Here is a 57,671-nt window from a genome sequence, read left to right as displayed (position 1 = left end):
ATAAGACTGGTAAGCGGAACATTGGAGCCGACCGCCGCCATGGCGAGGGTTCCCTGGTCGCCCGAGAAGTTACCGATGATGACCGTGGCGATGAGGTTCGACAGCTGCTCAAGGATGCTCGTGGCGGCGACGGGAAAGGCGAACAGGGGAATATTGCGCCACAGCGAGCCGGTGGTCATGTCAATGTGCTTGGACGCGGTTTCAGTCATACGCTCTCAATCTCTACTATGCTCTTTCGTGCTTATTTGCGCAGACGATGATACTCCTATCGGGCAGTCGTTGAGCTACCTGATCTTGCGCATCTCCTGTACAAGGTCGGCAATCACAATGGGCTTGGACAAAAAGCCGTTCATGCCGCTTTCCAAGGCGTTGCGGCGGTCCTCATCAAAGGCGTTTGCCGTCATGGCAAGAATGGGGACGCCTGCCAACGCGGGGTTTTCCAGTTCGCGGATGCGGCGGGTGGCGGTGTAGCCGTCCGTGATGGGCATCTGCACGTCCATCAGCACCAAATCGTACTGCCCGGGCGCTGCAGCGCTGACTTTATCCACGGCGATAGCGCCGTTTTCGGCGGTGTCGACCTCAAGGCCGTAGGCCTTCATGATCTCCTCGGCAATCTCGCGGTTCAGCTCGTTATCCTCGACAAGCAGAACATGCATGCCCTTGAGGTCGGTGGCATTTTGGGGCAATATGCTCTGCTCCTCTTTCGCCTGTTCCTGCCCGATGACGGTCATCAGCGTGTCGCGCAAGTCGGACATAAACATCGGCTTGGAACAGAACGCCGTGACACCGGCTGCCTTTGCCTCCACCTCAATGTCAGACCAGTCATAGGCGGTCAGGATAATAATGGGCGTATCGTCGTTCAGTGCGCGAATCTGGCGGGTTACCTCAATGCCATTCATATCCGGCAGGCGCCAGTCGATGATATAGGCCTTAAAGGTATCGCCCATCTCGAGGGACTGCCGTGCGCGCAGCACGGCTTCCTTACCAGAAAGCGTCCATTGGGCGCGCATCCCCACCTTGACCAGCATCTTGGTCACGCTGTCGCAGGTGTTGAAATCGTCGTCAACCACCAGCGCCTTCAGTCCTTCCAGCTCGACGATTTTTACCTCCCTACGGCGTTCTGTCTGGGCGCGCAGCGGAACACGGACGATAAATTCAGAGCCTTTTTCCGGCGCGGACTGTACCTCAATGGTGCCGCCCATCATATCTACGATGTTTTTGGTGATGGCCATACCCAGCCCGGCACCCTGTATTCTGCTTACCGTGGAGGAGCGCTCGCGCTCAAAGGGTTCAAATACCTTTTTGGCAAAATCCGGGTCCATACCGATACCGCTGTCCTTGACGCGGAATTCATACTGCCCGCATCCGCCGACCTTACCGGCAAGCTGGCGCACCCGCACCGATATCGTGCCGCCCGCGGGGGTGAACTTGATGGCATTGGACAAAAGGTTCATCAAGACCTGGTTGAGCCTGGTCTTGTCGCAATAGACGTCCTCGTCGGTAACGTCTATCGCGTCCATATACAATTCCAGTTGCTTTGCGTAAATCTGCCCGCTGACGATGGTTTTAATATCGTGCAGCACATCGGAGAGATTGACCTCGGTTTCGTCCAGCTGTATTTTTCCGCTTTCGATACGGCTCATATCCAAGATGTCATTGATGAGCGAGAGCAGATGGTTGCTGGAGGCAAGGGTCTTGGCAAGGTAGTCCTTCACGCGCTCCTTATCGTCCAGATGGCTGACCGCCAGCGTGGTAAAGCCGATGATGGCGTTCATAGGCGTGCGGATATCGTGGGACATGCTGGAAAGGAAGGTGCTCTTGGCGCGGTTGGCGTTTTCGGCGGCGGCAACGGCATCCGCAAGTGCTTGATTCACCTGCTTATCGGCGGTGCGGTCAGATAAAACCAGAATGTACTTGGTTTGTCCCTCGACCTCACTGCCCATAGCAACCACATGGAACCAGCGTCGTTCCCCCGTTTGCTGATGGGTATATTCCATATCCCATTCGCGTTGCTCGCCGCCGGCAAGCCCCGCCAGATAGTTTTCGACAGGTTCGACGGTATCCTTCGGGTGCAGCATGGCCAGCGTACCGACATTTTCGCGCACGCTCTCCTGCGTCAGACCCAGCAAGCGTTCCATGTTCGGGCTAATATAATCTGCCTTGTAGGTTTTTGCATCTAGCATCAAAAAGACATCGTCCACGTTCTGGGATAGCTTCCGGAACAGCTCTTCGCGGTACAAGATTTCGGTATTCTTGCGGCGCAGTTTGATGCGACCCCTGCTAATAACCTGCAGAATGGTCATGAGCGAAAGTCCGCCTCCAATGCCCACTACTATTTGTACCGTTCTCAGCCAAAGCTGATTCATAGCGGCATTGACGACATCCACGGGGACAAGCTCCACCAAGGTCCAGTCCTGGATGTCGGCGCTTTCGTACGCCAGATAGTATTTTGTGTCGCCCAGCTCTACCTCGCGGTTTCCGTCGGCACCTTTTGCAAAATCATTGGCAAGATCTTGCACCTGCGCTTCGCTGAGGTTGGAATGCTCGCGCAGGACCGCAAGCAGGTTATAGATGGATTGCTCGCCCTCTGCGATATTTTCGATCACGACCTGCCCATCCGGGTAGACGACATAGGTGCTGGCGGTTCCGCCAAACGCCGAATCGTCCACGGATTTCATCACAGCGTCATTGCGATGGCTGATGGCAATGGCATCGTAGGCAAAGCCGCGGTAGACGCCCTTTGTTTCGGGGCAGATAAACACCAGCGTCGGATCCTGCCCGGGCAAGACCGCGTTTAATACAATGTCGTTCTGATCGGCAAGCTTCTCGTCGAGGTTGCTCTGCAGGCCAAGATAGCCCGTTTCCCCGCGCGGTGTCATATAGTTGCCGTCATACGAAAGAAAGTAGAATTCGGCAAAGCCAAGCTCCTGCTTTGCGGATTCCAGAAACGCCTGAATCCCGTCGTCATCGGGGGTGGTCTCCAGGAAGCCGTTCCACAAATGCAGGTAGGAGATGTTTTGGTCGGCGATCTTTCTCAGCATGTTGTTAGATTTATGCAGAACTTCCTCTAAATGCGAGGTGCTTTCTTCATAAACGGTCTTGGACACAAATGAAAGGTACTGCACGCCAAGGAAAACAAAACACGTAATCGTCAGCACAACGGCGGCAGCGGACAGCCCTTTGCGCGGCACGTGCCATGTTCTTTTGGTTTTACGCTTATCTACTTCCACGTCGCCTACCCCAACGTAATGTAGCTTTCCGGCGCGGCGAGCGCCACGCTGCCGTCGGAAAGTGCCTTGCTCCAGAGGTTTTTGACCGTATCCTCTCCGCGCTCAAACGCGTGGGTTTTGTCCTGCAGCAGCGGCGTCATCTGCTTTTCCGTCGCCAGGCAGGTCACGGTAACGGTGTCATTGTCTTGCAGGGGCTTTCCGTTGCGGGTAACGCCGGTGAGCTTGTAGCTGCCGTCGTTCTTTTTTACCTGCACGGCAATACCGCTGACCACCGGCAGAGAGCCGCGGTTGAACGGGGTAAAGCCGCCCTCGCACCCTTCCACAAAGGCGCGCAGGGTGTCCTTTAGCTCGGCGCCCGTCATGGTGCGTTGGTACGACAAAAGACCGTTGGGCATGATCATGGCCGACGCCGTTGTTTGGGTGTAGTCCGCCTGCAGCACACTGCCGGTAAAGCTGTTGGCGGCCGCCACCAGCACATCGGTGCCGTATATGCCGCGCAGTGTGTTTGCCATAACCGAGAAAGAAGCATTGCCGCCATCTTTGTGGAACACGTTGGAGTAAGTCTTTTTGTTGCTCAGCACAATATCGCCTGTGTCGGGCGCCTGCTCTGCCAAAAGGCTGGCATCAAACGCGCTATAGGCTTGCGCGGCGTCATATTCGCCCATAATCATCTTGGAAACCACGTCCTGCGAGGTGGCAAAGAAATCGTTGGAGGCAATGCGAATATACATATGGTTTTCTTCCACCACGGAGCGCACGTCCTTCGTGGTGTCGGTCAGGCGGTAGTCGACGTCCTGGCTGTAGCTGAGCAGGTCCTGCCCGTCCGCGAGGATCTGCTCCTGTGCGTCCTGCGACATCATAACGTGCAAAACCTGCATTGCCTTTTCGCGGCGCGCGTCGTCCTGCTCCAAATCGTGGTTCAGTGCCACCTGGAAGTAGGGTGTGGTCATCAGCCACTTTTCGCCGTTTTGGCTAAAGAACGGTAAAAAGGTTGCGTCGATGCCCTGCTCCTGGAACATCTTTACGCCGGCAGAGCTGCCAAAGTACATGGCAAGCTGCCCGTTGCCGAACATCTCGGTCACGTCGTCGTAATTGAGCTCTAAATCCGCCGCGGTCAGACCCGTGTCCTGAATGAACTGCTCCATGCGCTCGAAGCCACCCGGCCATACGGTGTCGTCCAGCCCGACACGGGTGTTGTTGGCGGGGTCGCTGTAGGCGGTGCGCCACTTGCGCCCCTCCGTGGTCGTAAGCTCGGCGGCGGAAAGCCCCTGCAGCGTTTCCATGCAGGTGTAATCGTACTGATAATCGGCAGTAAAGCCGCGAATGCCCACTTTCTCAAAGGCTTTGCAGGCCGCGACAAAGCTGGCGTAGTCGGTGGGCAGCGGAATGTCGTACTGCTCAAAAAGGTCGCGGTTGACCACGAAACCGTGGGCATCGGCGCATACGGGCAGCCAGTTTACGCTACCGTCCTCATTTTTAAAGTTGTTGAGGTAGGTGTTGTAGATGGCGCCTGCCTCGTTGGTGGTGGAAAGGTCCATCAGGCAGTCCTTTAAGGGGGCAGCATCGTGCAGGGAGAAACGGCAGCAGGTAATAATGTCCGGCAAGCCGCCGTTTTGCTGCAAGAACTTATAAAAGTCCAAATCGTTGTTGCCGACGATAAACTCAATGTTTACGTCCGGCAGCTGTGCCTGCACATAGGGGGCGTACTTCTCGTACAGGCTGGTTGTCCACAGGTATACCTGAATGGTTTCTTTATTCTCCTGCGCCTCCTGCGATTTGGTGCCTTTTTCGGCGCAGCCGCTCAGCAGGGATACACCCAGCACCATGGCAGCAAGCAGTGCAAAAGCGATGCACAGTTGTTTCTTCTTCATGCGACCCTTTTCCTCCCGAACCGAAGGCGGCCTGCCCGTATACAGAACTGCTCATACATGCTTTGCAAGTCCATTTCGGGTAGTGCGTCGATTGTTGGCGTAAGCCGTCCTGGTGCGGAACAGCCGAAGGCTGCCCGAGCGGGCGGCATCTTGGTCCGGATCGATTAGATCGCGCCCTAGAATGTTTGCATGATACCACCGCTACGCTGCCATTCTGAGCGCGTCGCAGCACTCATTGCGGCACTTAGGGACGTTCCTTTTCTGCCGGCAGCTGGGGACACTCCTGGCTAGTCGTTGGGGACGTTCTTAAACGACTAGTCATTCAAGAACGTCCCCAATGACTAGGTGGGGAAGGCGTGCGACAATGGTGGGCGTTGTGTTGTCCGCGCTAAGGAGTTGCCATGTTGTTGTGTCCCGTTTGCCATAAGCCGTTGGTGGACGACGAGCGCGGTGCTGCATGCGCGGGCGGACACCGGTTTGACCGTGCGCGCGAAGGCTATCTGTATCTGCTGCGCTCGTCCAAGAGCGGTGACTCCATGGGCGATCCCAAGTCGCAGGCGCGCAGCCGTCGCGACTTTCTGAACCGTGGATACTATGCGCCGCTGCGCGATGCGATGGTCGAGCTGGTGCACGAGTGGGCGGCAGAGCACGGGGTGTCTACGGGCAAGCAGCTGACCTTGCTCGATATTTGCTGTGGCGAGGGCTACTACACCAGCGCCATGGGCGCGGTACCGGGCGTGGATGCTTACGGTTTCGACCTGGGCAAAGAGATGGTTCGCCTTGCTGCCAAGCGCGGCGATGCGACCTATTTCGTGGCCAATATGAAGGATATCCCCGTGGCCGATGATGCCTTCGATATGGTGACCGAGCTCTTTGCCCCCTTTAACGAGCGCGAGTTTGCCCGCGTGCTGGCACCCGAGGGCTCGCTCTACACCGTGGTGCCGGGTGCTCGGCATCTGTTTGGGCTCAAGGAGGTGCTCTACGACACGCCATATCTCAACGACGAGAAGCTGCCGAAGACGACCGAGCTGGAGTTGGTGGGAACGCAACGGGTGTCTGCGAGCATTACGCTCCAGACGCAGGCCGATATCGAGGCGGTGTTCCAGATGACGCCGTACTACTACCGCACGCGCCCCGCCGACAAAGAGCGCCTGGCAAACCTGGACACCCTTCAAACCGACATCGACTTCATCATCGCCGAGTACCGCCACTAACCTACCAAAAAGGGACAGGTTTATTTTGGCAGGTTTTATCTGGGCAAATGCAAAGGGCCGACCGCGGAGATGTGCGATCGGCCCTTTTTAGTTGCTTGGCTGCAGAGGCTATGAGAAGCGAGCGCTTACAGGCGGTCCTTGTTCTCGGCCTTGACGGCGTGCGCCTGCTGAACAAAGAACAGGTCGTACACCACGATGACAAAGGCGCCAAAGTTGATGGCGTCGCCGCCAAACGCGGGAAGCGTGAGCACGGCCTGCGCAATCGTGGCGATTGCGGCGACGATGCCGAGCTTAAACGCGCCATCCACCTGCGAAGGCTTGTTGGCGCCCTTGATGCCCGCAACACCTGCGGCAAGATCGACAAGACCCTTGATGACAAGTACGGCCGCGGCGAGCATGGCGTTCGGCCCGTACGTGGAATCGAGACTGCCTCGGGCGATGCCGACGCCGGCGATGACGAGGCTGGCGATACCCAAAACAAAGTAAATGAGGGCAAGGATTTTGAGTGTCTTGCGAGCGTAGCTCATGGCTGGATCCTTTCGATACGAGTACGGCCGATCTGGCGTACCCCCTGTGCTGCACATATGGTGAAGCACATTGTAGTTCAACGCGGCGGCGCATGCGTCTGAAAGCGCTTTAGGCCTGCGCACCTCAACCTTTCAAAAAGGAAAGCTGGACGTAAGTCAAATCGATGGCAGCTCATGTGCGGCGCTGCGATGATGAGGATGTAACAAGGAGTTGGTCTAAGGAGGAGCCATGATGTACGGAACAGGGCAGGCGCGCGAGCCGCAATCGTTGGGAAGGCGCATGAGCGATTCTGTGATCGCTGCCGTGTGCACGGGATTGATGGCGGTGCTTTGCATTGGGATGCTGTGGGCCATGTCGCATGTGGGACAATAGCGGACGATTGGGTGCCGACACATGCGGCGCTCACGTATCCGCTTTGCTTGCTAAGGAGTACCCATGGGCGTCGTCGATCCCTTTTCTGTTGCTCGGGCCGCGGGGCTTGAGCTGATCGGGAAGCCCGAGGGCCTCACGCTCACCGACGGTGCGATGGAGTTGCGTGCCGATTTTGGCCGCATGCTTCCACGGCTCAAGCAGGGCCGTCTGCAGCAAGAGCTACTGGTGAAGGCTGCGCGCACAAAAGGCATCGAGCAACCATGGGCGATTGACGCCACGGCAGGCTTTGGCGAGGATTCGCTGCTGCTGGCGGCAGCGGGCTTTACCGTCGATCTGTATGAACAGGACTGCGTGATCGCGGCGCTGCTCCAGGATGCCCTGGATCGCGCGGCAGATGATTCGGCGCTTGCGGCCGCCGTGGCGCGCATGCACTTACATGCGGGCGAGGACAGCATTGCCGGCCTTCGCCATACAGCTGAGCTGATCGGGCAGGGCGAGCTTGCCGCTCCCGACGTGGTGTATCTGGACCCCATGTTTCCCGAGCGCACCAAGAGCGCGGCGGTGAAAAAGAAGTTCCAACTCTTGCACCATTTGGAACAGCCGTGTGCCGATGAGGAGACGCTGGTTAAAGCTGCGCTTGCGGCGCGCCCGCGCAAGGTCGTTATCAAGCGGCCGGTAAAGGGACCGCTGCTTGCCGGCGTTAAGCCGAGCTATCAACTTGCGGGCAAGGCCGTTCGTTACGATATTTTGGTGCCGCCGCGCCCGTAGCTTGCGCGCGATAGCTGGCGCTCCGTCAGTGCCGTGCCGAAGTGGCGCCTATTTCCAAGGGTGCGACGTCAGGTGCCATCCGCCGCAGTATTCGCATTTGTAGCAGGCCAAACCGCGCCGTCCGCGGTTTTCGCAGTCGGCCATAACTGCCTCGGCCTCGGCGCGCGTGTCGTAACGGTTTTTGCGCTCGCACGACTTGTAGCGCCAGGCTTCATCGCGCTCGGCGTCTAGTGCGTCGCGGCGCACGTCTTCGCGTGCAAACAGGTCGCTCATATCGCCGCCCGTGGCAGCGCCTAAAAACTCGCTTTTGGCTTTTGACCAGGCGGCTCGCTTTTTGCTACCCATCTGCTTCGCGCCCTTCTCAAAACGTTGGTATCATTGCTCAATCAAAGTGATACCAATAAACGTGAGGTCGCCGCGTGATGATCAGAAAAACCCTCGATACCGACATTCCCGCCGTCATGGCTATCTATGACGCGGCCCGCGCCTTTATGCGTGCGCATGGCAACGCCACGCAGTGGCCCGAGGGCACGCCTTCTGCCGAGCAGCTGGCTGCCGATATCGCCGCCGGTGGCAGCTATGTGTGCGAAGTCGACGGTCGCGTGGTGGCGACGTTTGCCTTTTTGCCGGGCCTGGACGAGTGCTACGACGTCATCGAGGACGGCCAGTGGCGTAGCGACACTCCGTACGCCGTACTGCACCGCGTGGCGTCCGACGGCACCGTGCACGGTATCGCGGCTGCGATGTTTGCCTTTGCCAAGGAGCGCGCCGACCATCTGCGTATCGATACGCACGCGGACAACCTGCCCATGCAGGGCGCGAGCATGAAGGCGGGGTTCGAGCGCGCCGGCGTCGTGTATGTGTCGGACGGCACGCCGCGCGTCGCGTTCGATTGGCTGCGCGAGGCATAAGAGCGGGGACGCGTATCAACAATCCATGTACATGAAAATGGCCCCGGGTGGGGCCATTTTTGGTCGCTGCGCTGTTAGGGGAGGTGCCGGCTTTCGTAAGGCGCGAACCTACGAAAATCGCCGCGCGGCAACGCGGGGCGATGAGCTCGGTCGGGGGATAGGGCCCGCTTCGCCCGCCGGCCCGTAAATTGTATCATCCAGTGTGGAACGAGGGTGCCCGTTGCCACGTGCGATGGGCTTGCAATAAGAGGAGAGCCATGTCGAAGCAAGCGGTCGTTGGAATCTTGGCGCATGTCGATGCCGGCAAGACTACGCTGGCCGAGGCCATGCTGTTCAACGCAGGTCGCATTCGCAAGCGCGGCCGTGTGGACGACGGCGACTCGCACCTGGATACCAGCGCTATCGAACGCGAGCGCGGCATCACGATTTTCTCGTCGCAGGCCGTGCTCGACCACGGAGATACCCACGTCATGCTTGTGGACGCCCCCGGTCACGTGGATTTTTCGGCCGAGGCAGAGCGCACATTGCGCGCGCTCGACTACGCGATTTTGGTTGTGGGCGCCAACGATGGCGTGCAGGGGCACACCGAAACCCTGTGGCGCCTGCTTGCACGTTATGACATCCCGACGTTCATCTTCATCAACAAGATCGATTTGGAGAATCCTGGCCGCGATGTTTTGCTGACACAGCTTGGGCAGCGTCTTTCCGAGGGCTGCCTGGATGCCAACGAACTGTTGGCGGGTGGTGCCGTTCAGGAGGACGCTGCTGCGTTGGACGAGGCGGCGCTCGATGAGTTTCTTGAGACGGGCGAGCTTTCTGTCGCAACGCTGTCGCGCATGGTTGTCGAGCGCAAGCTCTTTCCCTGCTTTGCCGGCTCGGCGCTCAAGGACCAGGGCGTGGGCGAGCTGCTGGATGGCATGTGCACGCTGATGCGTGAACAGGCGTGGGCCCCGGAGTTCGCCGCGCGCGTCTATCGCGTCAGCCGAGGTGTTCGTGGCGAGCGCTTGGCTTGGGTTAAAGTGACCGGCGGCACACTGCATGCCAAACAGATGATTGACGGACGTTCCGGCGCCGAGGCATGGGAGCAAAAGGTCGATCAGGTGCGCATCTATAACGGAGAGAAGTACGAGCTTGCCCAGGAAGTTGCCGCTGGCGGCATCTGCGCCGTGACGGGTCTTGCGCACGTTCGCCCAGGGGACGCCCTGGGCGCGGAGTCCGCGGGCGATGCGCCCGTCATTGCGCCAGTCCTCACCTATACGGTGCTGCCGGGCGAACACGACGTCCATACGGTGTTCAAAGCATTGACTGAGTTGGCGGACGAAGATCCCATGCTCGGCGTAAGCTGGAATACGCATCTTGAGCAGATTCACCTGCAGTTGATGGGCACCGTGCAGCTCGAGGTCGTGCAGCGCGTGCTGGCCGATCGTTTTGGCCTTGCGGTCGAGTTTGAGCCCGGCGGCATTCTCTATAAGGAGACTATCTCGCAGCCGGTCGAGGGTGTGGGCCACTTTGAGCCGCTGCGCCATTACGCCGAGGTGCACCTGCGCCTGGAGCCGTTGCCAGTAGGTTCGGGCGTGCAGTTTGGCACCGTGACCTCGACCGACGAGCTCGACCTTAACTGGCAGCGTCTGGCACTCACCAACGCCATGGAGCGCGACCACCTGGGCGTGTTGACCGGCTCGCCCATCACCGATGTGCGCATTACGCTCACGGGCGGCCGCGCGCATGCCAAACACACCGAGGGCGGTGACTTTCGTCAGGCAACATACCGCGCGATTCGCCAGGGTTTGATGCAGGCGCGCGAGGCCGGCGCGGCGGTGCTGTTGGAGCCGTGGTATCGCTTTGAGCTCGAGGTGCCGGGGGAGTGCGTGGGCAGGGCGCTTTCGGATGCCACGCGCATGGGTGCCGAGTACGAGCCGCCGGCAATGACGGGTGACCGGGCGAAGCTTGTGGGCCGCGTGCCGGCATCCGAGGTGCAGGATTACGCGCTGGAGGTGGCTGCCTACACGAGCGGCCGCGGACATCTGTACCTGGAGTTCGCCGGTTATGCGGCTTGCCATGATGCCGAGCGCGTCATCGAGGCGGCCGCCTACGAGCCCGAGGCCGATCTGCCCAACACGCCCGATTCGGTCTTTTGCGCCCACGGCGCCGGCTATACGGTCAAATGGTACGACGTATCCGCTGTGGCACACGTAAACGGCGATCCCGCCACCTTCCGCCCCTATCGCCCCGCCGACGCCGAGTTTTTCGGCCACATGTGACAAAGGGACAGTCCCTTTGTCACATTCAGTTGGTATAACTCGGTATAAGTTGGTATAACTATTACCAGCGTTTGCCAATCCGAGGAGGCCGACATGAATCCAAATCCCTTTAAGCCAACGGCTGGTAAGCGACCTCCGATACTCATCGGTCGCGAGTCGGTCATCGAAGATTTTGAGGAAGGGCTCGATAACGGTGCCGGAGCGCCGGGCAGACTCATGCTCATTACAGGAAACCGCGGCTGTGGCAAAACAGTTCTCCTGCGGGAGCTGCAGCGTCTCGCCAGTGAGCGCGGATGGGCGGTTGTCTCCGATTCCGCTTCGCTTGGTTTATGCGACCGCTTGGCCGACGCGCTTCGCTCGAATAAACCCGTTGTGACGTCGATGGAGTTTGGTCCGTCATTTGGCCGAATGTCGGTTGAGGCGGCGCGGGCAAAAGGCGAGACGTTGCGGGGGCTGGTCAACGAACGTCTCAAGAAACTCGGTCCAGGTAAGGGCATCCTGTTTGCGATTGACGAGGCTCAATCTGCGTCTATCGAGGAACTGGCGGCTCTCGCCGTTCTCTATCAGCAGGTGCTCGGAGATCAGGATGCCACGGGCTTGCCCGATAGCGAGCAACGCGGTCTTGCGCTGGTCTTTGCCGGCTTGCCCAGCATGGTTGACGATTTGCTCGAAGAGCCGAGCGTGACGTTTTTGCGACGTGCCCAGCAGCGTACGTTGGGGGCGATTTCTTTGCCCCAGGTGCGCGATTCGTATATCCAGACGATCAAGCGCGCTGGTTTTTATATTGATGCGGAGACCGCGGACCTTGCGGCGCGCAAGAGCATGGGGCATCCCTATATGGTTCAGCTGGTGGGATATTACATATGGCGGTCTGCTGTCCGGCGTGGCTCGCAAGTCATTGAAAGGCGCGATGTCGAGGATGGCCATGCGGATGCCGTCTCCGAGTTCTACGAAGCGGTTGACGCGCCTCTGTATTACGGGCTGCGCACCCCACAGCGTCTCTTTATCGAGGCCATGGCGGTTGACGAGGGCAAGCCGACGCGTATGGCGGATATCATTGAGCGCTGCGACCGCACCCAGAGCTGGGCGAGCAAATACCGCGCAAGCCTGATTCGCGAGCGCGTCATCGAGGCCGCCGGATACGGCCTCGTCCGTTTTACCGTGCCCATGCTGGGCGAGTACATTCGAGATCGTGTTTTATGGCACGAGTAAAGGACAAAGGGACAGTCCCTTTGTCACATTCGATCAACAGGAAGGGGAGCGATGACGGTGTCGCAACAGCCGAGTGCTATCGAGGTACGTGGTGCGCGCGTCCATAACCTCAAGGACATCGATATCGATATTCCGCTGGGAAGGCTCGTGGGCATTGCCGGCGTGTCGGGTTCGGGCAAGAGCTCGCTGGCGCTGGGGGTTCTGTATGCCGAGGGCTCGCGTCGTTATCTGGAGGCGCTCAGCACCTATACCCGCCGTCGTCTGACGCAGGCCGAGCACGCACAGGTGGACGAGGTGCTGCACGTGCCGGCGGCGCTCGCATTGCATCAGCGTCCTAGTGTGCCAGGCGTGCGCTCGACCTTTGGCACCATGACCGAGCTCAACAACAGTCTGCGCCTGCTCTTTAGCCGCTGCGCCCATCACGTGTGCCCGCATTGCGGGGCGCGCGTGGAGCCGAGCCTTAACGTGGCCGCGGGCCTGTCGCTCACGTGCCCCTCATGCGGCCGTGAGTTCTATGCGCCGGGGGCCGAGGACCTTGCCTTTAACAGCGGCGGCGCGTGTCCCACCTGCGGCGGCACCGGCATTATGCGCGAGGTGGACGAGGCGAGCCTGGTGCCCGACGAGTCAAAGACCATCAACGAGGGCGCGGTGCTTCCCTGGGGCACGCTCATGTGGGACCTGATGAAGCAGGTGGCCGGCGAGATGGGCGTGCGTACCGACGTGCCGTTTAACCAGCTCACGCCTCAAGAGCGCGACATCGTGTTCCATGGCCCGGCAGTCAAGAAGCACATTCTCTACGTTCCCAAAAACGGCGAGGGCGCCACGCCGCTCGACTTTACCTATTACAACGCCGTCTATACCGTCGAGAATGCGCTCGCCAAGGTTAAGGACGATAAGGGGCTCAAGCGCGTTGCGCGCTTTTTGTGCGAGGGGCCGTGTCGCGATTGCGGCGGTACGCGTCTTTCCGACGCCGCGCGCCAGCCCCAGGTGCGCGGTATCAATCTGGCGCAGGCGGCAGCCATGACGCTGGGCGAGGCGATTGAGTGGGTGCGCGGGGTGCCCGCATCCTTGCCGACCGAGATGCGGCCCATGGCCGGGGACATCTGCGATTCGTTTTTGAGTACGGCCCGTCGCCTGGTCGATCTGGGTCTCGACTACCTTTCGCTCGACCGCGCCGGCGCCACGCTCTCCACGGGTGAGCGCCAGCGCGTACAGCTTGCCCGCGTGGTCCGCAACCGATCGACGGGCGTGCTGTATGTGCTGGACGAGCCTTCGATTGGCTTACATCCCGCGAACGTCGACGGCTTGGTAGGCGTAATGCGCGATCTGGTGGTCGATGGCAATACCGTGGTTGTTGTCGACCACGACACGCGCGTGCTGGCAGAAGCCGACTATCTGGTCGAGATGGGCCCCGTTGCGGGAGCAGGCGGCGGCCATGTAATCGCCGCCGGTACGGTAGACGAGGTCGAACAATCGCAGGGCAGCCGCATCGCGCCGTTCTTGCGCTCGGACCCCAAGCGTCTGCGCCCGCAGGTGGCTGACGACGAAATGTTCGACCTAGGCCATATCCGCATGGCGACCGATGCCATCCATACCGTCAAACCACTCGAAGTCGATATCCCGCGCGGCCGCCTTGTCGCGGTGACGGGTGTTTCGGGTTCGGGCAAGACGACACTGGTGCTCGAGACGCTCATCCCGGCGCTCAAGGCACAGGCAGCCGGTGAGCGCCTGCCAAGGCACGTGCGTTGGGTCGATGCCGAGGGCATCGCGCGCGCCAACCTGATTGACGCCACGCCCATCGGCGCCAACGTACGCTCGACGGTAGCGACCTATGCCGACATCCATGATGAGCTGCGCCGCGCCTTCGCCCGTACGCCCGAGGCCAAGGCGTCAGGGTATAAGGCGGGTGCCTTTAGCTACAACACTGGCGCTTTGCGCTGCCCCACGTGCGATGGCACGGGCTCGATATCGCTCGACGTGCAGTTTTTGCCCGATGTCGAGATTGTCTGTCCTGCATGCCGTGGCTCGCGTTATGCAGACGCAGCCTCGCATATTCATCGCGAGGGCAAGGACGGCAGTCTGCTCACGTTGCCGCAGCTCATGGACATGAGTGTGGACGAGGCCCTCGACGCCACGGTGGGACTCAAGAAAGTTCAGGCGCGCCTGCAGACCTTGCATGGCCTGGGTCTGGGCTACCTGACACTTGGCGAGCCCACGCCGGCGCTCTCGGGCGGCGAGGCGCAGCGACTTAAGCTTGCAAGCGAGATGGGCCGCGTGCAGGACGATGCCGTATTCGTGTTCGACGAGCCCACGATCGGCCTGCATCCGCTCGATGTTCAGGTGCTGCTGAGTGTGTTTGACGGACTCGTTGCCAAGGGCGCCACGGTTATCGTGATCGAACACGACCTCGACCTTATCCGTAACGCCGATTACGTGATCGACATGGGTCCGGGTGGCGGCGACGCGGGCGGGCAAATCGTCTGCACCGGTACGCCGGGCGACATCGCTGCCTGCTCCGCAAGCATCACTGGCCATTACCTCTAGCAGAATGTGACAAAGGGACAGTCCCTTTGTCACATCCGATGCCTATTTCACGCATTGAGCGGCGAGATAGTCGCGGAAGAACGGTAATTCAAAAGCGACGATTCCGCGCCCGCGTTCTCCAATGATGCCGGCGTCTATCATGCGGCGTCGGTAGCGGGAGACCTGTTGCGGCGAACGCTTAAGGCGCTCGACAAGGTCAGCGGTGGTGGACTCTTCCTCGTCATCGAGCATGGCGATGAGAAAACGCTTGTCCTCCGCAGTGAGTTCCCGATAGGTCGCTGCGAGGATCCGGTCGTCCATTTCGTCGCGTGCGATTTTGATTCCCTGGTCAAAGTCGCGAGATGATATTTCCCTCGAGTTGCTCGTGAGATCCCAGGCGCGGTAGCCCACAAGCTGCAAAAGGAAAGGAAAGCCCGAAATCGAGCGAACGGCCTTATCGATTCCCTCGGCATCCGCCAGACGGTCGTTTTCCTGGATCGTTCGGATCAAGGCCTCGCGTACATCGTAGTCGGCGATACGCCCCAGATGATATTGCTGGGCGCGACGAAGGAACGAGACCGTCTTGTGGTTCAGCAACGTCGAGACGTTGTTGGGAAGTCCCGCCATGAGTAGAGCGACGCGTTTCCCATCGGTCACAAAGTGCTGATACGTGGCTGCGAGCTGGATCATCTCGTCGAGCGTCGGGTCGACCTCATCAACCGTGACGAGCAGACCGGTGCCCGTTTCGTTGAGCTGGTCGATGATGTCGCTCATGCGATAACGCCAAGTCGAGGCATCGTGAACGCGATTGACCTCGATACTGCCGAGCGGCGCGATTCCGAGACCGGTGACTTCGAAGTTGTTAGACGGGTTGATGAGATGGCCTGCAGCACGTTTCGCCCCGAACTCGATTTCCTCAAGCATTCCCGAGAGCGCGGTCGTCTTTACGGCTATCCAGCCGTGGGATTCTGCCCTTGTCGCGAGGGATGACATGAGAGCGGTTTTACCGGTTCCACGCGCGCCTGAGAAGATCGAGGTCAATTCCGGGCGTCTACGCTGGCTCAAGAAGGCACGGTCCAAATCCCGAATAATCTGTTGTCTGCCGGCGAGATGGGCAGGAACCTCACCAAAACTGGGGGTAAACGGGTTCTCGAGATATTCCACAAGGCTCTCCTTTCACATCGCCGTTTAACTCCATTTTATTCTAGTTAATTCTGATTAAAAGCGACGGCTCGTTATTTGGTGCATCAATGTGACAAAGGGACAGTCCCTTTGTCACATGCCGGGGAAGTCTGTCTGGCGCAGGGCCTCGTAGAGGACGATGGCGGCGCTGTTGGAGAGGTTGAGTGCACTAATGCGGTAGTCGGCCGGGTCGATAAAGTTGCCGCAGATATCCTGCCGAAGGATGGCTTCGTGGCTGTCCTCGGTATGTCCGAGCGCCTCCTCGTGGGCTTCCCAAGCCTCGGCGTTATCGAGTGAGTCGCAATCGCGCAGCATCGGGATGCGCTCGCAGCGCGCGGGCGCCGCAGCAAGCAGGTCTTCGGGAATCCCCGAGCTCTCGCTGCCAAAGACCAGATAGTCAGCGTCGCGGTAGGTGCTTTGCGCATAGGTGCGGCGCGCCTTTTTGGTCAGCAGATGCAGGCGCTCGTCGGCAGGGGAGAGGTCGTTGCGCACAAGGAAATCCTCCCAGCTGGCATAGGTCGTCACGTCCAAGTTTTGCCAGTAGCTCAGGCCGGCGCGACGCACCGTCTTGTCGTCGAGCGAAAAGCCCAGCGGCTCTACCAGATGCAGGCGGGCGCCAGTAACCACGCAGGTGCGGCCGATATTGCCCGTATTGGCCGGAATCTCGGGTGCATACAGCACGATATTGAACATGAATCTCCTTGGCTCAGAATGAAAAACCACCACGAAGGGGACAGGCACCTTCGTGGTGGTTAGGCGGTTACGTGGGCGGAAAACGCCCGCTTTGATAACCTAGGCGCGGTGCCAGTCGGTCAGGCAGGCATCGAGGGCGGCGATGAGCGCGTCCTTGTCCATGTGACGCCCGATGATGCACAGGCTCGTCATGCGGTCGCCCGTCTCGTCGTCCCAAATCTGCATGATCTCGGGGTTCTCGTCGATAATCTTCTGCTTCTCGCCCTCGGGCGCAGAATCGACAAACAGACCGTTCTCCATTAGGCGCATCTGGTGGCCGGCCTGCTCAAACATGTAGCACATGTCCGGATTGCCGGTCTGCCACAGCGGGCCCTTGACGCGAATGACCTCGTCGGGCCACTCCTGCTCAACAAAATCGGTGAACTTCTGCAGGTCAAACGGCTTGCGGCGCGAGTACACAAAGGTCTCGATGTCGTACTCGAGCACCTCGGGGTCGTCGTGCTCCTCGGGATGCTCCATGGCCTCGATCCAAGCGGCGGAGTTGTAGGCGCGCATAAAGTCGAAGCGGTCGGTATCGAGCAGCTCCTCCATGGGGACCTCGCCGTTTTGAGCCTCGACAATCACGGCGTCCTTCTGCAGGCTGCGCACGATGGCTTTGAGCTCTGCGATCTGCTCGGGGGTGACGGTGTCAGTCTTATTAAGAATCAGCGTGGAGCAAAACTCGATCTGCTGGATGAGCAGGCTCTCGATGTCATCCTCGTCAATGTCCTCGGCCAGCAGGTCGCGACCGCCGTTGAACTCGTCGTACATGCGGGCGCAGTCGACCACGGCCACGATGTTGTCGAGCGCGAGCTTGGGCTCGCCGCCCACCTTGGCCTCGTCGCAGAAGCTCGAGATGGTGTAGGCGATGGGGATAGGCTCGCAAATACCCGAGGCCTCGATGATGATGTAGTCGAACTTGCCCGAATCGGCGATGCCCTGCAGCTGGTTGGCCAGGTCGTCCGAAAGCGTGCAGCAGATGCAGCCGTTGGTGAGCGGGATGAGGTCGTCGGTCTCGGAAAGGCCGCCGTCGGCGATAAGGCTAGCGTCGACGTTGATCTCGCCGATATCGTTGACGATCACGGCGGCGCGGATGCCGCCGTCGTTGGCGAGGATGTGGTTGAGCAGCGTGGTCTTGCCGGCACCGAGGTAGCCGGTAAGCATGATGATCTTCACGGGTTTGTTGGGCATGTGCCCTCCTTTGTTAGACATGGCTTACAGTTGAATCTTATGCCAAACGCCAGCTCTTATACCCACGCGCCGACAAATAACACAGGCTACTCCCAGGCTCCCCACACATCGGGACAATAGCCGACGGTGGCCTTCTTGCCGTTGCGTACGATGGGCTCGGCCAGAACCTGCTGGTTCTCGAGCAGCTTATCGAAACGCTGGCTGGGGGTGAGGTGCTGGATGAGTGCGAGCGTCTCCTCGTCCTTGGCTTTGGGGTTGAGCAGCTTGTCGATGCCGCCAACCGCCTGCATCACGCTCGTGAGCTCGCCCTTGCTCATCTCCTTTTCCTTAAGGTCGATAAACTGCACCTTAATGCGGCGCTCCTTAAAATAGCGCTGGGCCTTCTTGGTATCGAAGGACTTTTTGGTACCGAAGATCTGCACGTTCATTGTTTGGTTCCGCCGTTCTACCTGATGAAGTTGGTCCTAGCGCGATCGGCCTGGGGCGCTTCGATGCCGGCGGACTTTCCCGCCTCGATGCAACGCAGCAGCCAGGCCATGTTTTTGCCGATGTTTCGCATGGTGGCAAGGCCTTCGGCGTCCTGGGCGGCCTCGCCCGGCATGGCGCCAAAGACGTTGTTCCAGTAGGTGGATGCCACCACGGGCATCTGGTTGATGGTGAAGTATTTGTTGAGCACATCGAAGGTGGTCGACGTGCCACCGCGACGGGCAACGGCGACAGCGGCGCCCGGCTTGTGCGCAAAGGCCTTGCTGCCGGCATAGAATGCACGGTCGAGGGCAGAGAGGATACGTCCGCTGGGGTGCGCGTAGTAGACGGGCGAACCAAAGACAAAGCCGTCTGCCTGCTCGGCAGCTGCAATCAATTCGTTGACCATGTCGTCGTCAAAGGTGCAGCGGCAATCGAGCTTGCCGCACTGGCCGCACCCGATGCAATCGCGAATAGGCTTGGCGCCCAGCTGAAACACCTGCGTCTCAATGCCCTCTGCGTTGAGCTGCTCGGCAATCTCGGCGAGTGCGCGGGCGGTGTTGCCGTTTGCCTTGGGGCTGCCATTGACCAAAAGAACCTTCATCACTAACTCCCTCTGCTGTCGGTGACTTCTGCGGAGGATTATCGCACGAGCGGGCAGATGGCGTGGGGCGCGATGCGAAACGGGCTGTGTTTCGCATCGCGCCCCATAACGCTAGTCCAGCTTGGTGCCCGGTACCTGTGGCGCCTCTCTAATCAGCGCATTAAGTTCGTTCAAAATGGAAACGGGTTGTCGGTCGACGGCGTCCAGATGAAGCGTTGCCACGCGAAGGGGCGGCTGATATTCAAATGAGCCAAGGAGCACGGGCGATCCCAAGAACCGTTCGATTTCGTCTGCAACCGCGTCGGTCTCTTCGGGATCAAGCTCGTCAAAGAGCGCCACGAACATCGGTCCGGTCGAGCGGAACAGACGACCCTTGCCGCGCGAGCAATCCATGAGGCAGGCGGCGCTTTCTGCCAAAACGCGGTCGCCTGCATCAAAGCCAAAGCGGGCATTGACCTGTGCGATTTCGTCGATTTTAATGGCGATCAAGCCCGCGTTTCGTGCCACGCGACGCATCTCGCCAATGGCGTTGACCAGGGCGTGGATATCGCCCAGACCGGTCACGGAATCGGTCGTATCTGCCAAGCTTCGGTTGGTGACAATGCCCACATACATGTTGGGCTCGGTATCGGTGCCGTCCAGGCGGTAACCCGTGCAGTCGCAAAGCGCGTATTTTCCGGCGGTATTCATGACGCGATACTGCATGCAGTGGAAGTGCCACGTGCCGTTTACCACCATATCGAGCTCGGCACGTACGTTGTCGCGGTCCTCGGGGTGAACACGGGCAAGCCATATATCGAGCGAGTTGTAGGGATGCTGGGAAGGTAGGTCAAAATCGCGCACGGCATTAACCGACCATTGCGATTCGCCGGTGTCGAGGTTAATGATGAACGGATAGCGTGTCTCGGAGCTCATGGAGATCGCTTGGAACACTCGGTCGTTGCAGGGGGGGGGTTGTTCGGTGACCGGGCGTTGCGGCGCATCGCCTTCTTCCGGTTGTTGCACACGGTACATGAGCTTGTAGCGATACATTTTGCGGTCGGCGTCCTTTGTCATCTGGCGACGCGTATCGCCTGCAAGCGGGTCGACGCGCGAGCAGCCAAAACTAAAGCTGGCGATCATGGGCGCCTTGCCGTCCGATGTTGCCTCGATAAGATTGGCACGCGTCCGCTCCAGGCGCTGCTCGAGCTCGGCTTCGTCTGTCGTGGGGGATATAAGTACAAATTCGTCTCCACCGATACGGAACAGCAGCTCATCGTGCTCCATGGTCTCGGTGAGTGCGCGGCAGATGCTCAGAATGTAGCGATTGCCCTCGGCGTGGCCAAACTTATCGTTGCAATGCTTGAGGCGATCGATGTCAATATAGGCACAGGTGAAGGGGGTGCCTTTGCGCCAGAGCTGATCGACATGGCGGTCGAGCCCGCCACGGTTGCCAAGATTGGTGAGCGAGTCGATATAGGCGCCGTGCTCAAGCAGCTCGCGTTCTTGTTGCAGGATGGCGAGCGTTTTCTGCAGTTGCTCACCAATGGCACGCAACTCCGGGGGCAGCGCGGCAACATCGAGCTCGGTGGTTGAGGCCCCGTTCGCAAGTCGCTGAAGATGAGCGATGATTGATTGCTCGCCCAGGCGATACGACTCGTTCATGATGGATGACCTCCTTGGATGGAACAATGGTTTGTATCTTACTCCCAATTCGGTTTAGATTGGGGTATTAGTTAGCTCATGGGAACAAACGCTCCCTCGACGGTGGCGTTTGCGCACGAGCGTATTAGTTGCTGTCGCCACCGTCGAGCAGTGCCTCAAAATCCTCCGCCTGCATGGGACGGTAGTAGAGGAAGCCCTGAGCGTAGCGGGCGCCCATTTGGCGTAGCATGTTTGCCTGCTCATTTGTCTCGATGCCTTCGATCACAACGGGCAGATGGAGCGACTGCGCCATCTCGAGCATTGATGAAATGATTTGCACGCTGCGGCCTTGATCGCCGTCGACGGGCACAAACGTGCGGTCGAGCTTGATGACGTCGACGTTGACGTTCTTGAGCATCGCGAGCGTGGACTGGCCGGTGCCAAAATCGTCCATGTAGGTCGAGAAGCCGCGGTTGTGCAGGTCGGCCGTCAGCTTATCCACAGCTTCGGACTCTCCCGTATAAGCCGTCTCGGTGATCTCGATGCGCATGAGCTCGGGCGGCAGATTGTATTGGTCGGCGAGTGCCCCCATATGCTCGGCAACGTCGCAGGCAAGGATATCCACGCGCGACACGTTGAGCGAGATCGGAACCACGCGAAGCCCTCGATCGATGCGCCCGCGCAGCCACGAGGCAACGCCCTGCCAAACGTATTTGTCGAGCGTCACCACAAAACCGCTTTCCTCGAGAGCGGGGATAAAGGTGACGGGTGAAATGAGGGAGCCATCCTTGTCAATCCAGCGCGTGAGCGCTTCGGCGCCAGTGATCTCGCCGGTTTCCATGTCGACCTGGGGCTGCAAGTAGTAGGTAATGCGGCCGTTTGAGAGCGCATACTGGAATTCGGTCAGCGTGCGGTGGAACGAGATTTCGCGCTCGTACTCCTCGGGGCGGAAAATGGCAATGCGCTCCTTAAAGTCGTTTTTTGCACGCCGATTGGTAAACATGGCCTTGGCCTGCGCATCGATAGTGATTTCCTCGTTGGAGTCGATGGGGTAGACGCCCATGGACGGCCAGAAACCCACGCCGTCATCATGCTTGGCCACGGCCTCGCGAACGCTGTTATAGATTTGATGGACGGTGTCGTGCTCAAAGGGGATGAGTATGCAAAAGTCGTCTTGGCCCCAGTATCCTGCGACGCCCATGTCGGCATTCTCGATATCCTTGAGGACCGTGCCCACGTCGGCGAGCATGCGGTCGCCCTCGGCCTGTCCGTGCCATTCGTTGAACAGTCGCATGTGCCCCATGTCGACGGTGGCGATACACCAAGCGCCGTCGCGCCTTGTCTGGAGAAATGCGTTGGCGCGTCGCATAAACTCGCTGGGTCGACAGAGGCCCGTGAGCATATCGATGCGCTCGGCGATGGCGCTTTTGCGCTCTATCTCGGGTATGGGGAGGCTGTCGTTGGGAACAAGTCCGCCGGCCGTGCGAAGGCGACGGTCGAGTTCGCCTAAAACGGCGGTCGCTTGGTTGGCTAGGCGCTCGTAGAAGGCCGGGACGACAAGACAGACGGGAGTAATGGTATCGCCCGCGATTCGAACGGGAGCGAAAACGGCCTCTTTTAGATGATGGACCAGTTGCTCGAACGCCTCATGGTCCAAATCGTTGCTGAGCACGACAAACTGGACGCTTCGTGAGCGGTAGACGCGACTCCTGCCACGGGTGATCGACAACATGCGGCCTGCGTATTCGGCGAGCATGTTGTCGACAGCCTCGGCTCCGTAAAGCTCGTTGAGCTTTGTCGTGCCGCGAACGCGCACCGCTATAAGCCCCGTCTCGCAACAGTCGCGACGGCAGGCATCGATAGCGTTGAGCAACATGCGCTGCGTTCCAAGGCCCGTGGCGGCGTCGACGGTCTCGGCAAGCGAGTGGTTGACGAGCTCGCCAACATAGAGCGAGGGGACATTTCCGTCGCCGTCGATACGAAACCCGCGAGCACGGCAGAGAACGTAGTCGCCGGCGGCGTTGCGTACGCGGTATTGCATGACGCGACGGTGCTTGGAGCCGTTATAGATCTGGTCGATATCGTCGCTATAGGCCTCGAGGTCATCGGGATGGACGCGCGTTTTCCAGTAATCGTGGCAGTTGTCTATATGCTCCGAAGGAAGGCCAAGGTCGCGCATAGCGCCTTGTGACCAAAGGGTGCGATGTTTGTCCAGGTTCTCGATAAAGAAATAGCGGCCTTCGTTGAGCATCGAAAGGGCGTCGAAAATGCGATCGCTTACTTCGAAATCGTCGGCGTGGACTTGCGTGATATTGCGTCGATCAAGGTGCACGGCATGGCGCAGCTTGTAGTCGTACATGCGATGGTCGGCATCGAGCGTCATGCGATTGGAGGCTTCGCCCAGGGCGGGGTCGGCGTGTGACACTCCGTAGCTAAACGAGTGAGGCATCTCGGAATCGTTATTTTTGAGCAGGACCTCTCGACAGTGCTCCAGACGTTCGGCAAGGTCATCCTCGGTCGCGATTGTGGACAGGATGGCAAACTCGTCGCCTCCCAGGCGAAATGCCGCCTCGTCCACCTTCATATACAGCTTGAGATAGAGGCTCACCTGCAAGATATAGCGGTTGCCCTCGTCGTGTCCAAAGATGTCGTTGCAGTGCTTAAGGTTATCGATGTCGATAAACGCCATGGTTACGGGCAATTCCTGCTCCCAGATTTCCTCGAGGGAACGGGTAAAGCCGCCGCGGTTGCCAAGACCGGTGAGCTCGTCGGTAAAGGCAGTCCTGATCAGATCGTCCTGACGCTCGAGAAGGTCACGGATGGTCTTTTCGAGCGTCTCGGTGTAATTGCTGGCGATATCCATGCTGTAAGCGGCTTCCTGAGGTCGGGGTGTATTGCGTCGGGCGAGCTCGTTGTACACACGCGTTGCTGCTCAACGCTTTGCGTGTATCCAGGCCCCCGCCTTGCTGCGTCGCTGGTTTAATATGTCGGTCCGTGTTCGCTGCTGATAACTATTGAGTAGTATAAACAACAATAGAGGATTGTATATGGGTGCCCCTGCCGCGGGCGGCTATTATTCGCCAATCGGTAGCGTGACGATGCGATGCTCGATATAAATGCGACTGAGTCGATATATGTTGGCGGGTATACTTGTTCCGCTTTAAAACACGGGAACGGAGATGGTCGCATGGCACAGCCAGACACGACGCGCACGGTGGGGCTTGCGCTCGAGGGAGGCGGCTACCGCGGTATGTATACGGCGGGCGTGCTCGACGTATGGATGGAGCACGGCTTAACCTGCGACCATATGGTGGGTGTCTCGGCGGGCGCGGCGTTTGGCTACAACTTTAAATCGCGCCAGATCGGCCGCGCCATTCGCTACAACAAGGCCTATTGCGCCGACAAGCGCTATGCGAGCGTGACGAGCTGGTTGCGAACCGGCGATATGTTCAATGCCGAGTTTGCCTATCATGAGGTACCCATCGAGCGCGATCCCATCGATCTGGAGGCATATCGCGCCTGCCCCATGCGGTTTACGTGCGTATGTACCGATCTTAAGACGGGTGAGGCCGTCTACCATGACCTGCCCTATGGCGACGAGCGCGATATTGAGTGGATCCGGGCGTCGTCGGCGATTCCCGTGGCGACGCGTCCTGTTGCCATCGAGGGTCGTAAGTACTTGGATGGCGGTGTTGCCGATTCCATTCCCAGCGCTTGGCTGTTTGAGCAAGGCTATGACCGCAACGTGGTGGTGCTGACGCAGCCGGCGGGCTTTGTAAAGCAGCCCAATAGCGTGATGCCTATGCTGCGTCGCGTGTATCGTCACTATCCGGAGTTTGTTGCGGCGCTTGAGCATCGGCACGAGGTCTACAATGCCACGCTCGATGACCTGGCGCGTCGCGAAGCCGCTGGCGAGATCTTTGTGGTGCGGCCGAGCGAATCGGTGAAGGTGCCGTCGCTGTGCCGCGAGCCCGATGAACTCGAGCGCATCTACCAGATCGGCCGTCGCGATGCGGAGGCGACGTTGCCCGCGCTGGAAGCGTATCTGGCGGGGTAGGGACTACGCCGGAAACTGCATCCCGTAATCAGCGCTCAGACTGGGACGTAGTTTCCCGCTGGTCCTCTATGCGGAAAGCGCATCCCAGAATGGACGTCCAAACTGGGATGCGCTTTCCGCTATTGAAGATATGGGACTGCGGAGCAACTGCTCGGTCTAGGCTTATGCCTGCTGCCAGGTATCGACGAGCTCCTTGGCTGCGGCGTGGGGGTCGTCGGCACTGCAGACGGCGCTCACCACGAAAAAGCCGTCGACGCCGGTGGCCTTGAGCTGCGGCAAGTCGGCTGTCTTAACGCCGCCGCCCACCACGATGGGCACGGGGCTTGCCGCATGGAGGGCTGCCAGGTCCTCAAAGCTTTTGGTGATGATGGAGCCGTCGGCCGCGCGTCCGCAGTCGCGCTTGGTCTCGGTCTCGTGGAGCGGGCCGATGCCCAGGTAGTCGACCAGGCTCATGTCGGCGGTCTTGACGTACTCGAGCATCTCCTCGCAACGGGCCGAAAGACCCACGATGGCATCGGGGCCCAGCAGCTTGCGACAGACCTCGACGGGGATGTCGCTCTGACCCACGTGCACGCCGTCGACAGCGATGCCCTGCTCGCGCGCGGCGAGCACGCAGTCAAGGCGGTCGTCAATCAGCAAGGCGACCTGACCGGTCTTGCCGGCCTGAGCGATAGCCTGTGCGGCGTCGTCGGTCAGCGCGATGATCTCGCGGGCACTTGCCACCTTGGAGCGCACCTGGATGCAGGTAAAGCCGGCGTCGAGTGCCTGGGCCACTACATCGCCCACGGGGCGCCCGAGCGTGTTTTCGGGGCCGAGTACCAGATAGGCCGAGATATCAAGGTTGTCGCGGATGCTCATCGTGCTTCCTCCTGTTTCTTGATCTGTGCTTCCATGCGCTCGAGCTTGCCAGTCATGGTGTCGGTAAATCCGGGTCGAATATCGGCCTTGAGCACGACTTCGGTGCGGATGCCCTTGCTCGCTAACACAAAGGTTGCGTCGCGCACGACCTGCATGACCTCGTCCCAGTCGCCCTCGATCTCGGTGAACATCGAGGTGGTGCGGTTGGGAAGGCCGCTCTCGCGAATGACGCGCACGACCTCAGCGACCTCGGCGGACAGTTCATCGCCGGTGCCACACGGGGCGATGGCCACGGCGACGAGCGTGTTCATGCCGGCGTTGGTTGCGGGCTCGGACATGGCTTATGCCTCCTCGAGCTCGAGTCGGTTATCGGCGATGTCCTGGGCGGTTGCGCGGTAGAGCTCGTCGATAAAGGCGACCTTAAAGCTTGCCGGGGCATCGGCGACAGCGGCGGCACGCGTGCCGGCTACGTTGTAGACGGCGGTGCCGCAGACGGCTGCCGTAAACGGATCGGCAGCGCAGGCGTACACGGCTAGCACGCCGCCCTGCGAGCAACCGCAGCCGGTAATCTTTGACATGAGCGGGCTGCCGCCGTGGGATTTGGCTACGGTCGTGCCGTCGGTAATCAGGTCGACTTCGCCCGAGACCACCACGGCGCCGCCAGTGTAGCGGGCGAGCGCTACGGCGGCATCGCGGGCGGCATCGACCGTGTCGGTGGTATCGACACCGCGCACGCGGCTCAGATCGGCTGCCTCGCCCCCAAGACCCCACAGGCCGGCGAGCGCGATGATCTCGGAGGCGTTGCCGCGTACGATGGCGGGCTTGTACTGCTTGAGCTCGTTTACCAGCTGGGTGCGCAGGCTACCGATGCCCAGGCCCACCGGATCGAGCACCCAGGGCTTGCCGGCGTGGTGTGCCGCCTTGGCCGCGCGGGGAATCGTCTGCTCGTAGATGGGGAAGAGCGTGCCCATATTGAGATAGATGGCGCCGCCGCCGGCAACGAGTGCCTCGCCCTCGTCTGGTAGATAAACCATGGCGGCCGAACCGCCCACGGCGAGCTGTGCGTTGGCGACAAAGTCGATCGTCACCGTGTTGGTGATGGAGCCGGCCATCGGATTGGTGGCGCGAATCTCTTCCACGGCCTTGACCACATTTTGCTTAAGCTGTTCCGAATCAATCACTGCACATGCCTCCTTGGCATAGAAAAGGGGCGCTGTGCATAGACAGCGCCCCTGCAAAGGCGGCATGCTCCCTACGCCAGCATTAACTGACAGGTTCAAAGGATTGGGCCCCATGCCCTCTCAGCCTTGTGGTTTGCACCGCCGGCACTCCCGCATCGAATCTGTTGTTCCCTATACTAGCGCACCTGCCAAAAAGGGACAGGTTTATTTTGGCAGGTGGCAACAGGGGCGCTGCGTTTTCCCAGATAAAACCTGCCAATATAAACCTGTCTCTTTTTGGCAGGTCGGTACAATAGACGGGATTAAGAATGACCGAGGGGGCCTTATGATTAAACTTGTGCTGACCGATATGGACGATACGCTGATTCCAGCCGGGCATGACGGCGCCAGCGACTACGCCATCGAGGGCATTCATGCCATGCAGGCGGCGGGTCTGCACTTTGGCCCGGTTTCGGGTCGCCAACCCTCCGCGATGGGCTGGATGTTCCGCAATCGCGCCGAGTGCTTCTCGACCGGCGCGTTCTGCAACGGCCAGGTCATGTTTGTGGACGGCGAGGTGGTAGCCTCGCATGCGACCGACAACGCCGCCCTTATGCGCTTGGCTGACTACTTGGAGCAAGAGACCGACGATACGTATCTGAAGGTCTACGGCCTGGGTGATGACTTTTGGGGCAACGATGCCTATTGTGTGACGAGCGACCCCGAGCGCGTGCGCCGCGCCATGGAGTCGGGCGGCAACGCATGGCTCAAGGGCGAAGAGGCCCCGTGCCGTCCTGTCGTCGATGACGCGTCGGTGTTCAAGGCGAATATCTGGAGTGCTCGTTCGCGTGAGGAGCTCGCGGAGCTACGCGAGCGCGTTGCCGCTGAGGTGCCGGAACTCTCGCTCGTGTTTCCCAACAATCGTGTGCGCCTGTTCGACATTCTTCCAGCAGGTTGGGACAAGGGTTGCGCTGCGCTGGAGCTGGCGCGCGCTTTGGACCTGACGTCCGACGAGGTGGCCGTATTTGGCGATTCCGATAACGACCTGCCCATGATCGGTGCCGTCCCCAACTCCGTTGCAGTCGCCAATGCCAACGAGGCCGTCACGGCTGCCGCGCGCTGGCATATCGGCGCTGCGGCAGACGATGCGGTTGCCGGGGCTCTGCATCAGATTGCCGCCTGCGCCGCGACGGGGGAGATGCCGTCGTTTATGCGTCAGGCAGATGCGGCGGGTTCGGGTTTCGCGGACGTCTAGGGAGGCCATCATGAAGCTTCAACAGCTCAGGTATGTCGTCAAAGTTGCCGAATGCGGCAGCATCACCGAGGCCTCGCGCCGGCTCTTTGTGTCGCAGCCTTCGATTACCGCGTCGATCCGCGATCTCGAAAACGAGATGGGTGTGCACATCTTTGAGCGCACCAACAAGGGTGTCATTGTGTCCGAGGAGGGCGAGACCTTCTTGGGCTACGCGCGCCAGGTGCTCGATCAGGCGGATCTGCTCGAAGGCAAGTACAAGGGCGCGTCCGAGCAGGTGCCGCACTTTAGTGTGAGCTGCCAGCATTATTCCTTTGCCGTCAACGCGTTTGTCGATGTGATCCGTGAGTTCGATGCCGCGCGCTATGACTTTACCCTGCGCGAGGAGCAGACTCACGAGATTATCGAGGACGTCGCGCATATGAAAAGCGAACTGGGCATCCTGTACTTATCCGAGCATAACCGCGAGGTTATCGAGCGCATGCTGGCGGCCAACGAGCTCGTATTCGAGGGGCTTTTCTGCGCCACGCCGCATGTCTTCGTCTGTGCCGACCATCCGCTGGCGGCCCGCTCCAGCGTGACGCTCGAGGACTTGGAAGACTACCCGTTCCTGTCCTACGAGCAGGGCAGTTACAACTCGTTTTACTATTCCGAGGAGCTGACCTCGACGTTTGAGCGTCGCAAGAATATCCGCGTGCGCGACCGTGCGACGCTGTTCAACCTGGCCATGGGCCTCAACGGCTACACGGTATGCTCGGGCGTGATCAGCCACGAGCTCAACGGCCCCGGCATTATCTCGATTCCGCTCGATGTGGATGAGTACATGGAGATCGGCATCATCACGCGCAAGAACACGACGCTTACGCGCTACGGTCAAGCCTATATCGACGCGATCCGTCAGCATATCTAGACTGCTGCGTCCTGCACAGGTCAAATCTCTTCATGGCAGTCCCAACTGATATAGGAAGCATCTATATCAAACTGTTATAAACGTATATTTTACGATGGCTATATGAGCGCTCATACTCTGTTCCAGTAAAGCAACCAATGCAAAGGGAGATATCTATGAGCACTTCAATTCAACCGAACGCGCCGTTTCGCGCTGATATCGTCGGCAGCTTTCTTCGTCCGCAGGCCGTAAAGGATGCCCGCGCTGCCTATGCGGCAGGCACGCTTGATGCCGAGGGGCTTAAGGCTGTCGAGGATGAGGCTATTCGCGAACTGGTGGACAAGCAAAAGGCCGCTGGCCTGCAAGTGATTACCGATGGCGAGTTTCGTCGCAGTTACTGGCACCTCGACTTTATGTGGGGGCTCAACGGCATTGAACGCCGCACCTCGCGTACGGGCTATATGTTCCACGACGAGGAGACCACGGCTGACACCGCCGTGGTGACCGGCCCCATCAGCGGCGAGAACCACCCCTTCGTCGAGCACTTTAAGTTTGTCAAGGCACTCGAGGGGGAGGGCCACGTTGCACGCCAGACCATTCCGGCGCCGATCCAGACGTTCTCGGAGGTTACGCTCGACCGCTGCGATGGCCAGCAGGAGAGCCTGCGCGCTGTCTATAAGACCGATGAGGAACTTGCCGACGCAATTGCAGCCGCTTATCGCACGGTGATCGCCGACCTGTACGCAGCGGGTTGCCGCAACATCCAGTTTGATGACTGCACCTGGGGCATCTATTGCGATACCGACTTTGTGTCCAAGACTGGCATGAGCCCGGTTGACCTGCAAAGGGTGAGCGAGCTGGGCGTGGCGCTCAACAACGCCGCCATCGAGGACAAGCCCGACGACCTCGTCATTAACACGCACGTGTGCCGCGGCAACTACCACTCTACCTATGCTTTCGAGGGCGGCTATGACCCCATCGCGCCGTACCTGTTTGCACATGAGGATGTCGACGCATTCTACCTGGAGTTCGATACGCCGCGCGCCGGCGGTTTTGAGCCGCTCAGCTACGTTGCCCCGGGCAAGAAGGTCGTGCTGGGCTTGGTGACCACCAAGGCCGCAGAGCTCGAGAACGAGGATGTTATCGTCGAGCGCATCCGCGAAGCCGCAAAGTACGTGCCGCTCGAGAACCTGTATCTGTCTCCCCAGTGCGGCTTTGCCAGCTGCGAGATTGGCAACAAGCTGACCGAGGACGAGCAGTGGGCAAAGATCGCCCTGGTCAAACGCATCGCCGAGCGCATCTGGAAGTAATGCTGCCGTTCGCAGGGGCGTCGTGGTCGGAGCGGCATGCATCGCGTACAATGGTTCGGATCGTATCGTTCGGGCAGGTAATCCGATATGCCCGGGCGCCCTTCCATTATGAAAGGACATCCATGTCCCAATCCTCGACGCCCGCCGTCGCCGATGCCATCTACGATGCGTCGTCGCTCGGTCGCCCGCGCATGTTTTTGCTCGGCCTGCAGCACCTGTTTGCCATGTTCGGCGCTACCGTGCTGGTGCCTGTGCTCACCGGCCTTTCGGTTTCGGCGACCCTTTTGTTTGCCGGCCTGGGCACGCTGCTCTTCCACTTCCTATCGCGCGGCAAGGTGCCAGCGTTTTTGGGATCTTCGTTTGCCTTTATCGCGGGCTATGCCGCCATCGCGCCCAACGGCGAGGCCGAGCTTTTGCCCCACGCCTGCCTGGGCGTAGCTTGTGCCGGCCTGCTCTATCCGGTGCTTGCGGCGCTCTTCCGCGCGTTTGGCGCCAAGCGCGTTATGCGCTTCTTTCCGCCATTAGTGACTGGCCCCATCGTCATTTCCATCGGCTTGATCCTGGCAAGTTCCGCTATTGCTAACTGCCAGACCAACTGGCTTGTGGCTGTCATTGCCGTTGCCGTTATCGTCATCTGCAACATCTGGGGCCGTGGCATGGTCAAGATCGTGCCGATTTTGCTGGGCGTTGTGGTGAGCTATGCCGTTGCGGCTGCGCTCGGCGAGGTTGATTTCTCGGGCGTTGCCGCCGCTCCGTGGGTCGGTCTGCCCATCGTGTGGGACAACACCGTGTTTGCACTCTTTGGGCCGCAGTTCGATAGCGGTCTTGCCACGACGGCCATCATCACCATTATGCCGTTGGCATTTGCGACCATGATCGAGCATATCGGTGATATCTCGGCTATCGGCTCCACCTGCGAGCGTAACTACATCGCCGATCCTGGCCTGCATCGCACGCTGCTTGGCGACGGCCTGGCGACCATTCTCGCATCGCTCTTTGGCGCTCCGGCTAACACCACCTATGGCGAGAACACCGGTGTGCTTGCCCTAACGCGTGTGTTTGACCCGCGCGTGATTCGCATTGCCGCATGTTGTGCCATTGTGCTCTCGTTCTGCCCCAAGTTCGCGGCTGTCATTGCGGCCATGCCGGCGTGTGTGATCGGCGGCGTGTCTCTCGTGCTCTATGGCATGATCAGCGCCGTGGGCGTCCGCAACCTCATCGAGAACCAGGTCGATTTCCAGAACAACCGCAACGTGCTGGTGGCCGCCCTGGTGCTGGTGCTTTCACTCGGCATTGCGTACAGCACTGCCGGAGCTATCGTGTTGGAGCTGGGCGGCGTGACGATTTCGCTCTCGGGCCTTGCCGTGGGTTCGCTGGTGGGCATTGTGCTCAATGCCATCCTACCGGGCAACGACTTTGAGTTTGATGTCTCCGAGCTTGAGGAGGCTGCTGAGTAACAACTGCGTCCAGCTGAATCAAAAAATGGCGCCCATGCGTACGCGCGGGCGCCATTTTTAATGCGTCAATATCCAGTGGATGCCACGTGCCATGCGCAGATCGGTTTGGGCGAAGTGATTGCCGGGGTTGAGCTCCAGCGTTGTTGGAATGCCGCGCGCGATGAGCAGCACTTCCGTCGCGCGCGTGTCGTCGAGCACATGCCGCATCATGCGGTTGGGCGTCTTGGTCTCTTTTTTGCCGAGCGACAGATAGACGGCTTGCGGGCTGCCGGCAAAAGGGGCCGTGCTGGCACGGTCGACAAAGTCGGGAAACCATAGCGACCCCGATGCGCTCGCGGCGCGGTCAAAGGCGTCGGTTTGCCAGAGGGACCAGAGTGCGAAGAGGCCCGCGAGCGAGTAACCGGCAATGCCGCGCCAGGTGGGCGGCTGAGGAAGCGACGACTCGACCTGGGGGATTATCTGATTCAGCAGCTCATCAAGAAAATCGGCAGCTTGACCGCCAAAGGGCTCGGCATCGCGCACGGTTCCGTCGCATCCCCAGGGGCTCAGCTCGCGATTCCAGTTGAGGCTGCCAATGCCGACAAGCGTGAAGGGCGGGCAGTTGAGCTCTCGGCAACACTTATAAACCTCGCTGCCGTCGCCCACGACCACAGGAAGGTAGATGACAGGCGCGCTTTCCGTATGATTCGAATAAACGGTTATCTGCTTTTGATGCGCTTCCATGACGGGCTTCTCTCAGTGTTGTGATATCGGCAGCCCCAATTGTCGCACGCCAGCGTATGCCGGTTGGGCTAGACCAAAGACAATCTCGTGCATCCCCTGCGGACGCATATGGAAAACGCCACCGCTGGAGGGGAGCTCGGCGGTGGCGTGGTTAAACGGTGCTGGGGCTCGGGGCCTTCGCGGGAGCTGCCATGTGCGCAGAGGCGTCTAAGAGCGCTTACGGCTCGCCATGGTGCCTGCGGCGATAGCGGCTGTTCCCGCAAGGACGGTTGCCACGATGGCCGCACCCGAGGTGTCGCCGGTTGCCGCGAGCACGCCGGTAGTCTTGGCTTTCGTGATTGAAGCCGCAACGGCCTTGGTCGGCTTTGAGCCCTCAGGCTTGGGGTTCTGCTTGGACTCCGCGGGCTTGCTTTCTGCGGGCTTGGTCTCGTCGGGCTTGGGGTCTTCCGGCTTGGCTACCTCGGGAGGTGCGATGACCATGCTCTTGGCGACAGCTTCGTTATAGGGGGAGTCGATCACAGCGTCGCCCGTGCCGATGGCTTGGCCTGCCTCGTAGATGCCGTCACGGAGCTTGCGATAGTCAATGACCTTGCCGCCTTCGGGCGTCTGGATGGCGGCGTTCTCAATCTTGATGGTGCCGATTGCCTTGCCGTCAGCGCTCATGGCACGGGCAAAGATTGCCGCTGTATCTCCTTCGGCCGTTACCTTGCTGCGGATGATCGAGATGACTGCGGGTGTGACGCCCTCGCTGGTCTGGGCGATGATGCCGATGTTCTCGCCTTGGGGCTCGGGGCTCGTCTCGCCATCTTGGTTTTCGCTGTAGGGGATGGGGCCGTCGCCGTTCTCGACATAGCGGGCTATGGCCTCGACAACGGAGTCGCTGATGTAGATGTGGCCACCCTCCTCGTTGGGTCGATCGCTTCTGGTGGAGAATGCAGCCGAAACCTCGCCTTCCGCAAACGCGTCCACGGTGGAGCCGTTCTTGACGACGATATCGTCTGGGTAGGTGAAGAGGGCAATGGCGCTACCGTATCTGCCTTTACTTGCGCGGACTGTCACGTTTGCATGATCGAGGGTGATGCCCTTGTGGGCATAGACGCCATATTCAACACCGTTTACGTTGAGGGAGGCGTTTGTGGCTGCGAGGCTGCCCTTGGCCTCGACGGCAGCGTCTTTCTCGGAGCTTGCCTTGACCTGGCTGCCGTCCGAGATGTTGATATTGCCGCCGCTCCAAAGGGCCTCACCATCAGCTGAGCTTGCCTCGACCGTCCCGCCACCCTTGATGGTGAGGTTCTTGTCGGTTCCAATACCCTTGTCCTCGGTAGTCCTGGCGGTGACGGCTCCGCTGTCGTCAATCGTGATATTACCGTTTGCCCTGATGCCATCCGATGCACCCGTGGCGTTGACGTTGCCCGAACCTTTGATAGCGAGATCACCCCCGGCATTTATGGCGTCAAACCCAGTGCTCGTGGCGTTGACGGATCCGGCTCCGTCGATGTTGATATTACCCGTGGAGAGGATAGCGTCCTCAGTAGATGTCACGCTGAGCGTGCTGCCCGCGTCGCCTTGGATATTGAGCTCGGCGTTCTCGTTAGTGCCATGAGAAACGTTGATGCCTTCGATCCATTCGGCAGTGACGATGTTGGTCCCCGAGTAATTCACGTTGAGCTTGCCTGCGGCCTGGATCTCGCCGCCGTTATAGTTGTTGAGCTTCAAGTCGTCGGCGCCGTCCCACGACCAGGTACCGGCCTCGTCGCTCGCCGCGGTGTTGTACTTGTTGCCGCCGACCTTGACCCATTCCGCCGCGAGCGAGACGCTCGGCATGAGCAGCGAGCTCACCGTGAGCGCGCACACGGCGCCTACGACGATGCGGCGCGTCACGCGGCGCCAGCTGCCGTGCGCGAGTCCTATGCGACGGCGAACGTCGGGTTCGGCAACATGGGTTCCGGCGGTAGTGTCATTGCGTTTGGGGGTCGTGAACAAGGCTGCCATGGTTGCTCCCGTTCTCATAGGGCCTATACGGCTAGATTCAGCGTATCTGCTGGATGTTGCCGGCGGTAGTGCCGTTTGGAGGGCAAAATGTCCAAAATCCGGAAGAGGAATAAGCTGCGCACCTACGCGTTGTCGGGCATTAATCACAAAGCGCGGAGCCGCTTGTTGCGACTCCGCTCGCGTGTGCGCCATACGAGTGCAAACAGGAAACGCCACCGCCGGAGGGGAGCTTGGCGGTGGCGTTGCTAAACGGCGTGCGGACTAGGCGTATTCGGGGGTGCCGCCCCGTGCGTTAAAGATCGAGGCGTCTATGCACGCTTGCGACTCACCGCGGCGCCGGCGGCGATGGCGGCTGTTCCCGCAAGGGCGGCTGCCACGATGGCTACGCTCGAGGCGTCGCCGGTTGCCGCGAGCTTGCCGGTGGTCTTGGCTCCCGTGGCTGCAACTGCAACGGTCTTGGTTGTCTTCGTGCCCTCGGACTTGGAACCCTCGGGCTTGGTCTCGCCTGGCTTCTCCTCGGGTTTGATCTCCTCGGGAGGCACGATGACCGTGCTCTTGGCGACAGCTTCGTTATAGGGGGAGTCGATCACAGCGTCGCCCGTGCCGATGGTTTGACCCGCTTCGTAGATGTCGCCGTTGCTGAGCTCTTCTTTGTTGCGATAGTCAATGACCTTGCCGCCTTCAGGCGTCAGGATGGTGGAGCCTTCGATTTCGATGGTGCCGATTGCCTTGCCGTCCGCGCTCATGGCAAGGGCGAAGATCGCCGCCGTGTCTCCTTCGGCAGTGACCTTGCTGCGGACGATCGAAATAGTCGCGGGCGTGATGCCCTCGCTGGTCTGGGCGAAGATACCGATGTTCAGACCCCTAGGCTCAGGGATGACCTCGCCGCTTTGGTCGTTGCTGTAGTGATCGGGGCCATCGCTACCGGACTCGACATAGCGGGCTATAGCCTTAACAACGGAGTCGCTGATGTAGATGTGTCCGCCCGCGTCGTTGAGCTGGTGGTTTCTGGTAGAGATTGCAACCGAGAATTCGCCTTCCGCGAACGCGTCCACGATGGAACCATTTTTGATGACGATGTCGTCCCCGTCAGTGATGAGGGCGATGGCCTGGCCGCCGCTCGCGCTTGTGCGGACCGTTACGGTCGCGTGATCGAGTATAGCGCCCTTGCAAGCATAGACGCCATATTTAACACCACTTGCGTCAAGGGAGGCGTTCGTGACCGCGAGACTGCCCTCAGCGTTGACGGCAAGATCTCCCTCGGAGTTCGCCTTGACCTGGCTGCCGCCCGAGATGTCGATGTTGTCGTCAGCCCAAATCGCCGCTTCTTCTATCGAGCTTGCTTCTACCTTGCCACCGCCTTTGATGATCAGGTCACTGCCCGCGGCGACGCCGTAACCTTCGCCTCCTTTAGCGATCACTGTACCAGAGGAATCGATGGTGGTCTTGCCCTTGGATTGGATGCCTTCGGTACCGCCCGTTGCATTCACGGTGCCCGAGCCTGTGATAGAGAGATCGCCCTTTGCCTCAATTCCGTCGGAATTAGTGCTTGTGGTGTTCACAGTGCCTGGGCCAGAAATGGAAAGGTCACCTGTTGATTTAATTGCATTGGCCTCGGCTGTCACATTGAGCTCATCCGTGCTATTCGAGCTCGTTATGTTCAACTCTGCTTTCTGGCTAGTGCAATCCTGCGCCTTGATGGCGGCTCCGGTGTAATCGGGCTCGGTTTTCACGGTGTTCTTGCCCTCGTAGGCAATGTTGAGCTTGCCCGCAGCCTGGATCGCACCGCCGTCATAGCCGTTGAGCTTCATATCGTCGGCGCCGTCCCAGCTCCAGGTGCCGGCGGCGTCTCCCGTGGGCCCCGCGGCCGCTTCGTGGCGGACGCCGCCAACGTCCACCCACTCCGCCGCGAGCGAGACGCTCGGCATGAGCAGCGAACTTACCGTGAGCGCGCAGGCCAGGCCGCAGACGATGCGGCGCGTCACGCGGCGCCAGCTGCCGTGCGCGAGCAGCGTGCGACGGTGCACGTCGGGCTCGACAAAATGGGCTCCTGAGGTTTTATTATTGCGCTTGGGGGTCGTGAACAAGGCGGCCATGGTTACTCCCATCCTCATAGGGCCTATGCGATTACGCCCAGCATATCTGCAGGATGTAGCCGGCGGTAGTGCCGTTTGGAGGGCAAAATGTCCAAAACTTGGGAAGCAATATATCGCGCGTCCGTGCGATGCCTGGCTTTAAAAGAAAAGCGCGGAGCCGCTCGATGCGACTCCGCGCTTTGGTGTTCTGCTTTGGCAGCTTTGCCGCTACGCTACAAAGAAGTAGACGAGGAAGGCGAGGGCTGCGATCCACATGAGCGGCTTGATCTTGGAGGCCTCGCCCTTAAAGAGCGCGACGATCACGTAGGCGATAAAGCCCAGACCGATGCCGGCAGAGATGGAGTAGGTGAAGGGCACGCCGGCGACAATCATGAACGCCGGGAAACCCTGCGACACGTCGGACCAGTCGATCTCGGAGGCCTCGCTCATCATGAGGTAGCCGACGTAGACCAGAGCACCGCAGGTGGCGGCGCTGGAAACGATGGTGACGATGGGGGAGAAGAACGCGGCGAGAATGAACAGCACGCCGGTGGTGACGGAGGTGAGGCCCGTGCGGCCACCGTCGGCAGCGCCAGAGGTGGACTCGACGAAGGTGGTGATGGAGGAGACGCCCATAAAGCCACCGGCAGCAGCGGCCACGGAGTCGACGACCAGGATGGGACGGATGTCCTCGACATTGCCGTCCTCGGTTAGGAACTCGCCCTGCTTGGCGACGGCCATCGCGGTGCCCATGGTGTCGAAGAAGTCGCTCATGAGCAGCGAGAAGGCAACGACGAGCAGCATCGGGTCGGTCAGGACCTTCACGATGGCAAGGTTGCCGTCGGCAGTGCTGGCAAACGGGGCGCCGAAGGTCGAGAAGTCGAGCGGTGCGATGAGGCCCTCGGGCGCATGGGTGACGCCCAGCGGGATTCCGGCGATAACGGCGACGATGATGCCGATGAGCAGCGAGCCCGGCACGTTGCGGGAAGCCAGGGCAACCGTCACGACGATGGAGATGATGCCGACGATAAAGGTGGGGGAGGCGATGTCGCCCAGGCCGACGAGCGTACCGGCGCCAGCGGTGATGATGCCGGCGTCGCACAGGCCGATCATGGCGATAAACAGGCCCAGACCCACCGAGATGGCGTGGCGCAGGACCACGGGGATGGCGTCCATGATGGCCTCGCGCAGGCCGCACAGGACGAGCAGCAAGATGACGATACCCTCGAGGAAGATAACGCTCATGGCCACGTGCCAGTCGCCGCCGCACATGGTGGTGGCGATGCCCGCGATCATGGCGTTGATGCCCAGACCCGACGCGCAGGCGAGTGGGCGGTTGGCGAAGATGCCCATGCAGATGGTCATGATGCCGGCGCCCAGGCAGGTGGCGCAGGCGAGCGCTCCCGCATCGATGCCAGCGCCCGAGAGCACTGCGGGGTTGACGGCGATGATGTAGGCCATCGCCAGGAATGTTGTCAGTCCAGCGCGAAGTTCGGTCCCGATTGTGGACTTGCGCTCACTGACGTGAAAAAGTTCGTCCATGCATACCCTTTCCTTGTTCGGCCCCGAGTTTAGGCCGATTGACACGAACTCACTTACTATATCGTCTTTACAACCTTGCTGTTCCTCGCATGTTGATGTTCGGCGCTTTGTAACAGACGGACGGTATTTATCGCATGAAAATGTGTGGGTACCGTATACTTAAGCGGTTACAACGACCCCTATGGAGGAACGTATGATTAAAGAGCTTTGCCACGACGAGGCTATCCTGTCCCAGCGTTGCGAGGTTGCGACCGTCGAGGACGAGTCGGTTGCTCAGGACCTGATCGATACCATCAAGTCGCTCGACGATGCCGGCTGCCTTGCCGCTAACCAGATTGGCGTTACCAAGAAGGTCTGCGTCTACCTGGACGACGCCGGCGAGCCCCACGTGCTCTACAACCCCCGTCTGGTGTTTGGCCTGGGCGCCAGCAAGATGGAGGAGAGCTGCCTGACGCACGAGGAGGTCACCAAGTCCACGCGCTATATCAAGTGCAAGGTTGCCTTTGACCAAATCGTCGACGGCAAGATGAAGGAGTGCCGCCGCGATTACGCAGGCTTTGAGGCGCAAATGATCCAGCACATGATTGATCACTGTCTTGGAAAGTTGGTCTAAGGGGACCAAAGCACCGCACCTCGTCGTTTTTAGTCCGGGTATGACATTGTTGTCATGTCCGGACTTTTTTGTTTAGCGCTCCTTTGTTTGGTGACAATGACCTTAGTAAGAACATTGAGCTAGGAGGCGCTATGTGCACGAGCATTCGATTTACCGATAATTCCGGCCACATGTATCTGGGCCGCAACCTCGACTGGAGCTTTGGATACGGCGAGCAGGTTCGCGTGGTGCCCCGCGGGTTCCACATCCCGTACTCGTATATCGACGATGCGACGGCGGCGCACGCGGTGATCGGCATGTGCATCGATTACAAGAACTATCCCATGTTTTTCGACTGTGGCAACGATGCGGGTCTGGCTGTGGCGGGGCTCAACTTTCCCGGTTATGCCGAGTATGCCGAGGGTCCGGTTGACGACAAGACCAATATCGCGGCCTACGAGTTTCCCCTGTGGGTGGCGGCGACGTTCTCGACGGTCGACGAGGTCGAGGCCGCGCTGCGCGACACGGTGATTGTTGCCAAGTCTGCCGGTGAGGGGCTGGGCGTGTCGCTGCTCCATTGGATTATCGGCTACGGCGAGCGCAGCATCGTGGTCGAGATGATGGCCGACGGCCTGCATGTGTACGACGATCCGGTCGATACCCTTGCCAATCAGCCGACCTTCCCGTGGCATATGGAAAACCTGCGCACCTATATCACCGCCTCAAACGATTTTCCGCAGACGGCGACATGGCGCACCGCCGAGCTTAAGCCTTATGGTGCGGGTGCCGGCATGCGCGGTATTCCGGGTGACTGCTATTCGCCGAGCCGTTTTGTAAAGGCGGCCTATCTCAATGCCAATTACCCGCAAAAGGAGAGCGAGGCCGAAAACGTCGTCCGCATGTTCCGCTCGCTCGAGGGCGTGGCGATGATCGAGGGAGCGTCCAGGATGGGCGATGGCAACTTCGAGAAGACCATCTACACCGGATGCTTTAGCGCGCGTACGGGCAATTATTACTACGCGACCTACGAGGACCCATCGATTCGCTATGTGAGCCTGATGGATGCCGAGGGTGCGAGCCCCGATAGGCTCGTGGTTCCCGAGCCGCGTCGTTCGTAGCCCATAGCTTTACTGCAATGCAAAATGGCCCTGCATCTCCCGTGAGGTGCAGGGCCACTGCGACCTGGGCTTTATCCCGCATGCGCCCCGAGAAAATGTCCCTTAAGCGCGCGCTGCCTGGGCGATACCGGCCTTGGTGCTTGCGCGTTTGCCGGCGAGTTCGCAAAAGACCGCGCCGCCGATGATGAGCGCGGCGCCCATGAGGCGGATTGGCGTCATGGTCTCGCCCAAAAGGACGGCGGAGAACACGACTGCCGAAAGCGGCTCGAGGTAGCCGACAACCGCGACGGTCTGCACGGGCAGCTTGGCGACAGCACTAAAGTAGAGCAGGCAGCCGATGCCGGTGTTGACGACGCCGAGCATGGCGACGGCGCGCCAATCGATGCCGGCGGCAATGCTGGGGGAGAGGAACGAGGGGGCGCCCTGTGTGAGGAGCGTAAGGACCAGCGCGGTCATAAAGGCGGCGCTCACCTGGAGCGCGGAGTTTTCGAGGCCTTCGACGTGTGGCGCACCCTTGCTAGCGATGACCATCAGCGCATAGCAAAATGCCGAGGCGATGCCGCAGGCGATACCCGCAATGGGCATATTGCCGCCTAGACCTTGTACTGCAATGAGAAAAGCACCGCAAGCAACGGCGGTGAACCCGGCGATTTTGCCGCTGGTCAGTTTTTCGCCAAAGATAAACGGTGAGAGAGCCATGACGATGATGGGGCCGCAGTAGTACAGCAGCGAGGAGATGCCGACGCCGATCGTCTGATAGGCGCGGAACAGAAAAATCCAGCTGGCGCCCAGCGCGGCCCCCGAGAGGATCAGGGCCGCAGCTTCGCGGGGGCGAGATGGCGCCTGCAAGTTATGGCGTTGGGTGATGGCAAGGATGATGACGAGCGAGAGGGCTCCCAGAAAGGTGCGCAGCAGCACGATGTCGGAGCTCGGCAGCGCGATGGCGGCGGCGATGATGCCGTTGGAGCCAAACAACAGCAATGCTGCCAAATACCTAAACAGTCCGTTGTTCATGCGCAGCCGCCCTTCTATATCCGTGCATGTTCACTATGGGCGAGGTGGATTTAGAAGAAAAGCGAATATAATGCATGGATGACATGACAAAAACTCATGCAAAGGTGGGGACGTGCCGTGGAAACGAATATTCAAAAGATGCAGGTGCTGCTCGAGACAGTACGCGCCGGCAGTTTTACGCGCGCCGCCGAGCACTTGAGCTATTCGCAATCGGGCGTGAGCCGCATGGTGGCCGACCTCGAGGCCGACTGGGGTTTTAAGGTACTCGACCGCAGTCGCGAGGGCGTGACACTTTCTGCCGACGGGCGGCAGGTCATGCCGGCTGTCGAGGCGCTCTGCGAGGAATTCATTCGCTTGCAGCGGCGGGTGGATGAGATGCGTGGGCTCATGCGCGGCAAAATCTGCATCGGTACGTTTTCGAGCGTGGCGACCCACGTACTGCCGCCGGTGATTGCGCGTTTTCGCGCCGATTATCCAGACGTCGATTATGAGTTACTGATGGGCGACTATTCAGAGATTGAACAATGGGTGGCGGAGGGGCGCTGCGACCTGGGCTTTATCCCGCGTGAGCCCCGAGAAAACGGCATGGCATCACGGTCTTTAGTGTGTGATGAGCTGATGGCGGTGGTGCCGACAGATTCGTTGCTTGCCACGGCGGAGTTCGTCTCTCTTACCGATTTGGCAAGAGAGCAGTTTATTCTGCTGGAACGGGGTACCGATGATGAGATTACGCCGCTATTCCGTCGGGCGGGGCTGGCGGTGCGCTCAAAACTGTCGACTTGGGATGACTATGCGATTATGGCTATGGTCGAGGATGGCCTGGGCGTGAGCATTCTTCCCGCGCTCATCTTGCGTCGCTGCCAGTTCGATGTTGCTGTGCGTCCGCTCGAAGGGCATCCCCATCGGCAGATCAACGCCATATATCGAACGGCCGATGTTTCGCTTGCCGCCGCTCGTTTCCTCGAATACCTCTAAATGCGTGCACGTCGTTATCGCCTTGGGATAAATCTCGAGGTCTTGCTCATTTTATTTTTGAAATTGAACTTTTCGAAATAGCACGGCGTTATACTGCTGCCTAAATTGAACTCAGGTTCAATTCGTGTTGTATAAATTGAACTTTGCCAGCAAGGAGGTTCTAGTGGCCCAAGAGACGTTTAGCTATCGTCTGCGACAGGCTATGTCCGATCGCGACGTTCGCCAGTCGGACGTGATCCGCGCATCGGAGATGCTCGGCAAAAAACTCGGCAAGAGTCAGATGAGCCAATATGTGAGCGGCAAGACGATTCCGCGGCGCGATGTGGCTGAGCTGCTCGCCCGTATTTTGGAGGTCGATGTTACCTGGCTGCTTGCCGGCGACGCCGATCAAGGCGAGGCATCATCACCCCGCAACGATTCCAAGCCCGAACCCCATCCCTCAGCTCAAATTGCAAGGAGCACCACCATGCGTACTTTTTCTAAATCCACCAAGCTCGATAACGTCCTGTATGACGTGCGCGGTCCCGTCGTCGACGAGGCCGCCCGTATGGAGGACGAGGGCGAGCGCATCCTCAAGCTCAATATCGGCAACCCGGCGCCCTTCGGTTTCCGCACGCCCGATGAGGTCATCAAGGACATGCGCCAGCAGCTGCCCGACTGCGAAGGCTATTCCAACTCGCGTGGCCTGTTCTCCGCGCGCAAGGCGATCATGCAGTATTCGCAGATCAAGGGCCTGCCCAACGTTCAGATGGAGCATATCTACACGGGCAACGGCGTGTCCGAGCTCATTCAGCTTTCGATGAACGCGCTGCTCGACAATGGCGACGAGATTCTGATCCCCAGCCCCGACTATCCGCTCTGGACGGCGTGCGCAACCCTTGCCGGCGGTCATCCTGTGCACTATCTGTGCGATGAGCAGGCGGATTGGTATCCCGACCTGGAGGATATGGAGTCCAAGATCACGAGCGCGACCAAAGCCCTCGTTATCATCAACCCCAACAACCCCACGGGCTCGGTCTACCCGCGCGAGGTGCTCGAGGGCATCGTCGAGGTTGCACGCAGGCATCAGCTGATGATCTTTGCCGATGAGATCTACGACCGCCTGTGCATGGACGGCTACGAGCACGTCTCGATTGCCTCGCTCGCTCCTGATCTGCCCTGCGTCACCTTTAGCGGCCTTTCCAAGTCGCACATGATCGCGGGCTATCGTATTGGCTGGATGGTGCTTTCGGGCAACCAGCGCTGCATGAGCGACTTCATCATGGGCATTAACATGCTCTCCAACATGCGCCTGTGCTCCAACGTGCCGGCTCAGTCGATCGTTCAGACGGCGCTCGGTGGCCATCAGTCCGTCAACGACTACATCCGCCCCGGCGGCCGTGTCTACGAGCAGCGCAACTTTGTGTATGAGGCGCTCAACAAGATTGACGGCATCTCGGTGGTTAAGCCGCGTGCGGCGTTCTACATCTTCCCCAAGATGGATGTGAAGAAGTTCAACATCACCGATGACGAGCAGTTTGCCCTCGACCTGCTGCACGAGAAGAAGATCCTGATCACGCGCGGCGGCGGCTTCAACTGGGCTGAGCCCGACCACTTCCGTATCGTGTACCTGCCGCGCATGGAAGTACTCAAAGAGTCCCTCGAAGACCTCGCCGACTTCTTCGACCATTACCGCCAGAGCTAGTGGGATAGAAGTTCCGCACTATGAAAAGCTCCCTGCAGTTGTTTTGCTGCAGGGAGCTTTCTTGAATCGGCGGAACTAAATAACGATTCCGCAACAGTGGTCGATTTCGTGTTGGATGATCTCGGCGGTGTAGCCCGAGAAGTTTTTGATGCGGTGGACGAAGTTCTCGTCCAGATACTCAACCTTAATGCGGCGATAGCGGGTACAGGGACGCTCGCCGATCAGCGAGAGGCATCCTTCGCTCGTCTGGTAGGCATTGACCTGCTCAAGAATCTGCGGGTTGTACATAAGCAGCGACTTGCTGCCGTCCTTTACGCAGATGATGCGTTTGCGCACGCCAATCATATTGGCGGCGAGCCCCACGCACTCGTGCTCATGCTCATGGAGCGTATCCAGGAGGTCCTGCCCGGTCGCGGCATCGTCGGGTCCCGCGTCTTCGGAGGGCAGGCGCAAAAAGAACTCGGATTTCATGATGGGCTTAATCATGGCGGGCTCCTCATGTCTCATGCTTTCGTGGACTTTTAATAATAGCGCGGAAGGAAAGCGGCGCGTCCGCGTTACAATCTTTCGACGTTGGACCATGTGGCCAGATTCGTCGTGCGTGGCGTCTGGCGTAAGTCTAGGGCTCATTCTCGCCCTGGACTGTTCCTCCGGGGCGATGCGACGGTCGTTCCAAGAGGAAGGAAATGCATGGGGAGTAAATCTCAGCAACAAGTTAGGGCAACGCCATCGGGCACTTCGGCGTTTCTCATCGTTATGTATATCGCAGCCTTTGTTGCCGCGTTTAACGAGAACATCATTAACGTGGCGCTGCACGACATTATGGCGGCCTTTTCGGTGAGTGCCACCACGGCGCAGTGGCTTGTTTCGGGCTACATGATCGTGACGTCGATCTTTACGGCCATCATGGCCTTTCTGTCCGGTCGTTTCTCGACGCGCAAGCTGCTGTTTTTCGCATGCGGATGCATGGTCGCCGGAGAAGTTCTGTGCCTGGTCGCCCCGTCGTTTACCGTTTTGCTGCCAAGTCGTATTTTGCAGGCTGCGGGATCGGGCATCTTGTTTCCGCTCATGATGAATGTGGTGCTATCTTGTGCTCCGCGCGAGAAGCTCGGTCTGTATCTGAGCCTGGGCGGTGCCTGCATTACGCTAGGGCCGGCGTTTGGGCCCGTGATTAGTGGTCTTATGTGCACGTTGTTTGGCTGGAGGGCTGTGTTCGTAGTGCCGCTGGTGGGCGGTGTTGTGGTCGCTGCGGCGGCAGCAAAGCTCGTTCGGAATGTTGGAGAGCGCTCGAACACTACGCTTGATATTCTGTCGGTTGCTTTGCTTGCGGCCGGCATCACGGCGTTTGTATATTCCGTAGGCGAGTTCTCGACCAATCTGATTGCCGGTATCGTGGCGCTCTTCGCCGCCATTGTGCTGCTCGGCCTGTTTGCGGCCCGCCAGCTCAAGCTCGAGCATCCGGTGTTTAACGTGCGTCCCATGGCGAGCGTTCGTTTTTGGCCTGCGTGCCTGCTTGTGATGGTGTCGATGATGACGGCGTTCTCGATGAGCGTTTTGTTGCCGCTCTATTTTGAGGGCGCATACGGCATGACCGCGCTTGTTGCGGGCCTGCTCATTTTGCCGGCAATTGCCTGCAATGCCGTGACCTCGATTGTAGGCGGGCGCGTGATGGATGCCCGTGGCGCATGGCCGCTGCTGCCGGTCGGTTTTGCCCTGATTGCCGTGGGACAGACTGCGATCTCGATGACCGCGGCGACCATGAACATCGGCGTTGTCGCGGCACTGACCGTTGTAGTGTATGCCGGCGTCGGTTTGGTGCTGAGCCCCTCGCAGACGGCCGGCTTGGAGACGCTACCCGTCGCTGAGCATCCTCACGGAACGGCATTGCTCAACACGTGGAACATGATTGCCGCGTCGTTTGGCCCGTCGCTGTTTATCGGCCTGCTTTCGAGTTCTGCAGCGGCTGCCGGTGCCGCCGGCGTCGCGACGGACGTTGCCCAGGCGATTGGATTTGCGGTTGCCGTGCGCGTGGCGGCTGTGATTGCCGTTGTCGGGTTCGCGGTGTCGGTTGTGTACGCTCGCCGCGAGTCGTACATGTCGCATTAATGTGTGCACATAGATTCTGCAGCTAGATTGGATGGCGACACCATAAACTAATTGACGTTTTGCCGAGAGGCATGAATGCTTAAAGCGCAAAGAGTGCGCGACGGGCCCCGCGAATGGGGCGATGATGCCCGAGAGGGCCAAGAAGGAGTCTCATGTCCGAGAACGAAGAGATCATGAACGAGACCGAGAACGAGACCATGGCTGCCGAGGTTGAGGCAGTCGAGACCGTGGAGACCGAAGTTGCCGAGGTTGAGGCTGCTGACGAGGTTTCCGCCGAGGAGGAGGCCGAGGTTGTCGAGGCCGCCGTTGATTACGATGACGAAGAGCTGATGGACAAGATGCAGAAGGCCGCCCGCCTGCTGCGTAGCCGTCGCTTTGCTATTTCCAAGGAGGAGGAGGCCAAGGCCGAGCGTATGGCGAACATCGAGCGCGCCATCAAGCTGCTTGACCTCAAGCCCAAGATGGAGCAGAAGGAGATGTCCGACCTGCTGGGCATGCGCCTTCGTGAGCTCGATGGTCTGATGGCCGAGGCCGAGGCTGCCGATCTGGTCGGCCGCATCGACGACGCCGAGGGCGATATGCGCAAGATCGTCGTCTTCGCTGCCGAGGATGCCGCCGAGGGCCTGGTCGAGCTTGCCAACAAGAAGGAGAAGCTCCTGCCCGAGCTTTCTTACGAGGAGGCCACCGAGCTGATGGCCGCTCTCGATAAGGTTATTGCTCCGCTCGTCGCCATGGGCCTGGACGAGGACCGCGGTCCTCGCGGCGGCCGTGACGAGCGCGGTGGCCGTGGCGGCGACCGTGGCGGTCGCGGCGGCTTTGGCGATCGCGGTGGCCGTGGCGGCGACCGTGGCGGTCGCGGTGGCGATCGCGGTGGCCGTGGCGGCTTTGGCGACCGTGGCGGCGACCGTGGCGGTCGCGGCGGCTTTGGTGGCAACCGTGGTGGCTATGGCGATCGCGGTGGCAACCGTGGTGGCTTCGGCGGCAACCGTGGTAACGACCGCGGCGGTCGCGGTGGCGACCGTGGCGGCCGCAACGGTGGCGGCTTCCGCGGCAACCGCTTCTAGGGGTTACGCGGTTCTACGAACCGCGTAACTAGTTGACGCTGCGCGCCCACCAGAGCGACAACTTGTCATTCAAAGAGGACGGCATGACCAGAAGGTCTATGCCGTCCTCTTTTCATGTCAATTTGTTCGCTCTGGTGGGCGCTCGCTGTCGGTACCAAAACATCGGCATCCCCAAGGGATCATTTGCACCAAAGAATGAGAGTGGATAATCTCCCGGTATGAGCCCATATTCATGCTCAAGGTGGGAGATTATCCACTCTCGTTTCGTTTGTTGATTTCGATGCCTACATTTGCAGGAACAGTTCGTGGAGGTGGGTGTCTTCGTCGAGCTCGGGGTGGAAGGTGACGCCGAGCTGGTTGCCTTGGCGGGCGGCGACGATGCGACCGTCGACTTCGGCTAGGGCCTCAGTGTCGCCGTGCACTTCGACGATGCGGGGCGCACGGATAAACGTCAGCGGCACTTCACCGTCGATGCCGGCTACCTGCCCCTTGGCTCGAAAGCTGCCGAGTTGCCTGCCGTAGGCATTGCGCTCGACGAGTACATCCATGGTTGCCAAACGCGACGTGCCCTTATCGTCATGAGCGGCAAGGTCGTGAGCCAGCAGAATCAGGCCGGCGCAGGTGCCCAGGACGGGCATACCTTCAGCGATACGGGTACGAAGCTCCTCGAGCATGCCCAACTCATCAAGCAGTTTCCCTTGAACGGTAGACTCGCCGCCGGGAAGTACCAGACGGTCAAAGTTCTGCTTCAAATCGGCCGCCTGCCTCAGCTCAATACAGCGTGCGCCCAGCTCGGACAGTCTTGCCTCGTGCTCGGCAAAAGCGCCCTGGACCGCCAGCACGGCGACCGTTTGGTCTGCATAATCGCTCATGTGCGATCCTTTCTGCTGGACTAGCGCCCGCGCTCCTCCATGATGATCTCGATTTCGTCGGCGTTGATGCCCACCATGGCCTCGCCCAGGTCCTCCGAAAGCTCGGCGATGAGCTTGGCGTCGGTGAAGTTTGCCACGGCCTTGACGATGGCGGCGGCGCGCTTGGCGGGGTCGCCGCTCTTAAAGATGCCCGAGCCAACAAAGACGCCCTCGGCGCCCAGCTGCATCATCAGCGCGGCGTCGGCGGGGGTCGCGACTCCGCCGGCGGCAAAGTTTACGACGGGGAGCTTGCCCGTGGCATGGACCTCGCGCACCAGCTCGACCGGAACCTGCAGCTGCTTGGCTGCCTCAAAGAGCTCGTCGTCGCGCAGGGCAACAACGTCGCGGATCTGCTTTTGGATCTTGCGCATATGGCGCACGGCCTGAACGACGTCGCCCGTGCCCGGCTCGCCCTTGGTACGAATCATCGTGGCGCCCTCGGCAACACGGCGCAACGCCTCGCCCAGATCGCGGGCGCCGCAGACAAACGGCACGTCAAACTGGGTCTTGTCGATATGATAGACGTCGTCGGCAAGGGAGAGAACCTCGGACTCATCGATGTAGTCGATCTCGATGGCCTGCAGGATCTGCGCCTCGACGATGTGACCGATGCGGCACTTGGCCATGACGGGGATGGAGACGGCCTCCTGGATGCCCTTGATCATCTTGGGGTCGCTCATGCGCGACACGCCGCCGGCGGCGCGGATGTCGGCCGGGATGCGCTCGAGAGCCATGACGGCGCAGGCGCCTGCCTCCTCGGCGATGCGTGCCTGCTCGGGCGTGGTGACGTCCATGATGACGCCGCCCTTGAGCATCTGCGCGAGCTCGCGATTGAGTTTGACGCGATCGGCCTTGCTGGTCTGTTCTGCCATGGTTGCTCCCTTGGTTGGCATGTACATTGCTTGACGGAACATCCTATCGGGGAGCTGGGTATGGCGAAATAATCAGTTTTCGAGATAATAACAAGGTCAGACTAATACCAAATTGAATGACTCGATAAGGTCAGGTGACAAACTCATGCTTGACTACAATTTGGAACAACGCGGCGAAGCATCGCTTTATGAGTATGTTTACCAGCAAATCCGAGATGATATCGTAGCTGGACGCATTACGGCGGGGGAGCATCTGCCGTCTAAGCGCGCCTTTGCGAGTCATCTCGGTATCAGTGTCATTACCATCGAGAATGCATATAGCCAGTTGCTTGCCGAGGGTTATATTTGCTCAAAGCCGCGGCGTGGCTACTACGCTTGCAAGCTTCCGGATGCACCGGTTTTGCCTTCGGCTGCGGGGGGCATCGACCGAGATGCCGTTTCTGTGGGTCCCAGCACGCATGATATCAACGGACAGGTCGAGCGATTCGATGCGCTTTCTCCTTCTGCTTTGGAGGCGGCGCGGCTTTGGCAAAGCGCGCTACGGGCGACGCTGGCATCCGAAGACGAGCGCGAAATCTTTTCGCCCGCACCGGCGCAGGGCACTGCTCGGCTGCGACGCGCAATTGCTCACCATCTGCGCGGGACAAGGGGTATGAATGTCGACCCCAACAACATTGTTATCGGTGCGGGCGCCCAGCTGCTCGATACCATGTTGGTTCAGTTGCTTGGAGCCGACAAGGTGTATGCCGTTGAGGACCCGGGGTATTTGCGTTTGACGCGCATCTATCAGGCCATGGGTTGCGAAGTGCGGCATATCCCGTTGGATGATGAGGGCGTGGACTTGAGCATTCTGCAGAAAAGCGGGACCGATGTCCTTCACCTGATGCCGTCCCATCAGTATCCGACCGGCCTTGTGACGAGCATTGCGCGGCGCTATGCGCTTCTGAGCTGGGCTGCTGAACGGCCGGGTCGGTATCTCATCGAAGATGACTTTGATTGTGAGTTTCGCCTTGCCGGGAAGCCGATTCCCGCGCTTGCGTCGATCGATGCCGCTCAGTCGGTTATCTACACCAACACGTTTTCGAAGAGCCTTTCATCGGCGTTGCGTTTGGCGTACATGGTGCTGCCCGATGAGCTAATGGAGAGGTTTAAACGCAACCTTGGTTTCTACGCCTCGTCGGTAAGTTCTGTCGATCAGGTCGCCTTGGCGCGTTTGCTGGAATCGGGTGATTACGAGCGACATGTGAACCGCGTGCGCGTTCGTGCTCGCGAGGCGCGTGATGGCCTGATGGCGCTTGTGCGGAAGGTGTTTCCGGCAGGAGAGGTCTCGATCGAGCATGCGGATGCGGGTCTTTACTGTATCGTGGTTGCGGAGCGTGGAACGGGCGGAAGCACTTTTGCACGGGCCCTCACGCGCTCGAGCATCCCTTTTATCGATATCGGTGACTGTTTTTGGTGTGCCGATGGCGCATCTGTCCCTGAAAGCTCGACTCGAATCCTTGTCCAGTATGACGACTTGAGTTCAAATGCGCTTAATACCCTGGAATCGCAGTTAATGGGGGTGCCCTCTAGCCTAAGTGAGTAGACCTTTAGCTCTTTGGCGACCAGGCAGTTTTGCAACAAGCTATCTACCTGCGGTTTTGAAAAGCAGGATGACCGGCCTGCTCGGGATGTTCCAAAAAGTCTACTCACTTGCCGCGCAAAGCTTCTCCATGAGAAAAAATGGGGTTTTCAACAGCACTTCGTCCAGCTCTCGGCAAGCTTTTGGCCAGTTGGGGAGGGCTGTTGAAAACTTAGCGGTCCGTTCGGCGCCGTTTTCGGTGCGTTCGCGCCAATGCGAGACCGGCTGGGTTGAAATTCGTGTTTTCCTGTGCCTATGAAGGACCTACTTTGTGACATATCGGCTTTTAAGTACTGGCGCTTGCCCCCTCAGGCCCGCGCTCTGTGTCCGCCGCTCCCGCGACCGGAAGAAGACCGGCGGCGATGCGAGCTCGCCCGTAACCCGACGGCTACGGTTGTGCTCGGCTTTCCGCTGTATACATTGGTTCGGACGAGAGGCAAGCGGACTTGCCCTGTCAGCATTAGGCAGCGGCTGTTCCTAGGCGAGTTCCCCAGGGAATCCGTGCTGGAAACGGAACATGGGTTTTTGGTTACGTCTCCTCTGCTGACGGCATTCATCATGTCGCGGCATCTGACGGATCTCCAGCTTCTTTTGGTGTTGGCGGAGATGTGCGGCTTGTTTACGGTTTGTGCCTTGCCAGCAGCACTCGAGGCAGAGCTTTCGCGTGCAAATGAGTCGGGCGCGATTCCGGCAACCTTGGGTTGGGCGCGCTGTCCGTCCGAGGACGGCGCCGCCTCAAATTTATGGCGGCGCGACGCTTTGGTTTTGGGCGAAGACCTTGACCGTTTTTGCTCAGATGTTTGTGGGATGCGTTACGGCAAGCGATTTGTCGCGGTATCTCATCTCGTTCCACTGGGTGCCGCATCGCCTTTTGAGGTTGAGACGTATTTGTTGCTTGGGTTGCCACGATCCCTGGGAGGCGAAGGTTTTTGCGGCATAGAGCTCAATGTCGAAGTGGCGCTAAGCGCAAGTGCTCGGGCGATTGTAGGCAAGTCCCGCGTATACATTGACCTACTTCTGTCTTCGCCGGACGGAGAGCGACAGGTGGCCATTGAATGTCAGGGAAAGGCCTCGCACGGACGCGCAGGGGATGGCTTGCGTGACGCTGACCGCATGACGGCCCTTCAGGCCATGGGCTACGATGTATTTCTCCTGACACACAGACAGATATTCGATGAGGATAAATTCCGCGCGATCGTTAAGGCCGTATGCAGGATGCTCGATGCTGAATATCGTGATAAAAGTTCAGATGAGCAAAGGGCTGAGACATTACTCCGGTCCGAACTATTCGTTGACTGGACAAAATTGGGAGTAATCGACGGAAAGATGCCCGTTAGACACAAAACAGCTCGATCGTGGACGGCTGCGGTTCTAAGTGAGTAGACTTTTGGCACTTTGGTGACCAGACCGTTTTGTAACAAGGCATTTACCGGCGGCTTTATAAAGTGATATGGATGGCCTGCTCGGCAAGTTCAAAAAAGTCTACTCACTTAGTTTTTGACGAGAAGCCGATGCCGAAGGCGGTCCTGTTTCAGGGCGTTAACAAGTTCGTGAGGCACGAAAAAGGCCCGAACCAATACGGTCCGGGCCTCATCGAGCTAGAGATTATCTCTCAGGCGGCTGGCTTAGCCAAAGTAGCGCTTGAGCAGACCGGCGAAAGCCTTGCCGTGGCGAGCCTCGTCGCGAGCCATCTCGTGCACGGTGTCGTGGATGGCATCGAGGCCAGCGGCCTTGGCGCGCTTAGCGAGATCGGTCTTGCCGGCGGTGGCGCCATTCTCGGCCTCAACGCGCATCTCGAGGTTCTTCTTGGTGGAGTCGGTCACAACCTCGCCCAGGAGCTCGGCGAACTTGGCGGCGTGCTCGGCCTCCTCGTGGGCAGCCTTCTCCCAGTACAGGCCGATCTCGGGATAACCCTCGCGATGAGCAACGCGAGCCATGGCCAGGTACATACCGACCTCGGAGCACTCGCCCTCAAAGTTGGCGCGCAGGTCAGCAACGATGTCCTCGGAGACGCCCTCCATCTTGGCGACGCCCACGACGTGCTCGGCAGCCCACTCGAGCTGACCCTCCTCCTGCTTCAGGAAGCGAGAGCCGGGAACGCCGCACTGGGGGCACTTGAAATCCTCGGGCAGCTGGTCGCCGTCGAACTCTTCCACATAACCGCAAACGGGGCAAACAAACTTCATGATTCGATCCTTTCGATCGATGGCGATGGTGCGCTCGTCCGGTCCCGTAAGGGCCCTCTCCGGACGTGCGTCTTGACGAGTTCTATTATCCATAAATGCGACCGAATGTGAAGCCTATTAGGAATGATTTTTAATAAAACAATTTTCGGCATGTGAAGATGTTGATTGATTAACGATTTGCAAGCCATATGCGGACGCCGATGAGTACAATCGGTCGAACAAATGTTGACCTATCAACAAATGAAGGAGTTTCCTTTATGCATCTAGCCCGCCGCGCCTGGTGCCGAACATATCAGACGGTTTTTCGCATCGCATTGCCGATCCTGCCCTATACCGAGCCGCGCATTTTGGAGCATGCCGAGGATGTGCCCGCAGTGCTTCAAAAGCGCTCGATCCAGAAGGTCCTTATCGTGACAGACCCTGGTATTGCTCGTTTGGGACTCACGGCATCACTCGAGCGTGCGCTTACGGCTCAGGGGATTGGCGTTACGGTCTATGCCGAAACGCGTGCGAATCCCACGGTCTCAAACGTGGAGGAAGCGGCGTCCCTGTATCGCGAGAGCGCCTGCCAGGCCATTATCGGCTTTGGTGGCGGTTCGGCCATGGACTGCGCCAAGGGTGTGGGCGCACGCATCGCACAGCCAAATAAGCCCATCAACAAGATGCGTGGCCTGTTGCGCGTCCACCGTCTCCTGCCGCTGCTTATTGCGGTTCCCACTACCGCCGGTACGGGAAGCGAAGTCACACTCGCGGCGGTAATTACCGATGACGAGACGCACTACAAGTACCCCATTAACGACTTTGTGCTTATCCCGCGCTTTGCGGTGCACGACCCCGAGCTTACGCGCGGCCTGCCCGCCTCCATTACGGGGCAGACGGGCATGGATGCCCTGACGCATTCCGTCGAGGCCTTTATCGGCCGTAGCACCACGCCCTACACGCGCAAGATGGCGCGTCAGGCGGTCCAGCTCATCCACGACAATTTGCCCGAGGCTTATGAGCATGGCGACGACATGCGCGCTCGTCGCAATATGCTTTCGGCGGCGTATAAAGCGGGTGTTGCATTTACCCGCTCCTATGTCGGATATGTGCATGCCATCGCGCATAGTCTGGGCGGCCGATACGGAATTCCGCACGGCTTGGCCAACGCCATCATCCTGCCGCACATGCTTCGCGCTTATGGTGACGCCGCCGCCCCCAAGCTTGCCGATCTTGCTCGCATGGCCGGTATCGCGCCGGCTAACGCGCAGGACAGTCTTGCGGCCGAGGCCTTTATCGATTGGGTCGACCGCATGAATGCCGCCTTGGGCATTCCCAAATATGTGACGGGCATTCGCCGCTCCGATATTCCGCAAATGGCGGCCCATGCCGATGCCGAGGCCAATCCGCTATACCCCGTTCCACTTTTGATGGACCGTTTGGAGCTCGAGCGTATGTACGAGGTCGTCGCGGGTGGTATGTTTGAGGATGAGAACTAGGAGGGCCCATGAACACCGAGGAAATCGCGCGCATTGTCGGCGAACAGCGCGCCTACTTTAAGACGCGCGCCACGTTTGATGTCGATGCTCGACGTCGCGCCCTCGTGCGCCTGCGCGAGGCGGTGCGGGCACACGAGACCGATATTGCCCATGCGCTCAAGACCGATTTGGGAAAGTCGCATGACGAGGCCTATATGTGTGAGATCGGCACCTCGCTTTCCGAGATTCGTCATCAGATTGCGCATGTTGCTCGATGGAGTCGCCCACGCCTGCGCCCGTGCGACCTCGCCAACGCCGTGAGCGTGTGTAAGACGCAGGCCGTGCCCTATGGCGTCACGCTCATCATGGCTCCATGGAACTATCCGTTTTTGTTGACGCTCGAGCCGCTCGCTGGAGCCCTTGCCGCGGGCAATACCGTGGTCATCAAGCCGAGCGCCTATGCCCCGGCATCGAGCGCGGTGCTCAAGCAAATCTGCGAAGAGGCATTTGATCCGCGCCTGGTGACGGTTGTAGAAGGCGGCCGTGCCGAGAACGAAGCACTGCTCGATGAGTGCTGGGACAAGATTTTCTTTACCGGTAGCGTTCCGGTCGGCAAGCTCGTCATGGAGCGCGCAAGTAAAAACCTGACGCCCGTGACGCTTGAGCTGGGCGGAAAGAGCCCCTGCATTGTGGATGCCACGGCAAACTTAAAAGTCGCGGCACGGCGCATCGCCTTTGGTAAATGGCTCAACGTGGGGCAGACCTGCGTGGCGCCCGACTACCTGCTGGTCGATACGCGCGTACACGATGAGCTGTTGGGCCTCATCAGGGAGGAGACCCGTCGCATGTTTGGCGAGCATCCGCTCGACAACGAGGATTACGGTCATATCGTCAACGCCAAGCATTTTGCGCGCGTGCGCGGGCTGATCGATCCCTATAAGGTTGTGCTTGGAGGTACCGCGCGCGAGTCGTCGCTCAAGATTGAGCCGACGATTCTAGACGGCGTGACCCCCGATGACGCCGTAATGCAGGAGGAGATTTTCGGCCCCATCTTGCCGGTGCTGACGTTTGAGAGCCTAGACGAGGCAGAGACGTTTATTGCGGATCGTCCGACGCCGCTAGCTCTGTATATCTTTAGCCAGGACCATGCGGCTCAGCAACGCTTTGTGCGTTACGTGCCCTTTGGCGGCGGCTGCGTCAACGACACGATCATGCATCTGGCTACGAGCCATATGGGCTTTGGCGGCATGGGCGCGAGCGGTATGGGGCAGTACCATGGCCGCGAGAGCTTCGATACGTTTAGCCACAAGAAGAGCATCGTGAACAAGGCAACATGGCTGGACGTGCCATTCCGCTACGCCCCTTATGCAAGCTGGAAGCACAGGTTCGTACGCATGTTTGTGCATTAGAAAATGGCAGGTAATACGAACAAGTGTTCCTATTACCTGCCATTTACGTTAGACTACTGCTATGGGGTACGGATGGGCCAACTCCCTTTAGAAGGGAATTGGTATGAACGTAAGCGATGTTATTTCGTTACTGGCGTTGTTAATCGCGGCTATCGAACTCGGCCTGTTTATCGGCCGAATGAAATAGCCGCCCCCGCGTAAGCGAAGACGGCCACTTCTCACGATGTAAACGTGCACTGGAGTTGGCAAGACCCGCTGCAACGGGTGCCATCCGTGCCTCTATCTTATCTGCAAGCGCTCTGTCTCGCAAGCGTTGCGGCAAATGGGCGAAAGGTGCGAGCGGGTGAAATTTTGTCCGCACGGGCCCGTAAGCTTCTCAGTAAGGTTAAGTGCCGGTTTATTCGGTCGTTAGAGGAGTTGCCATGTACGAGCCTTCACGTGTTCTTCTGTCGTTTCATATTGCAGGATTTCAGTATGCCGATGGCGCCTTGGTCTTGGGCGATCTTAAAGTGGGCGATAAACTGACGCTGTGTGCCGAGCGCGATAACCCCCATGATCCCGAGGCGGTTGCGATCTACTACGGCAACACCAAGCTTGGGTATGTTCCGGGAAACGAGGTCGGCCCGCTGTCCTTGATGATGTATTACGGCCACGAGGACGTATTTGAGGCCCGTGTGCAACAGGTTGCTCCCGAGCGCAGCCCGTGGCATCAGGTGCGCGTTGGTCTCTATGTGGTGGATGCTCGCTAATCGGCAATGGAGGCGGTCATGTTTGATGACGATGACCTGTTCGATCTGACGGACGACCCGTTTGAGTGGGATATGCTGATCGACGATGATGAGCTGGAGCAGGACCGGAAGAAGCGGCAGGACAAGAACGCCCAGGGCGACGCTTCGAAAAAGCAAGACAAGCGCCGCCGCGGACTGTTCGGCGGGCTCTTTGGGTAACTGTCGCATCGCTGCGTCTGTATACTAGGCACGTGTTAGACGCGTTGCGAAATGAGGACAGAGACGATGATGTGGTTTACCGCCGACCTGCACCTGGGCGATACGAATATCTTGCACGATATGGATCGGCCGTTTGATTCGGTCGAGGAGATGAACCGCAAGGTCATCGATGTCATCAACGAGTGCGTGACTGCGAACGACCTCCTCTATATCCTGGGGGACTTTACGTATCGATTGCCCATGGCGGAAGCGGTGCGCCTGCGTAAACGAATCGAATGCCAGAACATAACGCTCATCCGTGGCAACCATGACGGTGATTGGGAAGATCCCGACGTACCGCAGATTTGGGATGAGGTACGCGATTACCTGGAGATTGCTCCCGGCTATGCCAAGGGCCATCGTCTAGTTATGAGCCATTACCCCATGCTCAGCTGGAATGGCAAGGCGCGCGGCGCCATCATGCTGCACGGGCATATCCACAGCAGGGGAGACCGCACCAACGCGCGCAACCGCGATCGCGAGCGCCCTATCTTTCGCTATGATGTCGGTCTCGATGCCAACGATTACAAGCCCGTAAGCCGTGATCAAATCCTTGACTTCTTTGGGCTGTAATTCTCGAACCACCACACAAACCACCACAAAGGGGACAGTCGCCTTTGTGGTGGTTCTGGCGCCGTTGCCATTATGGCAGCGGCGCCTTTTTTGTCCGTGCGGCGCGGTAGAGTGTAGGCGGTTGATATTTGCGTCCATCGAGGAGCTGCCATGAACGAGATCAAGTGCCCGCATTGCGGCGAAGTTTTTAAGGTCGATGCGTCCGGTTATGCGGATATCGTCAAGCAGGTGCGCGATGCCGAGTTCTCGCGCGACCTGGATGAGCGCGTGAAGGCGGTCCAGCGCGAGGGCGAGCAGGCACTGGAGCTTGAGCGCTCGCGCTCGACGGCTGCTTTGCAAAAGGCAGAGTCTCAGCGCGACGCTCAGTTTGTCGAGCAGAAGAACGCTGCAGCTCAGCAGCTGGCACAAGAGGTTGCCAAGCGCGACGCTGAGCTTGCCGAGCTGCGCGCCAAGCTCGAAGGCGCTGCCGCAGAGCGCGAGAGTGCAAGTCAGCGCGCGGCGGTTGAGGCTCGTTCCGATGCTCAAAAGGAGAATGCCGAGCTTCAGCGCGAGATCGACAATTTACGTGCGCAGTTGGAGCGCAAAGATGATGAAGCCAGGCTTGCCGAGGCGGCGGCACGCAATGCTGCTCAAAACGACCTGTCCGCGCGCGACGCTCAGATTGCCGAGCTGCAGGCCAGGATCGCCGCGGCGGACAAGGCCCAGGAGATGGCGCTTGCCGCTGCCGCGGCAGAGTCGCAGCGTGAGCTCGATGCCGCTCGCAGCGAGGCCGAGCGCGCGCTTACTGACTATCGCGCGAAGGTGCAAGAGAAGTTTTCCGCCGCAAAGGCTCAGTCCGAGCAAGAGGCCGAGGGCCTGCGTGCCCAGCTGCGCGAGCAGGAACTGATGGCAAAAATGAACCTGTCAGAGGCGGTCGCCGCGGCGGAGCGAGAGCGCGATGAGGCACGTGCCAAACTGACGAGCGAGCTGGCGGTGCGCGATTCTCGCGAGGAGCAAGCCAAGGCGGCACACGAGCTCGAGCTTGCGCAGGCCAAGCGCGCGAGCGATGACCTGATTCGCTACAAGGATGAAGAGATTGAGCGCCTTAAGGACATGAAGGTT

The 57,671-nt window shown here is 59.5% G+C and carries 50 protein-coding genes and 1 riboswitch (2 of these 51 cut by a window edge); of the genes, 26 read left to right on the top strand and 24 right to left on the bottom strand.

The genetic code is table 11. From position 1 onward, the window contains the following. The 3 genes from DXD39_RS08330 to DXD39_RS08320 form a co-directional block, all read right to left on the bottom strand. Positions 1-209, bottom strand: the 5' end (the start) of a protein-coding gene (locus DXD39_RS08330; protein ID WP_117803777.1) for an MATE family efflux transporter. 1,174 nt of this gene lie to the left of the window's left edge; only the first 209 of its 1,383 coding nucleotides appear in the window; it begins with the start codon at positions 207-209; its stop codon lies beyond the left edge, outside the window. Between the two features lie 75 nt (positions 210-284). Beyond that, on the bottom strand, positions 285-3,230 hold the full coding sequence (locus DXD39_RS08325; protein WP_199572159.1) for a response regulator: 2,946 nt from the start codon (positions 3,228-3,230) through the stop codon (positions 285-287). 5 nt (positions 3,231-3,235) lie between these two features. Further along, positions 3,236-5,101, bottom strand: a complete 1,866-nt coding sequence (locus DXD39_RS08320; RefSeq protein WP_117803776.1) for an ABC transporter substrate-binding protein — start codon at positions 5,099-5,101, stop codon at positions 3,236-3,238. A 401-nt stretch (positions 5,102-5,502) separates the two neighbouring features. Between DXD39_RS08320 and DXD39_RS08315 the strand changes: the two genes are divergently transcribed. Further along, a complete protein-coding gene (locus DXD39_RS08315; protein WP_117803775.1) occupies positions 5,503-6,315 on the top strand; it encodes a putative RNA methyltransferase in 813 nt (270 codons plus the stop codon). Between the two features lie 125 nt (positions 6,316-6,440). Here the strand turns inward: DXD39_RS08315 and DXD39_RS08310 are convergent, their stop codons facing one another. Continuing rightward, positions 6,441-6,842: a hypothetical protein gene (locus DXD39_RS08310; protein ID WP_117629601.1), complete on the bottom strand. Its 402-nt coding sequence runs from the start codon at positions 6,840-6,842 to the stop codon at positions 6,441-6,443. A 229-nt stretch (positions 6,843-7,071) separates the two neighbouring features. Between DXD39_RS08310 and DXD39_RS10190 the strand changes: the two genes are divergently transcribed. Together DXD39_RS10190 and DXD39_RS08305 are read left to right on the top strand one after the other, a co-directional pair. Then, positions 7,072-7,215 (top strand): hypothetical protein, encoded by a 144-nt coding sequence (locus tag DXD39_RS10190; RefSeq protein ID WP_158549061.1) that lies wholly within the window; start codon positions 7,072-7,074, stop codon positions 7,213-7,215. A gap of 63 nt (positions 7,216-7,278) precedes the next feature. Continuing rightward, positions 7,279-7,983, top strand: coding sequence for a class I SAM-dependent methyltransferase (locus DXD39_RS08305; RefSeq protein WP_117629602.1), 705 nt, complete (start codon positions 7,279-7,281; stop codon positions 7,981-7,983). Positions 7,984-8,031: 48 nt separating this feature from the next. Here DXD39_RS08305 and DXD39_RS08300 read toward each other — a convergent pair whose 3' ends face one another. Continuing rightward, positions 8,032-8,328: a hypothetical protein gene (locus tag DXD39_RS08300; protein WP_117629603.1), complete on the bottom strand. Its 297-nt coding sequence runs from the start codon at positions 8,326-8,328 to the stop codon at positions 8,032-8,034. Positions 8,329-8,405: 77 nt separating this feature from the next. Between DXD39_RS08300 and DXD39_RS08295 the strand changes: the two genes are divergently transcribed. From DXD39_RS08295 to DXD39_RS08280, 4 genes are all read left to right on the top strand, one after another. After that, positions 8,406-8,894, top strand: coding sequence for an N-acetyltransferase (locus DXD39_RS08295; RefSeq protein WP_117803774.1), 489 nt, complete (start codon positions 8,406-8,408; stop codon positions 8,892-8,894). Between the two features lie 257 nt (positions 8,895-9,151). Then, on the top strand, positions 9,152-11,155 hold the full coding sequence (locus DXD39_RS08290; RefSeq protein ID WP_117803773.1) for a translation factor GTPase family protein: 2,004 nt from the start codon (positions 9,152-9,154) through the stop codon (positions 11,153-11,155). Positions 11,156-11,248: 93 nt separating this feature from the next. Further along, a complete protein-coding gene (locus tag DXD39_RS08285) occupies positions 11,249-12,367 on the top strand; it encodes an AAA family ATPase (protein WP_117803772.1) in 1,119 nt (372 codons plus the stop codon). A 51-nt stretch (positions 12,368-12,418) separates the two neighbouring features. Beyond that, a complete protein-coding gene (locus tag DXD39_RS08280; RefSeq protein ID WP_117803771.1) occupies positions 12,419-14,911 on the top strand; it encodes an excinuclease ABC subunit UvrA in 2,493 nt (830 codons plus the stop codon). Positions 14,912-14,953: 42 nt separating this feature from the next. Here DXD39_RS08280 and DXD39_RS08275 read toward each other — a convergent pair whose 3' ends face one another. From DXD39_RS08275 to DXD39_RS08245, 7 genes are all read right to left on the bottom strand, one after another. Next, positions 14,954-16,054, bottom strand: coding sequence for an AAA family ATPase (locus DXD39_RS08275; RefSeq protein ID WP_117803770.1), 1,101 nt, complete (start codon positions 16,052-16,054; stop codon positions 14,954-14,956). A gap of 111 nt (positions 16,055-16,165) precedes the next feature. Next, a complete protein-coding gene (locus DXD39_RS08270) occupies positions 16,166-16,765 on the bottom strand; it encodes a tRNA (cytidine(34)-2'-O)-methyltransferase (RefSeq protein WP_117803769.1) in 600 nt (199 codons plus the stop codon). 99 nt (positions 16,766-16,864) lie between these two features. Then, positions 16,865-17,995 (bottom strand): GTP-binding protein, encoded by a 1,131-nt coding sequence (locus DXD39_RS08265; RefSeq protein WP_117803768.1) that lies wholly within the window; start codon positions 17,993-17,995, stop codon positions 16,865-16,867. Between the two features lie 86 nt (positions 17,996-18,081). Beyond that, positions 18,082-18,423, bottom strand: coding sequence for an arsenate reductase family protein (locus DXD39_RS08260; RefSeq protein ID WP_055252194.1), 342 nt, complete (start codon positions 18,421-18,423; stop codon positions 18,082-18,084). A gap of 17 nt (positions 18,424-18,440) precedes the next feature. Continuing rightward, positions 18,441-19,064, bottom strand: a complete 624-nt coding sequence (locus DXD39_RS08255; RefSeq protein ID WP_117803767.1) for a flavodoxin family protein — start codon at positions 19,062-19,064, stop codon at positions 18,441-18,443. A gap of 111 nt (positions 19,065-19,175) precedes the next feature. Beyond that, a complete protein-coding gene (locus DXD39_RS08250) occupies positions 19,176-20,708 on the bottom strand; it encodes a diguanylate cyclase domain-containing protein (protein ID WP_117803766.1) in 1,533 nt (510 codons plus the stop codon). A gap of 124 nt (positions 20,709-20,832) precedes the next feature. Continuing rightward, on the bottom strand, positions 20,833-23,550 hold the full coding sequence (locus DXD39_RS08245) for an EAL domain-containing protein (protein WP_117803765.1): 2,718 nt from the start codon (positions 23,548-23,550) through the stop codon (positions 20,833-20,835). Between the two features lie 324 nt (positions 23,551-23,874). Here DXD39_RS08245 and DXD39_RS08240 point away from each other — a divergent pair, with 324 nt between their 5' ends. Beyond that, positions 23,875-24,744, top strand: a complete 870-nt coding sequence (locus tag DXD39_RS08240) for a patatin family protein (protein ID WP_117803764.1) — start codon at positions 23,875-23,877, stop codon at positions 24,742-24,744. A 162-nt stretch (positions 24,745-24,906) separates the two neighbouring features. On the opposite strand, the gene DXD39_RS08235 is transcribed toward DXD39_RS08240, so the two are convergent. The 3 genes from DXD39_RS08235 to thiM are packed head-to-tail and all read right to left on the bottom strand — an operon-like array spanning position 24,907 to position 26,783. Further along, entirely contained in the window at positions 24,907-25,602 is a 696-nt protein-coding gene (locus DXD39_RS08235) for a thiamine phosphate synthase (protein ID WP_117803763.1), read from the bottom strand. Continuing rightward, positions 25,599-25,940, bottom strand: a complete 342-nt coding sequence (locus tag DXD39_RS08230; RefSeq protein WP_225093307.1) for a thiamine-binding protein — start codon at positions 25,938-25,940, stop codon at positions 25,599-25,601. The genes DXD39_RS08235 and DXD39_RS08230 overlap by 4 nt, the downstream gene beginning before the upstream one ends. Positions 25,941-25,943: 3 nt before the next feature. Further along, the gene (thiM, locus tag DXD39_RS08225) at positions 25,944-26,783 is read right to left on the bottom strand and encodes a hydroxyethylthiazole kinase (RefSeq protein WP_117803762.1); all 840 of its coding nucleotides are present in this window, start codon (positions 26,781-26,783) and stop codon (positions 25,944-25,946) included. Positions 26,784-26,834: 51 nt separating this feature from the next. After that, a riboswitch (TPP riboswitch) is annotated at positions 26,835-26,945 on the bottom strand. A gap of 163 nt (positions 26,946-27,108) precedes the next feature. Here thiM and DXD39_RS08220 point away from each other — a divergent pair. The 4 genes from DXD39_RS08220 (at position 27,109) to DXD39_RS08205 (ending at position 31,670) form a co-directional block, all read left to right on the top strand. After that, positions 27,109-28,017, top strand: coding sequence for an HAD-IIB family hydrolase (locus DXD39_RS08220; protein WP_117803761.1), 909 nt, complete (start codon positions 27,109-27,111; stop codon positions 28,015-28,017). A gap of 10 nt (positions 28,018-28,027) precedes the next feature. Further along, positions 28,028-28,924: a LysR family transcriptional regulator gene (locus tag DXD39_RS08215; protein WP_117803760.1), complete on the top strand. Its 897-nt coding sequence runs from the start codon at positions 28,028-28,030 to the stop codon at positions 28,922-28,924. 155 nt (positions 28,925-29,079) lie between these two features. Then, positions 29,080-30,213, top strand: coding sequence for a 5-methyltetrahydropteroyltriglutamate--homocysteine S-methyltransferase (locus DXD39_RS08210; RefSeq protein WP_233541150.1), 1,134 nt, complete (start codon positions 29,080-29,082; stop codon positions 30,211-30,213). Positions 30,214-30,335: 122 nt separating this feature from the next. Then, positions 30,336-31,670: a uracil-xanthine permease family protein gene (locus DXD39_RS08205; protein WP_117803758.1), complete on the top strand. Its 1,335-nt coding sequence runs from the start codon at positions 30,336-30,338 to the stop codon at positions 31,668-31,670. A gap of 57 nt (positions 31,671-31,727) precedes the next feature. Here DXD39_RS08205 and DXD39_RS08200 read toward each other — a convergent pair whose 3' ends face one another. From DXD39_RS08200 to DXD39_RS08185, 4 genes are all read right to left on the bottom strand, one after another. Beyond that, complete coding sequence (locus DXD39_RS08200) at positions 31,728-32,393, bottom strand: alpha/beta hydrolase (RefSeq protein ID WP_117803757.1); 666 nt, start codon at positions 32,391-32,393, stop codon at positions 31,728-31,730. Between the two features lie 207 nt (positions 32,394-32,600). After that, positions 32,601-34,385, bottom strand: coding sequence for a carbohydrate-binding domain-containing protein (locus tag DXD39_RS08195; RefSeq protein WP_158565494.1), 1,785 nt, complete (start codon positions 34,383-34,385; stop codon positions 32,601-32,603). Positions 34,386-34,693: 308 nt separating this feature from the next. Next, a complete protein-coding gene (locus tag DXD39_RS08190; RefSeq protein WP_158565492.1) occupies positions 34,694-36,481 on the bottom strand; it encodes a hypothetical protein in 1,788 nt (595 codons plus the stop codon). 207 nt (positions 36,482-36,688) lie between these two features. Beyond that, positions 36,689-38,002, bottom strand: coding sequence for an NCS2 family permease (locus DXD39_RS08185; RefSeq protein ID WP_117803754.1), 1,314 nt, complete (start codon positions 38,000-38,002; stop codon positions 36,689-36,691). Between the two features lie 193 nt (positions 38,003-38,195). Here DXD39_RS08185 and DXD39_RS08180 point away from each other — a divergent pair, with 193 nt between their 5' ends. Both DXD39_RS08180 and bsh read left to right on the top strand, forming a co-directional pair. Then, entirely contained in the window at positions 38,196-38,615 is a 420-nt protein-coding gene (locus tag DXD39_RS08180; protein ID WP_035137017.1) for a peptide deformylase, read from the top strand. Between the two features lie 131 nt (positions 38,616-38,746). Further along, positions 38,747-39,712, top strand: a complete 966-nt coding sequence (gene bsh / locus DXD39_RS08175) for a choloylglycine hydrolase (protein ID WP_117803753.1) — start codon at positions 38,747-38,749, stop codon at positions 39,710-39,712. Between the two features lie 102 nt (positions 39,713-39,814). Here bsh and DXD39_RS08170 read toward each other — a convergent pair whose 3' ends face one another. Further along, a complete protein-coding gene (locus tag DXD39_RS08170; protein ID WP_117803752.1) occupies positions 39,815-40,726 on the bottom strand; it encodes a DMT family transporter in 912 nt (303 codons plus the stop codon). 117 nt (positions 40,727-40,843) lie between these two features. Between DXD39_RS08170 and DXD39_RS08165 the strand changes: the two genes are divergently transcribed. Continuing rightward, positions 40,844-41,701, top strand: a complete 858-nt coding sequence (locus DXD39_RS08165; protein WP_233541149.1) for a LysR family transcriptional regulator — start codon at positions 40,844-40,846, stop codon at positions 41,699-41,701. A gap of 202 nt (positions 41,702-41,903) precedes the next feature. Continuing rightward, positions 41,904-43,385, top strand: a complete 1,482-nt coding sequence (locus tag DXD39_RS08160) for an aminotransferase class I/II-fold pyridoxal phosphate-dependent enzyme (protein ID WP_117757320.1) — start codon at positions 41,904-41,906, stop codon at positions 43,383-43,385. Between the two features lie 75 nt (positions 43,386-43,460). Here DXD39_RS08160 and DXD39_RS08155 read toward each other — a convergent pair whose 3' ends face one another. After that, entirely contained in the window at positions 43,461-43,871 is a 411-nt protein-coding gene (locus tag DXD39_RS08155) for a peptide deformylase (protein ID WP_117774396.1), read from the bottom strand. A 204-nt stretch (positions 43,872-44,075) separates the two neighbouring features. On the opposite strand from DXD39_RS08155, the gene DXD39_RS08150 reads away from it, so the two are divergent. Next, positions 44,076-45,491 carry an MFS transporter gene (locus DXD39_RS08150; protein WP_117803750.1) on the top strand — a complete coding sequence of 472 codons (1,416 nt, stop codon included), beginning with the start codon at positions 44,076-44,078 and terminating at the stop codon, positions 45,489-45,491. Between the two features lie 152 nt (positions 45,492-45,643). Next, the gene (locus DXD39_RS08145) at positions 45,644-46,555 is read left to right on the top strand and encodes a hypothetical protein (protein ID WP_117803749.1); all 912 of its coding nucleotides are present in this window, start codon (positions 45,644-45,646) and stop codon (positions 46,553-46,555) included. Between the two features lie 284 nt (positions 46,556-46,839). On the opposite strand, the gene pdxT is transcribed toward DXD39_RS08145, so the two are convergent. Both pdxT and pdxS read right to left on the bottom strand, forming a co-directional pair. Next, positions 46,840-47,427, bottom strand: coding sequence for a pyridoxal 5'-phosphate synthase glutaminase subunit PdxT (gene pdxT / locus DXD39_RS08140; RefSeq protein ID WP_117803748.1), 588 nt, complete (start codon positions 47,425-47,427; stop codon positions 46,840-46,842). A gap of 20 nt (positions 47,428-47,447) precedes the next feature. Then, complete coding sequence (gene pdxS / locus DXD39_RS08135) at positions 47,448-48,338, bottom strand: pyridoxal 5'-phosphate synthase lyase subunit PdxS (protein ID WP_117803747.1); 891 nt, start codon at positions 48,336-48,338, stop codon at positions 47,448-47,450. Positions 48,339-48,483: 145 nt separating this feature from the next. On the opposite strand from pdxS, the gene DXD39_RS08130 reads away from it, so the two are divergent. Then, a complete protein-coding gene (locus DXD39_RS08130) occupies positions 48,484-49,923 on the top strand; it encodes a PLP-dependent aminotransferase family protein (protein ID WP_117803746.1) in 1,440 nt (479 codons plus the stop codon). A 537-nt stretch (positions 49,924-50,460) separates the two neighbouring features. Further along, complete coding sequence (locus DXD39_RS08125; RefSeq protein ID WP_117803745.1) at positions 50,461-51,342, top strand: hypothetical protein; 882 nt, start codon at positions 50,461-50,463, stop codon at positions 51,340-51,342. A 242-nt stretch (positions 51,343-51,584) separates the two neighbouring features. On the opposite strand, the gene DXD39_RS08120 is transcribed toward DXD39_RS08125, so the two are convergent. Beyond that, entirely contained in the window at positions 51,585-52,148 is a 564-nt protein-coding gene (locus tag DXD39_RS08120) for a ferritin family protein (protein ID WP_070097113.1), read from the bottom strand. Between the two features lie 254 nt (positions 52,149-52,402). On the opposite strand from DXD39_RS08120, the gene DXD39_RS08115 reads away from it, so the two are divergent. The 6 genes from DXD39_RS08115 to DXD39_RS08090 form a co-directional block, all read left to right on the top strand. After that, positions 52,403-53,623 (top strand): iron-containing alcohol dehydrogenase, encoded by a 1,221-nt coding sequence (locus DXD39_RS08115; protein ID WP_117803744.1) that lies wholly within the window; start codon positions 52,403-52,405, stop codon positions 53,621-53,623. Between the two features lie 8 nt (positions 53,624-53,631). Continuing rightward, positions 53,632-55,011, top strand: coding sequence for an aldehyde dehydrogenase (locus tag DXD39_RS08110; RefSeq protein WP_117803743.1), 1,380 nt, complete (start codon positions 53,632-53,634; stop codon positions 55,009-55,011). A 422-nt stretch (positions 55,012-55,433) separates the two neighbouring features. After that, positions 55,434-55,760 (top strand): HIRAN domain-containing protein, encoded by a 327-nt coding sequence (locus tag DXD39_RS08105; RefSeq protein WP_055250700.1) that lies wholly within the window; start codon positions 55,434-55,436, stop codon positions 55,758-55,760. An 18-nt stretch (positions 55,761-55,778) separates the two neighbouring features. Next, positions 55,779-55,958 (top strand): hypothetical protein, encoded by a 180-nt coding sequence (locus DXD39_RS08100; RefSeq protein WP_117655200.1) that lies wholly within the window; start codon positions 55,779-55,781, stop codon positions 55,956-55,958. Between the two features lie 51 nt (positions 55,959-56,009). Beyond that, positions 56,010-56,570 carry a metallophosphoesterase gene (locus DXD39_RS08095; RefSeq protein ID WP_117803742.1) on the top strand — a complete coding sequence of 187 codons (561 nt, stop codon included), beginning with the start codon at positions 56,010-56,012 and terminating at the stop codon, positions 56,568-56,570. Positions 56,571-56,720: 150 nt separating this feature from the next. Beyond that, a protein-coding gene (locus DXD39_RS08090; protein ID WP_117803741.1) for a DUF2130 domain-containing protein crosses the window boundary here: on the top strand, positions 56,721-57,671 show its 5' portion. Its footprint extends 807 nt past the window's final position; 951 of the gene's 1,758 nt are visible here — the first part of the coding sequence; the start codon lies at positions 56,721-56,723; its stop codon lies off the right edge, out of view.

The sequence above is a fragment of the Collinsella sp. TM04-29 genome (assembly GCF_003466565.1).
Lineage (GTDB): Bacteria > Actinomycetota > Coriobacteriia > Coriobacteriales > Coriobacteriaceae > Collinsella.
Note: the sequence above shows the minus strand (reverse complement) of the source record. Positions and strands in the feature narration are given on the sequence as shown.

Coding starts and splice junctions, on each gene's coding strand:
- DXD39_RS08320 (WP_117803776.1), bottom strand. CDS start 5,101: ATGAAGAAGAAACAACTGTGCATCGCTTTTGCACTGCTTGCTGCCATG.
- DXD39_RS08315 (WP_117803775.1), top strand. CDS start 5,503: ATGTTGTTGTGTCCCGTTTGCCATAAGCCGTTGGTGGACGACGAGCGC.
- DXD39_RS08310 (WP_117629601.1), bottom strand. CDS start 6,842: ATGAGCTACGCTCGCAAGACACTCAAAATCCTTGCCCTCATTTACTTT.
- DXD39_RS10190 (WP_158549061.1), top strand. CDS start 7,072: ATGATGTACGGAACAGGGCAGGCGCGCGAGCCGCAATCGTTGGGAAGG.
- DXD39_RS08305 (WP_117629602.1), top strand. CDS start 7,279: ATGGGCGTCGTCGATCCCTTTTCTGTTGCTCGGGCCGCGGGGCTTGAG.
- DXD39_RS08300 (WP_117629603.1), bottom strand. CDS start 8,328: ATGGGTAGCAAAAAGCGAGCCGCCTGGTCAAAAGCCAAAAGCGAGTTT.
- DXD39_RS08295 (WP_117803774.1), top strand. CDS start 8,406: ATGATCAGAAAAACCCTCGATACCGACATTCCCGCCGTCATGGCTATC.
- DXD39_RS08290 (WP_117803773.1), top strand. CDS start 9,152: ATGTCGAAGCAAGCGGTCGTTGGAATCTTGGCGCATGTCGATGCCGGC.
- DXD39_RS08285 (WP_117803772.1), top strand. CDS start 11,249: ATGAATCCAAATCCCTTTAAGCCAACGGCTGGTAAGCGACCTCCGATA.
- DXD39_RS08280 (WP_117803771.1), top strand. CDS start 12,419: ATGACGGTGTCGCAACAGCCGAGTGCTATCGAGGTACGTGGTGCGCGC.
- DXD39_RS08270 (WP_117803769.1), bottom strand. CDS start 16,765: ATGTTCAATATCGTGCTGTATGCACCCGAGATTCCGGCCAATACGGGC.
- DXD39_RS08265 (WP_117803768.1), bottom strand. CDS start 17,995: ATGCCCAACAAACCCGTGAAGATCATCATGCTTACCGGCTACCTCGGT.
- DXD39_RS08260 (WP_055252194.1), bottom strand. CDS start 18,423: ATGAACGTGCAGATCTTCGGTACCAAAAAGTCCTTCGATACCAAGAAG.
- DXD39_RS08255 (WP_117803767.1), bottom strand. CDS start 19,064: ATGAAGGTTCTTTTGGTCAATGGCAGCCCCAAGGCAAACGGCAACACC.
- DXD39_RS08250 (WP_117803766.1), bottom strand. CDS start 20,708: ATGAACGAGTCGTATCGCCTGGGCGAGCAATCAATCATCGCTCATCTT.
- DXD39_RS08245 (WP_117803765.1), bottom strand. CDS start 23,550: ATGGATATCGCCAGCAATTACACCGAGACGCTCGAAAAGACCATCCGT.
- DXD39_RS08240 (WP_117803764.1), top strand. CDS start 23,875: ATGGCACAGCCAGACACGACGCGCACGGTGGGGCTTGCGCTCGAGGGA.
- DXD39_RS08235 (WP_117803763.1), bottom strand. CDS start 25,602: ATGAGCATCCGCGACAACCTTGATATCTCGGCCTATCTGGTACTCGGC.
- DXD39_RS08230 (WP_225093307.1), bottom strand. CDS start 25,940: ATGTCCGAGCCCGCAACCAACGCCGGCATGAACACGCTCGTCGCCGTG.
- DXD39_RS08220 (WP_117803761.1), top strand. CDS start 27,109: ATGATTAAACTTGTGCTGACCGATATGGACGATACGCTGATTCCAGCC.
- DXD39_RS08215 (WP_117803760.1), top strand. CDS start 28,028: ATGAAGCTTCAACAGCTCAGGTATGTCGTCAAAGTTGCCGAATGCGGC.
- DXD39_RS08210 (WP_233541150.1), top strand. CDS start 29,080: ATGAGCACTTCAATTCAACCGAACGCGCCGTTTCGCGCTGATATCGTC.
- DXD39_RS08205 (WP_117803758.1), top strand. CDS start 30,336: ATGTCCCAATCCTCGACGCCCGCCGTCGCCGATGCCATCTACGATGCG.
- DXD39_RS08200 (WP_117803757.1), bottom strand. CDS start 32,393: ATGGAAGCGCATCAAAAGCAGATAACCGTTTATTCGAATCATACGGAA.
- DXD39_RS08195 (WP_158565494.1), bottom strand. CDS start 34,385: ATGGCAGCCTTGTTCACGACCCCCAAACGCAATGACACTACCGCCGGA.
- DXD39_RS08190 (WP_158565492.1), bottom strand. CDS start 36,481: ATGGCCGCCTTGTTCACGACCCCCAAGCGCAATAATAAAACCTCAGGA.
- DXD39_RS08185 (WP_117803754.1), bottom strand. CDS start 38,002: ATGGACGAACTTTTTCACGTCAGTGAGCGCAAGTCCACAATCGGGACC.
- DXD39_RS08180 (WP_035137017.1), top strand. CDS start 38,196: ATGATTAAAGAGCTTTGCCACGACGAGGCTATCCTGTCCCAGCGTTGC.
- bsh (WP_117803753.1), top strand. CDS start 38,747: ATGTGCACGAGCATTCGATTTACCGATAATTCCGGCCACATGTATCTG.
- DXD39_RS08170 (WP_117803752.1), bottom strand. CDS start 40,726: ATGAACAACGGACTGTTTAGGTATTTGGCAGCATTGCTGTTGTTTGGC.
- DXD39_RS08160 (WP_117757320.1), top strand. CDS start 41,904: ATGTCCGATCGCGACGTTCGCCAGTCGGACGTGATCCGCGCATCGGAG.
- DXD39_RS08155 (WP_117774396.1), bottom strand. CDS start 43,871: ATGATTAAGCCCATCATGAAATCCGAGTTCTTTTTGCGCCTGCCCTCC.
- DXD39_RS08150 (WP_117803750.1), top strand. CDS start 44,076: ATGGGGAGTAAATCTCAGCAACAAGTTAGGGCAACGCCATCGGGCACT.
- DXD39_RS08145 (WP_117803749.1), top strand. CDS start 45,644: ATGTCCGAGAACGAAGAGATCATGAACGAGACCGAGAACGAGACCATG.
- pdxT (WP_117803748.1), bottom strand. CDS start 47,427: ATGAGCGATTATGCAGACCAAACGGTCGCCGTGCTGGCGGTCCAGGGC.
- pdxS (WP_117803747.1), bottom strand. CDS start 48,338: ATGGCAGAACAGACCAGCAAGGCCGATCGCGTCAAACTCAATCGCGAG.
- DXD39_RS08130 (WP_117803746.1), top strand. CDS start 48,484: ATGCTTGACTACAATTTGGAACAACGCGGCGAAGCATCGCTTTATGAG.
- DXD39_RS08115 (WP_117803744.1), top strand. CDS start 52,403: ATGCATCTAGCCCGCCGCGCCTGGTGCCGAACATATCAGACGGTTTTT.
- DXD39_RS08110 (WP_117803743.1), top strand. CDS start 53,632: ATGAACACCGAGGAAATCGCGCGCATTGTCGGCGAACAGCGCGCCTAC.
- DXD39_RS08105 (WP_055250700.1), top strand. CDS start 55,434: ATGTACGAGCCTTCACGTGTTCTTCTGTCGTTTCATATTGCAGGATTT.
- DXD39_RS08100 (WP_117655200.1), top strand. CDS start 55,779: ATGTTTGATGACGATGACCTGTTCGATCTGACGGACGACCCGTTTGAG.
- DXD39_RS08095 (WP_117803742.1), top strand. CDS start 56,010: ATGAGGACAGAGACGATGATGTGGTTTACCGCCGACCTGCACCTGGGC.